This is a genomic window from Micromonospora sp. ATCC 39149 (assembly GCF_000158815.1).
GTDB lineage: Bacteria > Actinomycetota > Actinomycetes > Mycobacteriales > Micromonosporaceae > Micromonospora.
In genome coordinates, this window is sequence record NZ_GG657738.1 from 1,097,463 (window position 1) to 1,155,133 (window position 57,671).

Annotated in this window: 49 protein-coding genes and 4 pseudogenes (2 of these 53 cut by a window edge); 23 read left to right on the forward strand and 30 right to left on the reverse strand. The window is 71.2% G+C overall.

Going from position 1 to position 57,671, the window contains the following annotated elements:
- Positions 1–4,572, reverse strand: partial view of a LamG domain-containing protein gene (locus MCAG_RS04490; protein ID WP_198141497.1) — the 5' portion only. Its footprint begins 2,913 nt before the window's first position; 4,572 of the gene's 7,485 nt are visible here — the first part of the coding sequence; its start codon is at positions 4,570–4,572; its stop codon lies beyond the left edge, outside the window.
- A gap of 502 nt (positions 4,573–5,074) precedes the next feature.
- Here MCAG_RS04490 and MCAG_RS30375 point away from each other — a divergent pair.
- The 3 genes and pseudogenes from MCAG_RS30375 to MCAG_RS30380 all read left to right on the forward strand — a co-directional run.
- Positions 5,075–5,245: a transposase gene (locus MCAG_RS30375; RefSeq protein WP_157547878.1), complete on the forward strand. Its 171-nt coding sequence runs from the start codon at positions 5,075–5,077 to the stop codon at positions 5,243–5,245.
- Between the two features lie 81 nt (positions 5,246–5,326).
- Positions 5,327–5,794, forward strand: coding sequence for a hypothetical protein (locus MCAG_RS04500; protein WP_007071786.1), 468 nt, complete (start codon positions 5,327–5,329; stop codon positions 5,792–5,794).
- Between the two features lie 84 nt (positions 5,795–5,878).
- Positions 5,879–6,087: pseudogene (locus tag MCAG_RS30380) on the forward strand (VOC family protein); the annotation flags it as partial.
- Positions 6,088–6,334: 247 nt separating this feature from the next.
- On the opposite strand, the gene MCAG_RS04505 reads toward MCAG_RS30380, so the two are convergent.
- Together MCAG_RS04505 and MCAG_RS04510 are read right to left on the reverse strand one after the other, a co-directional pair.
- Entirely contained in the window at positions 6,335–7,438 is a 1,104-nt protein-coding gene (locus MCAG_RS04505; protein ID WP_007071788.1) for a sensor histidine kinase, read from the reverse strand.
- The gene (locus MCAG_RS04510; protein ID WP_232290080.1) at positions 7,435–8,070 is read right to left on the reverse strand and encodes a response regulator transcription factor; all 636 of its coding nucleotides are present in this window, start codon (positions 8,068–8,070) and stop codon (positions 7,435–7,437) included. Before MCAG_RS04510 ends, MCAG_RS04505 begins: the two co-directional genes overlap by 4 nt.
- Positions 8,071–8,316: 246 nt before the next feature.
- On the opposite strand from MCAG_RS04510, the gene MCAG_RS04515 reads away from it, so the two are divergent.
- On the forward strand, positions 8,317–9,576 hold the full coding sequence (locus MCAG_RS04515) for a DUF418 domain-containing protein (protein WP_007071790.1): 1,260 nt from the start codon (positions 8,317–8,319) through the stop codon (positions 9,574–9,576).
- A gap of 193 nt (positions 9,577–9,769) precedes the next feature.
- Entirely contained in the window at positions 9,770–11,623 is a 1,854-nt protein-coding gene (locus MCAG_RS04520; RefSeq protein WP_007071791.1) for an ABC transporter ATP-binding protein, read from the forward strand.
- Between the two features lie 307 nt (positions 11,624–11,930).
- Here MCAG_RS04520 and MCAG_RS04525 read toward each other — a convergent pair whose 3' ends face one another.
- Complete coding sequence (locus tag MCAG_RS04525; protein ID WP_007071792.1) at positions 11,931–13,145, reverse strand: DUF418 domain-containing protein; 1,215 nt, start codon at positions 13,143–13,145, stop codon at positions 11,931–11,933.
- 180 nt (positions 13,146–13,325) lie between these two features.
- On the opposite strand from MCAG_RS04525, the pseudogene MCAG_RS36105 reads away from it, so the two are divergent.
- Positions 13,326–13,487: pseudogene (locus MCAG_RS36105) on the forward strand (VOC family protein); the annotation flags it as partial.
- Between the two features lie 673 nt (positions 13,488–14,160).
- Here the strand turns inward: MCAG_RS36105 and MCAG_RS32165 are convergent.
- From MCAG_RS32165 to MCAG_RS04560, 6 genes are all read right to left on the reverse strand, one after another.
- Positions 14,161–14,352 carry a hypothetical protein gene (locus tag MCAG_RS32165; protein WP_157547880.1) on the reverse strand — a complete coding sequence of 64 codons (192 nt, stop codon included), beginning with the start codon at positions 14,350–14,352 and terminating at the stop codon, positions 14,161–14,163.
- A gap of 350 nt (positions 14,353–14,702) precedes the next feature.
- Positions 14,703–15,572 carry a carbohydrate ABC transporter permease gene (locus MCAG_RS04540; protein WP_007071794.1) on the reverse strand — a complete coding sequence of 290 codons (870 nt, stop codon included), beginning with the start codon at positions 15,570–15,572 and terminating at the stop codon, positions 14,703–14,705.
- Positions 15,573–15,723: 151 nt separating this feature from the next.
- Entirely contained in the window at positions 15,724–16,758 is a 1,035-nt protein-coding gene (locus MCAG_RS04545) for an ABC transporter ATP-binding protein (RefSeq protein WP_007071795.1), read from the reverse strand.
- Positions 16,755–18,086, reverse strand: a complete 1,332-nt coding sequence (locus MCAG_RS04550; RefSeq protein WP_007071796.1) for a sugar ABC transporter substrate-binding protein — start codon at positions 18,084–18,086, stop codon at positions 16,755–16,757. The genes MCAG_RS04545 and MCAG_RS04550 overlap by 4 nt, the downstream gene beginning before the upstream one ends.
- Positions 18,083–18,934, reverse strand: coding sequence for a carbohydrate ABC transporter permease (locus MCAG_RS04555; protein ID WP_036372339.1), 852 nt, complete (start codon positions 18,932–18,934; stop codon positions 18,083–18,085). Before MCAG_RS04555 ends, MCAG_RS04550 begins: the two co-directional genes overlap by 4 nt.
- 25 nt (positions 18,935–18,959) lie before the next feature.
- Entirely contained in the window at positions 18,960–21,752 is a 2,793-nt protein-coding gene (locus MCAG_RS04560) for a sialidase family protein (protein ID WP_007071798.1), read from the reverse strand.
- A gap of 781 nt (positions 21,753–22,533) precedes the next feature.
- On the opposite strand from MCAG_RS04560, the gene MCAG_RS04565 reads away from it, so the two are divergent.
- The 3 genes from MCAG_RS04565 to MCAG_RS04575 all read left to right on the forward strand — a co-directional run bounded on the left by MCAG_RS04565 (position 22,534) and on the right by MCAG_RS04575 (position 25,078).
- On the forward strand, positions 22,534–22,779 hold the full coding sequence (locus MCAG_RS04565; RefSeq protein ID WP_007071800.1) for a hypothetical protein: 246 nt from the start codon (positions 22,534–22,536) through the stop codon (positions 22,777–22,779).
- A gap of 258 nt (positions 22,780–23,037) precedes the next feature.
- On the forward strand, positions 23,038–24,441 hold the full coding sequence (locus MCAG_RS04570) for a hypothetical protein (protein ID WP_198141498.1): 1,404 nt from the start codon (positions 23,038–23,040) through the stop codon (positions 24,439–24,441).
- 352 nt (positions 24,442–24,793) lie between these two features.
- Complete coding sequence (locus MCAG_RS04575; RefSeq protein WP_007071802.1) at positions 24,794–25,078, forward strand: hypothetical protein; 285 nt, start codon at positions 24,794–24,796, stop codon at positions 25,076–25,078.
- 344 nt (positions 25,079–25,422) lie between these two features.
- On the opposite strand, the gene MCAG_RS04580 is transcribed toward MCAG_RS04575, so the two are convergent.
- Both MCAG_RS04580 and MCAG_RS04585 read right to left on the reverse strand, forming a co-directional pair.
- Positions 25,423–27,969: an ABC transporter permease gene (locus MCAG_RS04580; RefSeq protein WP_007071803.1), complete on the reverse strand. Its 2,547-nt coding sequence runs from the start codon at positions 27,967–27,969 to the stop codon at positions 25,423–25,425.
- Positions 27,966–28,718, reverse strand: coding sequence for an ABC transporter ATP-binding protein (locus tag MCAG_RS04585; protein ID WP_232290081.1), 753 nt, complete (start codon positions 28,716–28,718; stop codon positions 27,966–27,968). Before MCAG_RS04585 ends, MCAG_RS04580 begins: the two co-directional genes overlap by 4 nt.
- Positions 28,719–28,828: 110 nt before the next feature.
- On the opposite strand from MCAG_RS04585, the gene MCAG_RS04590 reads away from it, so the two are divergent.
- Both MCAG_RS04590 and MCAG_RS04595 read left to right on the forward strand, forming a co-directional pair.
- A complete protein-coding gene (locus tag MCAG_RS04590) occupies positions 28,829–30,061 on the forward strand; it encodes a sensor histidine kinase (protein WP_036372344.1) in 1,233 nt (410 codons plus the stop codon).
- Entirely contained in the window at positions 30,058–30,717 is a 660-nt protein-coding gene (locus MCAG_RS04595; RefSeq protein WP_007071806.1) for a response regulator transcription factor, read from the forward strand. The genes MCAG_RS04590 and MCAG_RS04595 overlap by 4 nt, the downstream gene beginning before the upstream one ends.
- A 215-nt stretch (positions 30,718–30,932) precedes the next feature.
- Here the strand turns inward: MCAG_RS04595 and MCAG_RS04600 are convergent, their stop codons facing one another.
- Positions 30,933–31,736, reverse strand: coding sequence for a DUF1062 domain-containing protein (locus MCAG_RS04600; RefSeq protein ID WP_007071808.1), 804 nt, complete (start codon positions 31,734–31,736; stop codon positions 30,933–30,935).
- Positions 31,737–31,946: 210 nt separating this feature from the next.
- Between MCAG_RS04600 and MCAG_RS04605 the strand changes: the two genes are divergently transcribed.
- Positions 31,947–32,720 (forward strand): maleylpyruvate isomerase family mycothiol-dependent enzyme, encoded by a 774-nt coding sequence (locus MCAG_RS04605; protein ID WP_007071809.1) that lies wholly within the window; start codon positions 31,947–31,949, stop codon positions 32,718–32,720.
- Between the two features lie 100 nt (positions 32,721–32,820).
- On the opposite strand, the gene MCAG_RS35595 is transcribed toward MCAG_RS04605, so the two are convergent.
- Together MCAG_RS35595 and MCAG_RS04610 are read right to left on the reverse strand one after the other, a co-directional pair.
- Positions 32,821–32,943, reverse strand: coding sequence for a hypothetical protein (locus tag MCAG_RS35595; protein WP_255348976.1), 123 nt, complete (start codon positions 32,941–32,943; stop codon positions 32,821–32,823).
- Positions 32,944–32,992: 49 nt separating this feature from the next.
- A complete protein-coding gene (locus MCAG_RS04610; protein ID WP_007071810.1) occupies positions 32,993–36,718 on the reverse strand; it encodes an AAA family ATPase in 3,726 nt (1,241 codons plus the stop codon).
- A gap of 89 nt (positions 36,719–36,807) precedes the next feature.
- Between MCAG_RS04610 and MCAG_RS04615 the strand changes: the two genes are divergently transcribed.
- Positions 36,808–37,209 carry a hypothetical protein gene (locus MCAG_RS04615; protein WP_157547882.1) on the forward strand — a complete coding sequence of 134 codons (402 nt, stop codon included), beginning with the start codon at positions 36,808–36,810 and terminating at the stop codon, positions 37,207–37,209.
- A gap of 358 nt (positions 37,210–37,567) precedes the next feature.
- Here the strand turns inward: MCAG_RS04615 and MCAG_RS04620 are convergent, their stop codons facing one another.
- Positions 37,568–38,551 (reverse strand): YafY family protein, encoded by a 984-nt coding sequence (locus MCAG_RS04620; RefSeq protein ID WP_007071812.1) that lies wholly within the window; start codon positions 38,549–38,551, stop codon positions 37,568–37,570.
- A gap of 53 nt (positions 38,552–38,604) precedes the next feature.
- On the opposite strand from MCAG_RS04620, the gene MCAG_RS04625 reads away from it, so the two are divergent.
- The gene (locus tag MCAG_RS04625) at positions 38,605–39,288 is read left to right on the forward strand and encodes an alpha/beta fold hydrolase (protein WP_007071813.1); all 684 of its coding nucleotides are present in this window, start codon (positions 38,605–38,607) and stop codon (positions 39,286–39,288) included.
- A 185-nt stretch (positions 39,289–39,473) separates the two neighbouring features.
- On the opposite strand, the gene MCAG_RS04630 is transcribed toward MCAG_RS04625, so the two are convergent.
- Complete coding sequence (locus MCAG_RS04630; protein WP_007071814.1) at positions 39,474–40,139, reverse strand: TetR/AcrR family transcriptional regulator; 666 nt, start codon at positions 40,137–40,139, stop codon at positions 39,474–39,476.
- A gap of 94 nt (positions 40,140–40,233) precedes the next feature.
- Here MCAG_RS04630 and MCAG_RS04635 point away from each other — a divergent pair, with 94 nt between their 5' ends.
- On the forward strand, positions 40,234–41,433 hold the full coding sequence (locus MCAG_RS04635; protein ID WP_036372348.1) for an FAD-dependent oxidoreductase: 1,200 nt from the start codon (positions 40,234–40,236) through the stop codon (positions 41,431–41,433).
- Between the two features lie 192 nt (positions 41,434–41,625).
- Here MCAG_RS04635 and MCAG_RS04640 read toward each other — a convergent pair whose 3' ends face one another.
- The 4 genes from MCAG_RS04640 to MCAG_RS04655 form a co-directional block, all read right to left on the reverse strand.
- Positions 41,626–42,786: a glycosyltransferase family 2 protein gene (locus tag MCAG_RS04640; RefSeq protein ID WP_157547884.1), complete on the reverse strand. Its 1,161-nt coding sequence runs from the start codon at positions 42,784–42,786 to the stop codon at positions 41,626–41,628.
- Positions 42,783–43,520, reverse strand: a complete 738-nt coding sequence (locus tag MCAG_RS04645; RefSeq protein ID WP_036376361.1) for a bifunctional 2-polyprenyl-6-hydroxyphenol methylase/3-demethylubiquinol 3-O-methyltransferase UbiG — start codon at positions 43,518–43,520, stop codon at positions 42,783–42,785. Before MCAG_RS04645 ends, MCAG_RS04640 begins: the two co-directional genes overlap by 4 nt.
- A gap of 76 nt (positions 43,521–43,596) precedes the next feature.
- A complete protein-coding gene (locus MCAG_RS04650) occupies positions 43,597–44,709 on the reverse strand; it encodes an iron-containing redox enzyme family protein (protein WP_085986102.1) in 1,113 nt (370 codons plus the stop codon).
- A 108-nt stretch (positions 44,710–44,817) separates the two neighbouring features.
- A complete protein-coding gene (locus MCAG_RS04655; protein WP_036372352.1) occupies positions 44,818–45,033 on the reverse strand; it encodes a CDGSH iron-sulfur domain-containing protein in 216 nt (71 codons plus the stop codon).
- Between the two features lie 468 nt (positions 45,034–45,501).
- On the opposite strand from MCAG_RS04655, the gene aepY reads away from it, so the two are divergent.
- From aepY to MCAG_RS04685, 8 genes and pseudogenes are all read left to right on the forward strand, one after another.
- Positions 45,502–46,602, forward strand: coding sequence for a phosphonopyruvate decarboxylase (aepY, locus tag MCAG_RS04660; protein ID WP_036372354.1), 1,101 nt, complete (start codon positions 45,502–45,504; stop codon positions 46,600–46,602).
- Positions 46,603–46,731: 129 nt separating this feature from the next.
- Positions 46,732–47,592 (forward strand): isocitrate lyase/phosphoenolpyruvate mutase family protein, encoded by an 861-nt coding sequence (locus MCAG_RS04665; protein ID WP_036372357.1) that lies wholly within the window; start codon positions 46,732–46,734, stop codon positions 47,590–47,592.
- A 13-nt stretch (positions 47,593–47,605) separates the two neighbouring features.
- On the forward strand, positions 47,606–48,523 hold the full coding sequence (locus MCAG_RS04670) for an acyl-CoA desaturase (protein ID WP_007071822.1): 918 nt from the start codon (positions 47,606–47,608) through the stop codon (positions 48,521–48,523).
- 1 nt (position 48,524) lies between these two features.
- Entirely contained in the window at positions 48,525–49,154 is a 630-nt protein-coding gene (locus MCAG_RS29500) for an AMP-binding protein (RefSeq protein WP_050777866.1), read from the forward strand.
- Between the two features lie 23 nt (positions 49,155–49,177).
- Positions 49,178–49,480 (forward strand): annotated as a pseudogene (locus tag MCAG_RS36110) (AMP-binding protein); the annotation flags it as partial.
- Between the two features lie 23 nt (positions 49,481–49,503).
- A complete protein-coding gene (locus MCAG_RS33380) occupies positions 49,504–50,142 on the forward strand; it encodes an AMP-binding protein (protein ID WP_198141500.1) in 639 nt (212 codons plus the stop codon).
- A gap of 24 nt (positions 50,143–50,166) precedes the next feature.
- Positions 50,167–50,415, forward strand: coding sequence for an acyl carrier protein (locus MCAG_RS04680; protein WP_007071824.1), 249 nt, complete (start codon positions 50,167–50,169; stop codon positions 50,413–50,415).
- A complete protein-coding gene (locus tag MCAG_RS04685; protein WP_007071825.1) occupies positions 50,412–51,284 on the forward strand; it encodes a cyclopropane-fatty-acyl-phospholipid synthase family protein in 873 nt (290 codons plus the stop codon). The genes MCAG_RS04680 and MCAG_RS04685 overlap by 4 nt, the downstream gene beginning before the upstream one ends.
- 7 nt (positions 51,285–51,291) lie before the next feature.
- Here the strand turns inward: MCAG_RS04685 and MCAG_RS04690 are convergent, their stop codons facing one another.
- The 9 genes and pseudogenes from MCAG_RS04690 to MCAG_RS36115 all read right to left on the reverse strand — a co-directional run.
- A complete protein-coding gene (locus MCAG_RS04690) occupies positions 51,292–52,194 on the reverse strand; it encodes an endonuclease/exonuclease/phosphatase family protein (RefSeq protein WP_007071826.1) in 903 nt (300 codons plus the stop codon).
- 1 nt (position 52,195) lies between these two features.
- Positions 52,196–52,420: a hypothetical protein gene (locus MCAG_RS04695; protein WP_007071827.1), complete on the reverse strand. Its 225-nt coding sequence runs from the start codon at positions 52,418–52,420 to the stop codon at positions 52,196–52,198.
- 83 nt (positions 52,421–52,503) lie between these two features.
- A complete protein-coding gene (locus tag MCAG_RS04700; protein WP_007071828.1) occupies positions 52,504–52,770 on the reverse strand; it encodes a hypothetical protein in 267 nt (88 codons plus the stop codon).
- Positions 52,763–54,139: a PEP/pyruvate-binding domain-containing protein gene (locus MCAG_RS04705; RefSeq protein WP_007071829.1), complete on the reverse strand. Its 1,377-nt coding sequence runs from the start codon at positions 54,137–54,139 to the stop codon at positions 52,763–52,765. The genes MCAG_RS04700 and MCAG_RS04705 overlap by 8 nt, the downstream gene beginning before the upstream one ends.
- Positions 54,136–54,414 carry an acyl carrier protein gene (locus MCAG_RS04710; RefSeq protein ID WP_036372363.1) on the reverse strand — a complete coding sequence of 93 codons (279 nt, stop codon included), beginning with the start codon at positions 54,412–54,414 and terminating at the stop codon, positions 54,136–54,138. The genes MCAG_RS04705 and MCAG_RS04710 overlap by 4 nt, the downstream gene beginning before the upstream one ends.
- Complete coding sequence (locus MCAG_RS04715; RefSeq protein WP_198141501.1) at positions 54,395–55,537, reverse strand: PEP-utilizing enzyme; 1,143 nt, start codon at positions 55,535–55,537, stop codon at positions 54,395–54,397. The genes MCAG_RS04710 and MCAG_RS04715 overlap by 20 nt, the downstream gene beginning before the upstream one ends.
- 360 nt (positions 55,538–55,897) lie before the next feature.
- Positions 55,898–56,752: an SDR family oxidoreductase gene (locus MCAG_RS04720; RefSeq protein WP_036372365.1), complete on the reverse strand. Its 855-nt coding sequence runs from the start codon at positions 56,750–56,752 to the stop codon at positions 55,898–55,900.
- A gap of 133 nt (positions 56,753–56,885) precedes the next feature.
- Positions 56,886–57,152, reverse strand: a complete 267-nt coding sequence (locus tag MCAG_RS33385; protein WP_036372366.1) for a hypothetical protein — start codon at positions 57,150–57,152, stop codon at positions 56,886–56,888.
- A gap of 172 nt (positions 57,153–57,324) precedes the next feature.
- Positions 57,325–57,671 (reverse strand): annotated as a pseudogene (locus MCAG_RS36115) (SDR family oxidoreductase) (its annotated part continues 382 nt past the right edge of the window); the annotation flags it as partial.

A 57,671-nucleotide genomic window follows, 5' to 3' on the forward strand; every position in this document is an offset into this window, starting at 1 on the left:
GTACGGCACGCATCCGCCGGCACCGTCGTCGAGCGCTCCGTAGGACACCAGGCCGTGCGTCCAGCCGAGCCGGTCGAGCGTGACGAACACCTCGATGGTGACATCGCCGGTCAGGTCGAGGGCGGCGTCGCTGCCGGCATCGAGATGCCCCCGGCCGTCGAGGGAGACCGCCCAGGACTGTTCCATCGTGGCGGCCAGGTGGGCCCACTCCCGGCACGGGAACGCATCCCGGCTGCGGACCATGGTGTCGCCCTTGCCGGCGGTGATCTGGTAGCCCGGTAGCGGTGACTCTGCCACGGCGGGGGCGCCGGTGATCGCACCGTCTCGGCCGTTGCCGGACAGGTCGGTCGCGCCCGCTTCGGTGAGGCTCCAGTAGCCGAGCAGCCCCGGCTCCCGGCCGGTCAGTCGGCGGTCGCGCTCCAGGACCAGTTCGGAGGGCGTGCGGACCCGGCCCCAGACCCGCACCTCGTCCAGCCGGACGTTGGCCCGGGAGCCGTTCGCGGGTGAGAATCCGAGCCGGAGGTTCCCGACCCCCGCGTACGGGGTGGTGACGGTTCGACGACCCACCTCGGTTCCGTCACGGTAGAGGATCTGCTCGTTGGTGGCCCGGTTGAACACCGCGGCCCAGTGGTGCCACTCCAGATCGTCGTAGCTGCCCGTGGTGTCCAGGTCATTGCCCCAGAAGGCCAGGGTGAACGTGTTGGTGGCGCGGAAGCCGACGTGCAGTGCGTTGTGCGCGGTCGGGGTGGTGACCCCGTGGGTGACCACGAAGTCCTCGCGGCCGGCACGCTCGCGCTTGGCCCAGAACTCGATCGTGAAGTCGGTGCCGGCCAGGGCGACCGGGCCGCAGTCCACCCCGTCGTCCACGCCGTCGAAGGCCAGCGCCGACTTCAATGGCGCCGGCTCCAGACCGAGCATGTACCGGCCCGCCTGCGTGTGGGCGTTCAGCACCCGGCCAGGGCCCGGCAGGGCGTCCGGCAGGACCCACGCCTCGACGGTGACATCACCGGCGGTACCCACCTGCGCGAGCCGATCGTCCGGTAGGGCCAGCCGGTGCGTCGTGGTGTCGAAGCGGAACGCCCGGCCCGGGATCGCCCCGTGCCACTGTGCCCCACGCCCTGTCACCAGGTCGGTCGCGGATCCGTTCGGGACGTTGCCGGTGACCCCGTCCACCTCCACCTGCACGACCTGCGAGCCAGCGGCCAACCAAGCGCCGGGCCTGGTGGCGGTCGCCAGATCGTAGTGGTAGAGCACCCGAAACACCGGGTCGCCCTTGGTGGCGGTGCCGCCGCCGACCACGGTGAGCGTGTCGGCGCTGCGCTGGGCATCCGACTGGACCAGGACCGCCGTGCCGGCCACGGTGACGACGGCACCGGCCGGCACGTGCGTGGTGAGCGGCTCGGCGAGCCGCACCGTCTTGCCGGCGTTGCTGATCTCGGCCACCGTGCCGAGGTACCGGGGATCGGCCATGCCCCGGCCGTTGAGGACGTCGGCGAACTGTTCGACCTGCCGGGGCACGGACGCGAACGTCTCGGTGCTCGATCTGGTGCGGACCGTGACCGTGCACAGGTGTGCCAGTTGCCCGTCGCTCACCTCGACGGTGGTGCCGGCCAGGTCGCTCAGCGGGTCGCGGCTGACCAGTCGGATCCGCTGCGACCCCATGGTGAGCCGCTTCTCCGCCCGAACCACCTCGGTGTCGTAGTGCGTGGCGAAGAACTGCCCGTCACCGCCCCGGAAGTACAGCGAGACCTGCCCGATGGTGCTGTCGAGCAGGAACGGCGTGTTCCGGGTCCACGCGAACCCGAGCAACGCTCCGGTGACGCTGAGCCCGCCACGGTCGGTGTAGAGGTGCGGCATGGCGAGGTGCACGGTCCCGGTGCCCGCCATGCCTCCGGTGAGCCGGGACAGCTCGTCCTCCTTGGCGACCAGCTCGACCCGAGCGGCCCGCAGCCGGCCCTCGGCCTCGGCGATAAGCGCCTGCCGGGTCCGCTCCCGGTCCAACTTCGTGACGAGGTCGTCCCGCCGGAGCCTCGCCGCGTTCAGATCCGCGTCGAGCTTCGGTAGCAGTTTGACCTTCTCCCACCGAAACTGGTCGGCGTTCGACGCGGGTGCCTGATCGACAACGGCGTAAGTGCCGCCGTACCGGTCGTAGTCCGTGCCGGTGAGTTTGCGGAACGCGACGGGCAGGTGTCGGGCCCCGGCGTCGACCGGGGCCAGGATCCGACCACTGCCGCTGCCGCTGATGCCCTGGGGATCGAACATCACCGCACCGGTGGCGTAAGACTCAGGTGCGGGGATCAACTGGATCGGGCCGTAATTGTCCTTGATGAGCATAGCGGGGACGTTCTGCTCACCGTCGGCGTCGGGCGCCGTCGAGGGTGGGATGAAGACCCTGATGTTGTAGTAGGAGCCCGAGCCATGGCGGGAAGCGACGTGAATCAGCCACCACAGGGTCCTGGGGTCGTTGTGGTCTTTGGTGGAGTGCACCCGGTGATCCATACTGCTGGGCTTGGTCGACCACTTCATGTAGAGGTTTTCCTGCAGGTTCCGGATGCGGTAGACCCAGTTGGTGGGCAGGTTCCGCTCCGCCTCCAGCCGAGCCACCTCGGCCTGGGCGGTCACCAGGTCCCGCTGCCACCCGGCGACGGTCGCCGGGTCGGTGCCCGGGGTAGCGACCAGCGCCTCGTCCGCCTTGATCTGGCTCTTCAGGGTGGCGATGACCTGCTCCAGCGCGCTGATCCGCTCGGGATCGACGGCGGACTTGGGCTGGTTCACCTCCGGCAGGGTGATGTAATCCGGCACCCGGGCCAGGCGGCCGTCGCGGCCGACGGCGAGGTCGAGCGTGGCGACATGGGACCGGGCCGCGGTGCCCGCTGGCGCGGAGTCGGACGTGGCCGCGGCGAGCAGCACCCGGGCCTGCCGCTTCACCAGTGAGCGCGGGCCGCTGGGGGCCGCGATGTTCTCCTGCTGGAAGTAGAGGGTCGCGGCGAGGCCGGAGACGACGTCACGACCGGTGAACGCGAAGCTGCTCCGGCGCAGGCCGGAGTGCTCGCCGACCGGCGCCTTGGAGGTCACCCAGGTCGGCCCACCCACGAGCGTGCCGTCCCGCCCGTTGCCGGTCTGATCGTGCAGCTTCGTGCCGTCGCCCTCGTCGAAGCGGTAGTAGGCGAGCAGCCCCGGTTCATCACCGACGAGCCGGCGACTGCGCCCCCTGGCCAGTTCCTCCTTGTTGAGAGCCCGACTCCAGATGCGGATCTCGTCGATGTCTCCCGAAAAGAAGCCACCGGGTATGCCGTAACGGTGATCCGCACCGATGAGCACCTTCGTGGTGGAGTCGGGGTTGGCCGCCAGGCTACCCTCACCCGCCGGTTCGCCGTCGAGGTAGAGCCGGACCTGGCCGTTGTCGACGACCGCAGCCACGTGCGTGTACCGGCCGACCCCGACCGGTCGGGTCGACTTCACCAAATACGGCGCGCCGTTCTGCTGCAGCACGAGGTGCCCGTTCTCGAGGGTGAGGACCCAGTCCCCCCGCACACCTCGGTCGAACTTGCCCAGGATGATCCCGTCGGGGGCCGCCGGGCTGATCCACGCCTCCAGCGTGTACGTCTTCCCGCCCAACTGGAGCGCGGCCGGGTTGCCCAGGTCGACGTAGCCGCTCGTACCGTTGAACCGCAGCGCGGTCCCGGCCGAGCCGGGCTCCGGATCGCGCCCGCTGCCCTGGGTGTTGAACAGCCCGTTCGTCGCCTGCTCGACGTTGAAAGAGTCGATCAGCTTCGTCCGGCTGTTGACGGTGAAGATCTGCCAACGCCGGCTGCCCTGCACCTCGGTGGGGAGCAGCAGCACGCTGAACGCGCCGTCGGTGAGGCCACGGACGAACGTCAACTCCTGGGTCGGTTCGTAGAACGGACGTCCCTCCATGTCCTTCGTGCCCGGGGTGTCCTTCGCCGACGCCGGCCAGGTGCTGTGCCGGCTGCGCTGGAAGCGGACCTCCATGACCGGTTTCAGCTCCGTGCCGACCAGCACGAACCGGTCGCACAACAGGGTGTTCTCCACGAGCGGCACCTTCGCGCCGTTGTGTTTCACATAGTTCCCGCCAGCGGCGGCGCTGGAGCCGCCGGTGGCGAGCTTCCACACCGCGTCAGGGTGTGCGGCGTCGATGGACTGCCGGAACACGACCAGATGGGTGCCGTCGGACACCACCTGGAACGGTGCCGCCGCGGTGAGCCGAGCCGTGCTCGACAGGAACGGATCGGTCTCCTTCGGACCGAGAGTCTCGTGGGCGCCGGCCTCGACCCGCCCACCACGCTTGACCACCGGCAGCCGAGTGGCCCCGGCGATCGCGTACCCCACCTGCGTGATCTCGGTGGGAAAGCGCAGCTCAGCTGGGTCATCGTGCCAGTACGGCGCATCGAGTTCACCGCGCTCGGCACTTGGAGTGAAATGCAGGACGGAGTAACGAATGCGGCGGTCCTTGTCCATTGCGAACGCCACCGTCACGCCCTGGTGCCGGAGCATCGCGGTATACATGTACTCGCGGTCGCCGTACACCTTGACCAGGCTTTTCTCGGACAACACGGTCCTTTCCCGATAGAGGAGCATGAATTGGGGAAGCAGCCTGAAAGCACATAATCCGCCCCACCACATCAGACGGAATATATCCGACCGTAGTTGATTGATTACCCACCGCGCACGTTAAGTCAAAATGCCGACTAAAAATTGACTTGGAATATCTGATCTGCCGATCGATTGCGAAGCTGTACCTCGCTTGTGAACAGGTCGGCAAGCCGCTGTCGACGGTGCTCGGCGGGCTCCTCGGTCTGGCACAGGCCGGCCCCGCACGCGACCGGACCGGATCCTGGCCGACAAGGCATACAGTTCCCGCGCCAACCGACAGCACCTCGCCGAGAGAGGGGCCCATCGGCGAGGCGGTTCACGGGCGCAAGCTCCGATTCTGATTGATGATGATCGTCGCCGCCCCACGGCGGTGATGACACCCCGTCATGACACCCTCTCCTCAGAAGGCGTTTCACATGTGAGGTTCCCCGGTAGCTCGGAGGCTTTCGATCATGCTCTCATGGAGCTGAACGGAGTCATCCGTGGCAGCACCGAAGAAGTACCCGATGAGCTGCGTGAACGTGCGGTACGTCTGTACCGGGACTCGGATCCGAAGCCGGTGATCCGGCAGTTGGCGCGGCAGCTCGGCGTGCATCACGAGGCGTTGCGTAACTGGATCCGTCAGGACTAGTGTTGCCCGCCTTGGCACCCTGACGACCGCAAGTAGTCAACGAGCGTGTGGTCAGCAGCGGCCCACTCATAGACTGAAGCGGTGAGATATGACGAGCTCGAAGCGGACATTCGCCACCTGATCGCTGGAGCCAGCGAGGACAACCTCCGCATCTTCGGCGCCGAGACGGTCGCCCGTCTCGTCCGAGACGAACTGCCGCTCGACTTCGCAGCTGAAGACGAGCTCGACGAGGACGCGTGGGCGGCGCTCGCCATCGCACGCGAGAACGTCCTGACAACCAGCGCGACCGAGTTACGCACGCAGCTGGCGCGAATCGACGAAGGCATCCTCACAGACGGCGACATGGACCCCGAACTCCTGACCATCGTCTCCGCACTCGAACATTGGACCACCTACCTGGAGACGGACCAGCGCGGCGAACTCTACGAGCTTGCCATCCGCTCCATCGAGCAGGTCGATTTCCAGGTCTCAGCCGATCTCAACGACTTTCTAGCCAAACCCCAGATGGCCGCCGAGTACGAGCGGATCAAGCGGTTACTCACCGCGTAGAGGCAGCCAGAGCCCACCGTTCCCGGACATCCGCTTCTGCCGCCGACGAGGCGCCACGCTCCGTGACGAGGTCATGCAGTTCCAATCACCTTCGACTGCGCAGAACCTGAGCGCGTCGCTCGTTTCTGGTGCGAGGTGCTGGGGTACGTCGTACCGCCACCACCGGTGGGGTTTGCTACTGGGACGATTACGATCGCACGCTGTCGCCTGAAAAGCAGGGTTCAGCGTTCGTATGCACTGATCCCTCAGGTGTGGGCCCGCGACTGTACTTCCAGCGCGTTCCCGAGGAAAAACGCGGCGAACCAAGAACCGATATCGGGCTCCCGGGACGGCTGGTCAGGAGTTGATCACGTAGCAGCCAGAGCTGGTCAGAATGCCTGACCGCCAGGTTGGTGGATGCGCTCCCTTTGGAGGCAGTCGCGACTTATTGAGCATCGCCCTCGACCACTGGACCGCCTCGGATGGCCGGCTCGAGCCCGTCAGCCACCTGGACGAAGCCTTCGCCGTGTTCCAGCCACTGACGGCAGGTGATGCGTTCTTTTACTGGATTGTGGCGGGGAGGCGAAGCTGGATTTGGTAGCCGTTGTCGGCGGTGGGGCCGGCCGTGACGGCGCCGCCGAGGAGTTCGGCGCGCTCGCGCAGGCCGATGAGACCGTGTCGGGCGCCGGGGAGCGGCAGGGTGGGGCGGGTTGGCGGGGTGTTGGTGATGATGACCTCGACGGTGGCGTCGTCGTGCCGTATCCGGATGGTCGCGGTGGCGCCGGGAGCGTGTTTGCGGATGTTGGTCAGTGCTTCCTGCACGGTGCGGTAGATCGCTCGTTGGGTCGCGGCGCTGATGTCGGTCGGCAGGTCACCGTCGAGTCGGGTTGCGATGCCGCTGTTCGAGATCATCTGCCGGAGCCCCGCGAGGGTCGGCTGGGGGGTGAGCTCGGTCGGTGCGGTGCCGGAGGCGCGCAGGACGGTGACCATGTGCCGGAGCTCGTCGAGGGTGCGGACGGCGAGGTCGCGGATGGTCTGCGCGGTCGTCTTGGTGTCCGGGTCGCTGGTGTTGACCTGGAGTGCTCCGGCCTGGATCGTGATGAGGCTGACCTGGTGGGAGACGACGTCGTGCATTTCACGGGCGAGTTGGGCGCGTTCCTTGGCGAGCACGGTCTGGGCGACGAGTTGCTGTTCATGTTCCCGGGCCTGGTGGATCTCGGTCAGGCGTTGTTGCAGATCGCGCCGGGCCTGCACGAGCTGGCCGAGGAAGATCGCGGCGGCCGCCGTGGCGATGTTGTAGCCGACGGAGACGAGTAGTTCGACGCGGGTGGGTGTCGGGATGTCATGGTTCCAGATCGCGGCGGCGCTGCAAATGCTGTAGAGAATGGTGCAAACCGCGAGTGTCCGCCGGTTGCGGGTGTTCACCGCGACTGTGTAGAGGGCGACCGCGCCGGCGACGACCGCGGAGGAGACCGCGGTGGCGGGCAGGGCGAGCGCGAAGACGAGGTACGGCCATCGGCGCCGGACGGCGAGCGCCAGTGCGGCGACGACGGCGACGATGTTGGCGTACGGGCGGTCGGTGTCGGTCATCACCACGGCGTCGAGGAGGGCAACCACGACCAGGGCCGCGTCGACGAGTGGTGCCTGTAGTCGGCAGGATGTCACGAGTTGCCGTCCGGCTGGGTCAGCAGCCCGGCACGCTGGGCAATGAGCGCGGCCTGCACCCGGCTGGTCACCTTCAGCTTGGTGAGGATGGCGCTGACGTGGTCTTTGACCGTGCCGCCGCTCAGGTACATCCGCGTACCGATCTCGGCGTTGCTCAGGCCGTCGGCGACGTGCACGAGTATCTCGCGTTCGCGGTCGGTTAGCCGGGCGATCGCGCTGGCGGCGTCCTCGCCGTTTTCCACACGCCAGTCGACGACCGTACGCGACACCTTGGGGGACAAGACCACAGCGCCGGCGGCGAGGGCGCGGACCAGTTGGGCCAGGTGCTCGGGGTGGGTGTCCTTGAGGATGAATCCGGCGGCCCCGATGCGCAGTGCGGTGGTGATGTATTCGTCGGCGTCGAAGGTGGTCAGCATCGCGACCGTCGGCGGGTGTGGCATGGCGCGTACCTGGCGCAGGACGGTGAGGCCGTCCACGTCGGGCATGCGGATGTCGAGCAGGACCACGTCGGGCCGGTGCCGGGTGATCTCGTCGATCGCCTCCGCGCCACTGGCGGTGGCTACCACCTCGATGTCGGGGGCCACGCGCAGGATGAGCCGCAAGCCGGAGCGGACGAGGGCGTCGTCGTCCACAACTACAATCCGTACCACTGTCCACTCCGCTCGGTACCCGGTCGGCCGTCACCGACGCTTGACCATAACCGCTGGGGTGTGGCCGGGTCCCACGGTCCTGGACGGTCGCAGCCGCCGGGCGGGCCGGATTCCGCCGGGTGGCGTGCCTGCCCCCGCCGGTCGGGGGTTCATCCCCGTGGGGCGGGGGGGTTGGTGCCGCAGCCTGACGGATGGGCGTGGCGGCGCGGCTCAACAAGCGTTGTCCGCATGACATCGCTCGAGCCCGTTGCACACGCGTCACCCCCGCAGTCCACCCCGCCGCCCGACCCCGGTGCGGCAGGTGAGCCCGGTCCGTCGATGGGCCGGCTGGTCGGCGTGGACCTGGCCCGCGCGTTCGCCGTGTTCGGGATGTTCGCCGTGCATGTCGGCCCGTTCGAGGCGGCGCGGGGTGACATCGGCGGTTGGATACGCAGCCTGAGCGAGGGCCGGGCGTCGGCGTTGTTCGCCACGCTCGCCGGGTTCTCGCTGATGCTCATCGCCGGTCGCTTCGAGCCGAAGACCGGGCTGGCGGGCCGGCAGGCGAAGGCCCGGATCGTGATTCGCGCGGTGATTCTGCTGGTCGTGGGCACCGCGTTGACGATGACGGACTTCGGGGACGCGGTGATCCTCAACGCATACGCGGTGTACTTCCTGCTCGCGTTGCCGCTGACCCGGCTGCGTGCCCGGACGCTGGCCGTCATCGCGGCCGTGCTCGCGCTGGTGGGTCCCCAGGTGGGGTTCGGCCTGCGGGCATGGCTGGGCGAGCCGATCGTGAACAGCATCAACGCGTACGATCCGCTCGAGCGGCTCTGCGGCGTCGGCGTACTGGATCTGCTGCTCACTGGCTTCTACCCGGCGATCACGTGGATGTCGTTCGTGATCGCGGGTATGGCACTCGGCCGGCTTGACCTGGCCGCCGGCGCGGTGCAGCGGCGGCTGGCGGTGCTCGGCCCCGCCCTGATCGTGCTCGGATACGGGACGTCCTGGCTGGCCCTCAAGATTTTCGGCGGCGGCATCCCCGACCGCGTGCCGGACGGCATGCCCCCGAAGGACGCCGTGGCCGACTTGGCGGCCGGCTCCGCGCCGCCGCCCGCCAAGTGGGGCTTGGAGGCCGATCCCTGGCTGCTGCTGGCGGCTGAGCCGCACAGCGGGTCGACCTTCGACGTGATCGGCTGCCTGGGGGTGGCGATCACTGTGCTGCTGTGTGCGACGGTGGCGATGGCCAAACTGCCACGGCTGCGCCGGCTCGCCGGCCCGGTCATCGCCGTGGGCACCATGTCCCTGACGATCTACGTGGGTCACATCCTGGCCATCCTCGCGCTACCCGGTAAGAGCGCTACCCCGCCGGATGCCAACTCGACCGTCCTGTTGTGCGCGTTTGTCCTCGGCGCCGTCGTGTTCGCGGCGCTCTGGTCGCGGTTCTTCCGCCGCGGCCCACTGGAGGACCTGCTGAACAGCGCCACCAAACCAGCGAGGCTTCTTCGCTGAGCGCGGGCCCCGGCAGCGTCCGCCGCCCGTTTCGGGCGGCGGACGCCATGGTCCGTCCTGAACGCACGACCCCGACTGACCATCCGGCAGGCGAAACCAGCCGAGCCTTCCCACACCACCCGATCGGCACGGACCCATATCCCGATTCCGGAACCGCCGGTGCCGTGCCCGGCAACCAGCAGGAGAAAGACTCGTGAACACCGCATCCCGACCGTCGATAACGGATGCCGCGTCTCCGTCCGCGCGGGAGACGGCCAAGGCGCTGTACGCGCAGATCCGGCCGCACCGGCGGGTCGTCGCGTTCGGCCTGTTGTGTGCGCTGGTCGGTGCTGCCGGAGGGTTGTTGCAGCCGCTGGCCACCAAGGCGTTGGTGGACCGGCTGACGTCCGGCGCGACCGTCACCGGGATTCTGCTGGCCCTCACCGCGCTGGTGGTTCTGGGCACGGTCGCCGACGCGCTCGGCTCCTACGTGCTGGAACGCACAGCGGAGTCGGTCGTCCTGGCCGCACGGCGGACCCTGGTCGGCCGACTGCTGCGGCTACGGCTGGCCGAGGTGGAGCGGGTCCCGCCGGGTGATCTGATGTCCCGGGTCACCTCCGACACGACGCTGCTGCGGGCGGTCAGCACCCAGGGGGTCGTGGGCGCGGCCACGGGTGCGGTGGCCTTCGTGGCGGCGGTCGTGATGATGGCGATCCTGGACGTCGTGCTCCTGGGCGTGACGCTCGGGGTGCTGGTGTTGATCGGTGGGCTCGTGGCCCTGGTGATGCCCAGGATCGCGCAGGCCACCGAGCGGTCGCAGGAGGCGGTCGGGGAGATCTCCACCGCGCTGGAGCGGGTCTTCGGCGCGTTTCGTACGGTGAAGGCATCCGGCGCAGAGCAGCGCGAGACCGCTCGGGTAGAGGCGGCGGCGCGGCGAGCCTGGCGGCACGGCGTGACCAGCGCGAAATGGGAGGCCCTGGCCGGATCGGCCGACGGGCTCGCCGTGCAGCTGGCATTCCTCGCGGTGCTCGCCGTCGGCGGGGCCCGCGTGTCGTCCGGGGCGATCTCCGTGTCCACGCTCATCGCGTTCCTGCTCTACCTGTTCTACCTGATCGAACCGGTGTCGCAGCTGATCGAGGCCGTGTCGCAGTACCAGGAGGGTGCGGCCGCGATCTGGCGGATCACGCAGGTCCAGCGCCTGTCGGCAGAGCCGTCGACTCAGCAGGCCTCCGCGCCGTCCCGACCGCCGACAGTGGTGCCGGGCCCGGCGTCGGTCCGCTTCGCCGACGTGTCCTTCCGTCACCGGCCCGGCCTGCCGTACGTCCACAAGCAGGTGAGTTTCGAGGTACCGGCCACCGGGATGACCGCCATCGTCGGCCTCTCCGGCGCCGGCAAGTCGACCGTCTTCGCGCTGATCGAGCGGTTCTACGAGGCGACCAGCGGCCGGGTCCTGGTCGACGGGCAGGACGTACGACACTGGCCGTTGCCCCACCTGCGGTCACTGATCGGCTATGTGGAGCAGGACGCTCCGGTGCTGGCCGGCATCCTGAGGGAGAACCTGACCTTCGCCGCGCCCGAGGCGACGGACGACGACATCCGCGACGTTCTGCGCCGGACGAAGCTCGATGCCCTCGTCGACCGCCTTCCCCACGGCCTGGACACGCCGGTCGGGCACCGCGGCTGCACGCTGTCGGGCGGCGAACGGCAGCGCATCGCGATCGCCCGCGCACTGCTGCGCAGGCCCCGCCTGCTGTTGCTGGATGAGGCCACCGCACAGCTCGACGCCGTCAACGAACTGGCGCTTCGCGACGTCATCACCGAGATCGCCACTAAGACCACCGTGCTGGTAGCGGCCCACCGCCTGTCCACGGTCACCAACGCCGACCGGATCATCGTCATGGACGCCGGACGAATCCGGGCGGTCGGCACCCACGCGGAACTGGTGGCCCAGGACCAGTTGTACGCGCGACTGGCGGCGACCCAACTCCTCACCCCCGACGCGGCAACCCCGCAGACCACATCGATGCGACGGCCGAACGGGTCGGCCCCCTCTTCTACCGCCTGTTAGAGGTGACTCGCGCCGCGCTGTGATGGGCACGACCGCGTTGGTTGCTGAAGCATCGCCCAGCCACCAAGATCCCCGCGCGTCGACAGCCACCCCACACCGGCGAACGAGAACAACTACCCGACACTGCCCGCCCTCGCCGAGATCACGCCCTCGATGAACGCATTCTCATCGGTCTCGGCGAGGGCGGGCAACAACTACCGGATCCGGAGCATCTCGCTACCTGCCGTCCTCACCTGGGTCGTCCCCGCCTCGACGCACCCGCCGCGAAGGGCCGGCCAGAGGCGGGAGCGAAGCTGCCCAGCAGATCTCATCGGACGGACTTCGCCAGCTTGGTGGCGGCGTGGAGTAGGTACTCCAGCGGTCCGCGGGGGAAGAAGCGAAACCAGATCCCGGCGAACACGATGGCCCCGCCGATGTATATGAGCAGCGGCATCCAGGAATCCTTGAAGGCGAGCCCGGTGAACGACGACACGACGAAATGGCCGACGTAGGCCGTCAGGGACATGGTGCCCACGGCGATGACCGGTTTCGCCAGGCGGCGCAGCCAGGGCAGGCGGTCGATCGCCACCATCGCGCACAGAATGACGGTGATCGCGACGCCGAGGCTGCCGATGATGTCGAACGTCGTACCGCTGTGCGGCCCGGCCAGCAACAGCGACGAAGCCGACCCACGAGGTTGGAACGACCCGCTGCCGAACGACCCGCTGCCGGAGGACCCCGACGCGTCTTCCGCAGAGCTCCGCAACGCGTCCGCGCCGGCCAACAGCCTGGACGTGCCGTAGCCGAGCACGATGAGGGCGGGGCCGAACGCGGCCAACCGCCGCCGCACCGAACCGGCGGCCAGGTCGAGGCGGGCCAAAGCCATGCCGGCGATCACGAACGACATCCAGGTGATCGTCGGGTAGAAGCCGGTGAGCAGCAGATCCAGGACGCCGACGCCGCAGAGCCGCTCGAGCGGGTCGTAGGCGTTGATGCTCTTTCGGACCGGCTCAGTCAGCAGCGAAGACAGGCCGAACGCCAGCTGAGGCGTGACAACCGCGAGCACGGTCGCGGTGATCGCAAGCGTCTTGGCCCGCAGCCGCACCAAGGGCAGCGCCAACAGGAAGTAGACCCCGTAGAAGTTGAGGATGACCACGTCCCCGAAAACCATCGCCATCGCGGTGCCGACCGCCAGCAGAACGACGGCCCGGATCGCGATCCGGGCCTTCGCCTGCCGCCCCGCCAGGCCGGTCTTCGGCTCCCGGCGGCCGGCGATCAGCGCCACCGAAAACCCGGCGAGGGTGGCGAACAGGATGGACGAGCGACCGTCCGCCAGGTACCGGATCCAACTGGCGACGCCGGACGTGGCCGACAACGGGGGGCCGATGTGCACCACGTACATCCCGAACACGGCCAGCGCGCGGGCCAGGTCCACCCCGACCAGTCGCCCCATCGACGGACCGGGCTCGACCGGAAGCGGGGGCTCGGACAGGGGGCCGGACGGCGGAGGGGACAGTTGTTGTGTGGGCTTGATCTGAGTCATGCCGCGAATCTCGCCGAGCCGAGGCCGGCCCAGTACCCGGCAGGTCTCGGCATAATCCCGCCGGTCAGCGGAACCACCCCCGCCGGCCGGCGGAATCCCGCCTCCCAGGCAGGCTCCCTTGTATCTGGCCGGCCACCGAACGAGCCGACATTGCTCCGCTGGGCGCAGGCCGTCGTGATCGGTTCTTGGTTCACCGCGGTTGCCCCTGGCAACGGAGGGGAAAGCGCCCGATTCTTCCTGTATGAACCCGAGGGCAAGGTCGTCAAGAATCGGGCGCATCTTGACATGCGGGTCGGCACCGGGCTCGTGGGTGAAGAGCGCATGGCCGCGCTTGAGGCCGACCTGCGAGTCTTTCTCCGCTGGTGCACGGACCAGAACCTTGACCCTTTAGCTGCGGTGCGGGTGGACATCGAGCGGTACGTACGCTGGCTGCAGGACGTGCGCCGGTATCAGCCCTCGGCAGTCTCCCGACACCTGTCGGTCGTGGTCGGCTACCGCCACGGAACCTCCTCCCCCGAACCGGCCCGGACGTCCACCGCCACGCCACCAGTCCACCGGAAGCCGGAACCGTCCAACCGCTCCCACCGAGCACCGGGCCACCGACGCGGAAACGAGAAAGGCCCCAACCCGGGGTAAAACCGCAGGTCAGAGCCTTGCTGCTCGTGCGCCGCCAGGGACTCGAACCCCGAACCCGCGGATTAAGAGCTTGTGTGAGGCAGTCTGCGCCGGCCGGTGGCTTCCTCAACTGCGGTCAGGGCCTGCTGGCGACGGCCGGCGGTGGCGAGCCGCCAGGCGTGGCAGGCGGAGTGTGGAGGGTGTGATGACCGCGAAACTGAACGAGGCAACTGGACGCAAGAAGCGGTCTGAGCCGTCGGCGGAGGCGAAGGCCGCCGCCGAGCTGGTGGGGGCGTGAAGGAGCGGGCTGTCGTTGACGGGTCCGGACGAGTTGCTGAAGCAGTTGACCAGACGGTCCTGAAGACCGCGTTGAACGAGGAGATGACCGAGCACCTCTGGGTCAGGCCGGGTCGACGCGGGCGACGGCGACGGTCTGGGCCAGGTCGCGGTCGGCGCAGGCGGCCGGCCGGGGGACCAGTGCGCCGTGCACGGTGACCCGGTCGCCCGGGTTCAGTGCCTCGGCCGCCTCACCGGTCAACGCCCAGCGCCGCGTCCCGACCAACAGCGTGGTGCACCCGCCCGAGCGTTCCACGGCGCCGGTGAGGGTACGCCCGCCCCACGGCAGTCCGCCCGGGATATCCCCGCCGGATGGCGGGAGCGGCGAACCCGTGCGGCGCGGCGAGGGCCGCCCGGCCAACCCACCCGGGTTGGTCGGCGGCGCGACGCCGGAGCCACCAGCGGGCGGGGGCTCGATGGTCGGCGCCTTGCTCGGCGGCGGTGGACCGGTCGCTGGGACGGCCGGCCGCGGCCCGGGGTCGCCCCCCAGACTGCAGGCGGTCATCAGCACCAGCAACCCGACCGCGGTCAGCACGATCGACGCTCGACGCATGGGCAGCACACCTCCGTCATGTGGGACGCACCGTCATCCGCCGCGGTTCCCCGCTAGCGCGGGTAGAAGCGTCGGTAGCGGCGGACCAACCGCCACTGCACCAGCACGGCGGCCAGGGTAAGCACCATCATCACCAGCGTGGCCGCCGCCGCGTAGCCGTAGCGCAGGTACTCGAAACCGGTCTGATACACAAACAGCGACAGGTAGGTGGTGGCGTACGGGGGCGGGCCACCGTCGGTCACCACGAACGCCGACACGAACGTGAAATGCAGGCTGGCGATGGCGTCGCGGAGCGCCAACAGGGCAAGGACCGGCGCCATCAGCGGCAGGGTGATCCGGCGGAACACGTCCCAGCCGGTGGCGTCCTCGATCGCGGCCATCTCGTAGACGTCCCTGGGCAGCGCCCGCCGCGCGGCCAGCAGCACCACGAAGGTCTCCCCCATGGTGAACAGGCTGACCAGGATGATCGCGGCCCGGGCATCGGTTGGGTCCGTAAGCCACTGCGGCGGAGTGCGCCCCAGCGCGGTCAGTCCGTTCTCCCCACCGACGCGGAGCACCTGGTTGATGGGACCGTACAGGGGATTGAGCAACCACAACCAGAGCAGGCCGTACGCGATCTCGGGCACCGCGGTGGGCAGCAGCGCCGCCGCGCGGGCGGTGCCCGCCCCGGGGGTGCGGCGGTGCAGCAGCAACGCCAGGCCGAGCGCCAACAGCACCCGCAGCGGCACGGCCACCACCGCGAACACCACAGTGTTGGTCAACGCGATGCGGAAGATCGGATCCTCGACCAGCGCGGTGAAGTTGTCGAAGCCGGCCCAGGCCGGTGGGCGCACCAGATCGTAGTGGGTGAACGCCAGGGCAAGGGTGACCAGGGCCGGCAGCAGCACCAGCCCGACCAGGCCGGCCAGGTACGGCGCGAGCATCAACGCCAGTTGCCGCCGCGAGCGCGCGTCGGGCCCGGCCGGGCTGCCGGCTCCTGTTCCCGGAGCTCGCGGGCCTGCCTCGCTCCCCGCGCTCACGTGTCACCTCCTGTTCGCGGCCGCGTGGCTGCCGGACCCGGCTGGTTCCCCACGCTCACGGTGCCAACCGGCGGCCGGAGGTGGCGTCGAAGACGTGCGTGTCGGTCCAGCGCACGCCGACGCGCACCGCGGCGCCCCGGTCGGGACGGCGGGTGGTGGGCACCCGGGCGACCACCGGTTTCCCCCCTTCGAGGGTGAGGTACACGTAGGCGTCCTCGCCGACCACCTCGATCCGGTCGACGATGGCGGGAGCGCCGTGGCCGGTGTCGAGGTTGACCGCCTCGGGCCGGAAGCCGATCTGCGCCTCGACGGGCAGCGCCGGCGGGTCGCCGGCGGGCTGCAGCGGGCCGCCTGCCGGCAGCAGGTTCATCGCCGGGGAGCCAACGAACCGGGCCACGAAGACCGTGGCGGGGGTCCGCCAGATCTCCTCCGGGGTGCCCACCTGCTCGATGCGGCCATCGCGCAGCACGGCGATCCGGTCGGCGAGCACCAGCGCCTCGGTCTGGTCGTGGGTGACGTGAACCATCGTGGCACCGAGGCGGTCATGCAGGGCCCGCAGTTCGGCGCGCATCTCCACCCGCAGCGCCAGGTCCAGGTTGGACAGCGGCTCGTCGAGCAGGAACACGTCCGGCTCCCGCACCAACGCCCGGGCCAGGGCGACCCGCTGGCGCTCGCCGCCGGAGAGTTGCCCGGGCCGGCGATCGAGCAGCCCGGCGCAGCCGACCGTCTCGGCCGCTGCCCGGGCCCGTTCGCGGGCCACCCTGTGCGGGGTGTCGCGAACCTCAAGCCCGAAGGCAATGTTCTCGGCGACGGTCAGGTGCGGGAACAGCGCGTACGACTGGAAGACCATGGAGACGTTGCGCAGGCCGGGCCGCTGGTCGGTGACGTCGCGGCCGGCGATGCGCACCCGCCCGGCCGTTACCGGCTCCAGTCCCGCCGCGACTCGCAGCACGGTCGACTTGCCGGCGCCGGACGGACCGAGCACGACCAGCAGCTCGCCGCGGGCGACGGCAAGGTCGACCTCGTGCAGGACCGTTTCGGTGCGATATGCGGCACTGACACCGTCGAGGACCAGTCCGGCCTCGCTCACCCGTTCTCCCCTCGCGCGAACACCGGCCGGCTCTTGGCGTCCAGTTCGCGGATGACGTCGTCGAGCCGGTCACCGCGGTGCATGGCGTTCTCCAAAATGCCGTAGCTGAGGTCCTCGATCTCCGGCCAGGTGGAGACGGTGGGCAGCGCCCGGACGGTGGGGATGGCGTCGAGGAAGATCTGGGAGTTGCGCGGCGGCAGGTTCGGGTCGAGGAAGGCCGGAGAGCGGGACGTCTCGATGTGCGACGGTACTGTACGGCCAGTCGCCGCAATGATCTTCTGCCCGTCCGCCGACATGGCGTACTCCATGAACCGCCAGGCGGCGTCCTTGTTCCTCGACCCCCGGGTCATGCAGTACGCGTCGGAGTGCAGCACCCCGACCGGCCGCTGGTAGACCGGAAGCGGGGCGACGTCCCAGTCGAAGCCGGTGATGGTGCGGAAGTTGGTGGTGGCCCGCCGGGAGGTCATCAGCATGGCGAGCCGGCCGTTGAGAAAGCGGGACTCGTCGTCCTCCGCCTCCACCTCCGCGTCGCTGGGCACCACGCCGTACGCCAGCCGCAGGTCGACGAGGCTCTTCAGCGCCTCCCGAGCGGCGGGGCTGTCCAGGGCTAGTCGGGTGGGCCGGTCCGGGTCGTCGACGATCTCGCCGCCGTTGGACCACACCAGCGGCGCGAGCCGGATGATCGACGGCTCGACGCCGAGGCCGTGCACGGCGGGCAGCCGGGCGGCACCCTCCGCCTCGGTGCCCTTGATGACCAGGCCGCGGCCGTCACGGGTCATCGCGGTGGCGGTACCGACCAGGTCGTTCCAGGTCCAGCCGGGTTTGGGTTCCGGTACGCCGTACCTAGCGAACAGCGTGCGGTTGTAGTAGACGACGAGGCTGGAGACGTTCTGCGGCAGGCAGAGTTGCTGGTCGTGCCATTTGAACGCGTCCATCGCCACTGGGTAGTAGTCGGCCGGGTCGACCGCGTCGGAGGCGGCGATGCGCCCGTCGAGCGGCTCGACGACGCCCTTGGCCGCGAACTGGCCGTAGAAGCGGTAGTTCATCAGGAAGACGTCCGGCGGCGCGCCTCCGGCGACGGAGGTGGCCAGCCGGGCCAGCAGGTCCTTACGGTCGCTGGCCTCGACCAGCTGGACCCGCTCGCCGGGCCGGGCCGCCTCGTACGCGTCGATCAGCGTGCGGTACGCGGCCAGTTCTTCGGGGGCGCCGAAGACCAGCAGCTTGATCTGCTCCTGGGAGGACGACCCGACGCCGGAGCCGCAGCCGGTGACGGCGAGCGCGCCACACAGCGCCGCGGCGAGCAGGGACTTCGATCTCACGGTGGTCATTCCCTCGGATCAGAGTGGTCGTGCAGGAAGCGCCGCTGCGCCAGGACGAAGACACCCAGCGCGGGAAGCGTGGCGATCACTGCCCCCGCCAGGAAGACCGGGAAGTTGGTGGGGTCCAGCAGGGACAGCGACCGCAGCGCCAGCGGCAGGGTGAACAGATCGCGATCGTAGACGTAGATCAGCGGGTCGAGGAAGTTCGACCAGGTCAAGATGAAGGTCAGCGCGGTGAGCCCGGCGGTCACCGGGCGCACGAGCGGCAGCGCGACCTGCCACCAGGTGCGTACCGGTGACAGGTCCTCGACCTGGCAGGCGTCGTACAGGTCGGCCGGCAGCGCCCGGAAGGCGAGGTAGTAGACCAGGACGTAGAGCGGTGAGGTGCCCAGCAGGGCCGGAGCTATCAGAGGGACGAGAGTGTCGGTCAGCCCCAGGAAGCGGAAGATCGCGAAGCGCGGCACGAGCAGCGCCGTCGGCGGCACCATGAGCGCGACCAGGGAGGCCGCGACCACCACGGCGGTGGTCCGTGGGGCGAGCCGGGCCAGAGCGAATCCGGCCAGCGAGGCGACCAACACGCTCAGCGGCACCGCCACGACGGCGACGAGCACCGAGTTGAGCGAGGCGCGCAGCAGGCCGCCCAGGTCGAGGGCGCGTTCGTAGCCGGCGGTGGAGACCGGGTCGGGCACCAACTGCGGAGTGGGTGACGGCGGTAGGCCAGGCTCGGTGAGGGAGCCGGAGACCAGCAAGAGCAGCGGTGGCACGAACACCAGGATGACGAAGGCCGCACCGAGGGAACGCCACAGCCGGGCGGCCCGCTCGGGCAGCGGTGAGGGGCCGCGGTTGCGGCCCCTCACCAGGATGTTGCCGATGATCCGTTCCCTACTTGAGCTTGAACTGCCAGGCACCGAGGCCGTGTGAGGCGGCGTAGAGGATCCGCTTGCCCGGCACGATGGTCAGCCCGGCGACCTCGACGTTCGGCATGCCGCCGGCCGCCTTCGCCCAGGAGGTGCTGCCGTTGGCCAGCCGCAGCACACCGAAATCGGTGGAGGCGTACAGGTCGCCGGTGACGTCGTCCCGGACCAGGTCGGTGATCGGCTGGTCGCCGAAGTTGTACGACCGGTCGGTCCAGGTCGCCCCGCTGCCGGTGGCCTTCACCTCGAACGCGTGCCCGACGGTGGCCGGGGTGTTGGAGTTGAAACCGCTGTAGGAGATCCACGCCCGGGCCGGGTCAGCCGGGTCGATGTGGACGCTGGTGACAAACCGGTTCGGCGTGGTGGCGGTGTCGACGCGGGTCCAGGTCACCGCGGAGGCCGGCTCGGCGTCGGCGTTGCGGGTCACGAAGACCCGGCCGGTGCTGGTGCCCGCCCATGCGGTGGAGGTGTCCGAGTCGACCCGCTGGATGACCGAGACAGCGCCGCCGGCCCGGTCGCCCCACGCGGCGCCGGTCAGGTTGGTGGTACCCAGCGCCTCCCAGTCACCGCACTGCGCCTCGTACGTGCCGGTCCACGAGTTGCAGATCCGGTCGGCCTCGGCCAGGCTGCGGCCGCCCAGGCCGAAGGTCTTCGTGCGGTACACCGACAGTCCGGTGCCGGCGAACATGGTGCCGCTGACCTTCGGGTCGCTGATCACCGGGGCGTAGAACAGGTTGCCGGGCTGGCCGTAGATCGGGTCGGCGGTCCAGATCCAGCTGCCGACGTCACCGTTGTTGAAGTTCACCTCGGGCGAGACGTCGAAGAAGGTGTGGAACCGGAACTCCGGCTTGCCGACATCCCAGCCGGAGGCGCCGCCGTCACCGATCATGGTGTTGACCCAGCGGCGGCGCTCGCCCTTGTTCTCCCAGGTGCCGTTGTCCTGGGTACCGCCCTGCAGCAGGTTCGCGTTGTGCGGGCTGACCGACAGACTGATGAACTGCAGCGTGTTCATGCCCTTGTTGATGCCCTCCAGCTTGGAGGGAATCCTCGCCAGCATTTGCTTGCAGCGGTCCTTCTGCGCCTGCGTGGTCAGGTTGCGGCCGGGGTTGTCGCACCAGGACGACCGGTCGACGAACTCGCCGCTGGAGCGCATGACGCCGCCGTCGTTGGCCTCGAAGAACTGGTACGGGTTACGTGGGTTGGTGATCAGCGCGTGCTGGTCGGGGTGCAGGCCGTTGGGGTGCAGCTCGTCGGTACCGTCGTAGGTCATGTCGGTGCCGCTGACCCCGGCGTCGGTGGAGAGGATGACAGCCCGCTTGTGGGCCACCGTCTCCCCGTAGATGTAGCTGCCGCCGGTGTAGACGATGTCCGGGTGCCCCTCGGGAGTGTGCACGAACACGTCGTACCAGCACTGGCCGCCGCACTGGTCGTAGGTCGCGAATCCCGGGTCAGCCGGGTTCGAGCTGGTCAGATCGGTGAACGTCGGGCTGCCGGTGGCCACGTCGTCGCTGCGGAACAGCCGCGAGTACGGGTTGCCGATGTTGCCCTCGTAGACGTACATCCGGGTCTTGCCATCCGGCAGGGTGGTCACGTCGATCGCCGCGCGCGTCTGGAACACCGCGGCGTTGAGCGACGGCTTAATCTGCGTCCACGTCGCCCCAGCGTCGGAGGAGCGCCACACGCCCCGGGCATAGGAGGAGGCGTAGAGGACGTTCGGGTTCTTCGGGTCGAGCTTGACGTAGCGCACACCCCGTGGCGAGCAGGAGGTGGTGTTGTTGTACTCGGCCATGCTGCCGGTGCACTCGCTGGCGTCGGCCGAGCCGTTGTGGATGAACTTCCAGCGCTTGCCACCGTCGGTGGACTTGTACAGGCCCCACTTCTCGGCGTCCGGCACCGGCCTGGTGCCCCCGGTGCAGCAGGAGCTGGACACGCCGCGCAGGGCGGTGGTGGTGGCCACGTAGAGCGTCTTGGGGTCACCGGGCTTGACGGTGATCTCGCCGATGCCCTTGCCCGCCAACACATCCTTGCCCAACGGGCCGGACCAGGTCAGGCCACCGTCGGTCGATCGGTACAGGCCGACGCCGGCGACGCAGCCGGAGCCGCAGGTGTTCGCCTCGCCGGTGCCGACGTAGATGGTCAGGCCGGTGGGGTCGTTGCGGTCAATCTTCACCGAGCCGGCGGCGTTGATGCCCAGCGGACCGCCGCGGTAGAACCACTTGGGCTCGGCGGCGAGGATGTTCAGGGTGCCCCAGACACCGCCGCCGGCCGGGGTGACGTACGCCCGGCAGCGCAGCTCGCTGCAGTCCGGGCTGATGTCGATTGAGGTGACCCTGCCGCCTGCGACGTACTCGTTGGGCACGTAGCTGAACGCGTCGCGATACTCGGTGAACGGGTAAACCGCCTCGCTCGGCCCGACGTTGGTCCACCGTTGGCCGCCGCGGAAGCGCTTCTCGGCGGCCGCGTAGGCCGCCTTGGACCGGTCGAGCTGGGCGATGGTGATCGCGTTGGCCGGATAGGCGCGCTCCAGGAACTCCTGCTGGGCGGCGCCACCGGGTCCGTCCGGCGACATGCCGTCGTTTCCGGGAGCGGCCTGCCGCAGGCGCTCTAGATGGGCGCCGAGCCTACCGGGCATTTCACCGTCGCCAATCGCGGCGGTGGCTGGCGCCTCGGCGCCAGCGAAGTGGATGCCGACAAAACCGGTCGATGCCACCAGAGCACCGATCGCAAGGCATGCAAGGAGATGGCGACGTCTGCGCTTCACGAGGGTCCCTCCGCCGAAGGCGTCGCCGCAGCGCGGTGCCTGGATTGGCGACCGTCGCGGCAGCGTCCACGCAGGAGGATGTCAGAGATCAGGATCGGGGACAATCCCACAAGCGCATCGAAGTCCGCGCGGGGGCCCGCACGCCTGACCACAAGCAGCCCACCGACGGCCGCCTTGCGGCCGACAACCGCGCCCACAGCACGCTCTTCGATCGTCGTTGAGTCACCTCACTCGATCCCTTTGGTGCGGCACCCAGGCCAACAGCCCGGAATGGCGAGTCGGACTGGCGGTGGATCGGCGTCGGCACCCTCGCTCTGGCCCTGTTCGGTGGCCCGGGCCCGGTCGTCGCGGCACTGGTGCCGCCCGTCCTTTTGGCGTCCTCCCGCAGGCTGGCGGCACAGCGCAGGTCGCGTGATTGCCGCTACCCCAGCTCAGGGGCGGGGCGGAGCCGGCCGGTCGCGCGTCACCCGGCAGGTGGGCGGTCGTTGAGGCTGGTGGATCGAGGGTCAGCTCTTTAGGCCGGTCAATGACGCCGCGCTGGCGGGGGCCTGATCCGGAAGCGGGGCTGATCACCACGCTGCGGCGGCCACGTCGGCGGCTACCGGCGGCTGGCTGACCGTCACCCCGGGTCCCGGGTCAGCCGGACCATCGACACACCCTGCACCGCCTCTCAGAACGGCGCGGCAGGCGACCCGGCGGCCGCTCCTTCAGCGAGGAGAACCAGGATGACCACACCTGAAGCGACGTCGACGTCCACACCGCCAACACCCTCCTGCGAACCTTGGACCTGCCCCTGCTGCCCCACTGCTGGCAGGTCCGCCTCGTCCTACCCCTGCTCACCGAGGTCACCGCGACCACCCGCAAGGACGCCTTCCAAGCCGCCGAAGCCACCGTCGAAGCCGCCCTCAACGCCGAACTCGCCGGGCGGATCGAGTGGGACGAGTGCGAACGCGAAACCGCCGACGCTGGCGGCTTCGGCCCGACGCCGTCCAAGAACCTCGCCCATGGTCGGCACCTCGCCCGGTAGCGGTCGCTCCCGGTGGGCGTCTGTTCGCGACGTAAGCGCCGGTGGCGCCCAACCGAGTCGCCCTCGGTGCCCATCAACCGCCAGCCGCGATCACGGGACGGGTGCTCCCCGCGCTGTCCATGACTTCCTCGTGGGTGCTCTCGTTGGCGCCGTACAGGTGGCAGGCGGCGCTGACGTTGGGCGACGCGCCTGGCACGACTCGTGCAAGGCGTTCGTGTGATCCCCCGGACCGGCGTACGACCTTTGGTGGCGGTGTGCGTGACCTTCGCCGCTGCCTCCCTGATCGCCGTGCCGGTGACCCTCGATCTCGGCTGGGACGAGGTTGTCTACGTGAGCCAGCACGGCACCCGAGCGCCGGCGGCGTTCATGAGCGCTCCCCGCGCCCGCGGCGTGACCCTGCTCGTGTGGCCGGTCGCCTCGTGGCTCGACTCCACAGTCGTGCTCCGGTTGTTCCTCACCGTCACCGCCGCGGTGTCGCTCGGGCTCGCGTTCTGGGTGTGGTCCCGAGTAACGCACCGCTCTGGCAGCGCCGCGCTGGCGGCCGGCCTGTACGCGAGCCTGTGGATCGCCCTGTTCTACGCCAACGCGGCGATGCCTAACCACTACACCGCCATGGCGGCGGTCGCTGCGGTCGGGTGTTTCCTGATCGCCGAAAGCGAACGGGCCGCGCTCGGGGCGTACCTCGGGCTGGTCGCGGCGCTCGCGGTGGCCGCGTTGATGCGTCCGGCCGACGCCTTCTGGCTCGGACTCCCCCTGATCGGCGTGACGCTCGCCGTGCGGGCGTTTCGGCGGTGGCGGCTGGCCGCGGCGGTGGTCGTGGGCCTCGCGGCAGGCGGCGTGCCGTGGGCGGTCGAGGCCGAGCTGCGGTACGGCGGGATCCTGGAACGCATCCAGCAGGCCGGCCACGTGCAGGGCGGAACAAGCCTCCAGTTCTCGCTGTGGCACGTGATCAGCACCCTGGACGGGCCGGTCCTCTGCCGGCCGTGCGACAGTCCGCTGCGCTGGCCGGCCGCACTGTGGTGGGGTGCGTTGGTGGTGCTGGTGCCCCTCGGCGTCCGGGTGGCCCGCCGGGCAGGCACGGCGTCGACGGCATGGCTACCCCTGCTGGTCGCCGCCTCGATGGCCGTTCCCTACCTGTTCCTGATCAGCTACTCGGCACCCCGATTCCTGCTCCCGACCTACGCGTTGGCACTCGTCCCCGCCGCGTCCGGCCTCGCCGCACTGCTCGCCGCGGCCTCCGGCAGCTGGCGGCGATGGCTCGCCGCCCTGGTCGCGGTGGGCTTCGCCGGCCACCTCGTCATCCAGGCCGGCATCCTCCGTCATGTCGTGTCGCAGCAGCTCAGGGGCCGCGAAGACTGGATGAGCATTGCGCGAGCGTTGCGATCGAACGGTGTGCGTCCGCCGTGCGTGATCTCCGGCCACGAGGCCATCCCCGTCGCCTACTACACGGGGTGCCGGGCCCTGGAGGACCGAGGAAACAACCGCAACGCGAGCACCGCGGAACTGCGGGAGGCCGCTGCGACCGGGCCCTTCGCCCTGCTCACCAAGGAGACCGCCCCGCCCGACTGGGCCGAGGACTGGCATCGAGTACCGGTACGAGACCTCAGCAGCTCCGGGTGGACGCTGTACCTGCCGAAGCGGGCGCCGGGTTCACCGAACTGACCACCGCCCGAACGCGCACCGCGCGTGGTCTGCGGCAGATCCGCGCACGCGTAAGCCGGTGAGTGATCGGCGGGTGGCGAACTTCTTCCAAAATCTCTCGGACAACGTGTCGAAGTGGGGTCCCGCCGTTCGAGCTACAAGTCGGAGGCCGGCAAGCGGCCCGTTCTGTGGCAGATCACCATGCCATCGAGTGCGTACCTACCCGTCACGGCGCCTGGCCAGGCAGATCCTGGACGACGGCGGAACCTGTTGACCGCCGGTCTGGTCGCCGGACCGCTGTACGTCGTGGTGTCCCTGATCGAGGTCATGGTCAGAGACGACTTCGATCCCTCCCGACACGCATGCACCGGAGGTGGTACCGGTGAGCTGGCACGGAGTCCTGCACTTCGTCGTCGGCGGCATCGGCTTCCTCGGCCTGTTCGGGGCGTACCAGTTCGTCGGGCGCCGCCTGCGCCGGGAGAACCGTCCACGGATGGCGGTTTTCTCGCACGTCTCCGGGATCCTGTTCCCGGTCATGTTCATCGCGATGGCCGCCACCGGTGGGGCCTCCTGGGCGCTGCTGGCCTTCACGGCCGCTGTCGTCCTCGCCTCTGCCTGGCTGTCGACGATCCTTGCTCACTACCGTCATTCCCTGTGATAGGAGAGATCACATGCGTTACCTCACGTTGCTCCGGTAGGCACTCCACTACGCCTCCGCCACCTGAGCTGATGGATGCGATCATGACTTTGGGGCAGGATGCCACTCAGGCCGGTGCCCTCGGACACCGCAGGCCTGGCTCCCAGCGCGAGCGGGGCCCGGCTCAGCCTCGTCGGGAGCGAACTTACGACTGTCGACGGGCCGTTCGCGGAGTCGAAAGAAGTCACCGGTCGAGGTTCCCTACGCCGGAGTCGGCAAGTGCCCCACACCGCGCTACCCCAGCCGGCCCGCAGCCTGAAAATGCCCCCTCTGCCACCAACTCGTCCCAGCCCAACAAAGCACTATTAGTCGTACGCGATGGCCCGCAGGACGTCCGTGCGGGCGGCCCGGACGGCCGGTAGCGCCGCGGCCAGCACGCCGATCACCACGCCCGATGCCAGGTACGCGGCGAGGAGGGCCCATGGCAACGCCAGCTCGGTGATGCCTTCGCCGCGCAGCGCTCGCGCGACCGCAGCGCCGAGTCCCGTCCCGACGGCGATGCCGAGCAGCGTGCCGAAGATGGAGATCGCCATTGCCTCCACAGCGACCATCCGTACCGTCTGGCCGCGGCTGAGACCGACCGCGCGCAGCAGGCCGAGTTCCCGGGTTCGTTCGAGCACCGACAGGGCCAGTGTGTTGACCACGCCGAACGCCGCGATCAGCATGGCGATGCCGAGCAGAACCTGCAGCAGCACCAGAACGGTGCCGAAGACGCCGGTGACGTTGTCGACGAACCCGTCGGGGTCGGTGACCACCGTTTCGGGACTGTCTGCCAGCAGCGCGCTCACCCGAGCGTGTACGTCGGCCTCGGACGCGCCGGGCGCCAGCCGAACCAGTCCGGTGGAGGGCTGCTGCCGGGAAAGGTCAGGCACCACCGAGGCCGGCATGAGCCAGCCGCTGGACCAGTCGCTGCGGTAGGTGCCGGCGAGGGTGAAGGTGCGACTGCGGCCCCTGGCGAACGAGATCTCCACCGGGGAGCCGATCTGCAAACCGAGGTCAGCGGCGGTGTCGGAGTCCGTGAGGATCTCGTCGGGCTCGAGGGGCCCGAGAGTGCCGGCCACATGTTCGACCTTGATAGTCGACCGCCAGGCCGCGATGTCGTCGACCGCGACGATGCCGGTCCGGCCACGGGGTGTCATGGCGACGTCGTCGTAGATGCCGGCAACGGCCGCGACGCCCGGCACTGCCCGGATCCGGTCGAGGATTGCCGGGTCGAAGGTCTGCGGGCGCTCGGTGCTCGTCGGTTCGGTGAGGATGAGGTCGGCCCGGAAGTGGTCGGCACCCGTGCGCCGCAGGCTCACGGTGGCCGAGGTGAGCACGATGCCCACTGCGGTGACCACGGCGACGCCGACCATCAGCGCCGCCGCGGTGCTCGCGGTGCGGCGCGGATTGCGGCCGGCGTTGAGCCGTCCCAGCCGTCCGGGCGCCGACCAGGCGAACAAGCGGCCGATCAGAGTCACCGTGGGCCGGGCGATGAACGGGGTGAGCAGCGCCGCTCCGACGAAGCTCGCCAGGACGCCGCCGAGGACGGTGCCCAGAGCGATGTCGTCGGTGCCGTCGGCGAACGCGAGGACGAGCAGGGCGACGCCGACGGCGCCGATCACGCTCCCGGTCACGGTCAGCTTGGTGAGCGGCCGATCGGATGCGGACATCTCACGCAACGCCGCCACCGGTGGGATGCGGGACGCCCGTAACGCAGGTCCAATGGCCGCGACGACGGTGACCGCCGCGCCGAGCGCGATGGAGGTGAGCACCGCGAGCGGCGGCACGGTCACCGCACCAAGGCCCAGATCGCCCATGGCGGTGTCCCTGGCCAGCCGGGGCAGTGATACGGCGATGCCCACGCCGAGGGCGGCCCCGGCCGCCGAGGCGGCGAGCCCGACCAGTGCCGCCTCCACCAGCACTGAGCCGATCAACTGTCGGCGGCGCGCGCCCAGCGCCCGCAGCAGGGCAAGTTCCCGTGTCCGCTGGGCGAGCAGGATCGAGAACGTGTTGAGAATCAGGAAGACGCCCACGAACAGGGCGATCCCGGCCACGGCCAGCAGGATCTGGGTGATGGCGGCCAAGTCCTCCCGCGCCGACTCGGACTGGGCCGCGCGCAGTTCGTCGCCGGTACGCACGACGACGTCGTCGCCCAGCGCGCCGCGGAGCCGATCCCGCAGGACCTCGGGGGTGACGCCGGGTTCGGCCCGGACATCCACCGCGGAGTACACATCCGGTCGGCCGAGCATGAGTTCGGCCGCGACCGACTCGTGAAAGGCGATTTCGTGGGCGCCGCTTACGCTGTCCCGGTCACCGTGGTAGCCGATGACGCCGACCACGGCGAACGTCTGCTTCGGACGCTGGGTGAGCACCCCCACCCGGTCGCCGAGCTGCGCGTCGGCGGCCAGGGCGAGCGCCGCGTTGATCGCGATCTCGCCGGGCGCGGCCGGTGCGCGGCCGGCCCGCAGCCGGACCGAGCCGCGCTCACCGGTCCAGTTGGTGCCCAGCCGGGGCCGGTTGAAGCTGGTCCGGACCACCCTGCCATCGGCACCGACCAGCCGGGCCCCATCCTCGCTTACCACGCCGGTCGCCGTGGCCACGCCCCCGACCGCGGCGACCCGTTGGACCAGGTCGGCCGGCACCGGCGTGGTGGCGGAATCCTCGCCGATTCCGGGCAGCACCTGTTTCGCCGTCACCTGAACCTCGGTGTCGGAGTGCAGGCCGGCGTACAGGCCACGCAGCGACGCGTTGAGGGTGTCGGTGACCACGAGGGTCGCCGACATGAACGTCACGCCCAGGACGACCGCCAGCGCCGATAGCAGCAGCCGGAGCCGGCGCGAGCGCAGGCCGGCGAGGGTCACCCGGATCATCGGGCCGCTCCCCGGGTGTCCAGGCGCTTCATCGTCTCCAGTACGGCGTCGGTGGTCGGCGCGGGCAGGTCCTCGACGACCGTGCCGTCGAGGAGGAACACCACCCGGTCTGCGTACGCGGCGGCAGCGGGGTCGTGGGTGACCATCACGATCGTCCGGCCGAATTCGCGGACCGACCGGCTGAGGAAGCCGAGCACCTCGGTGCCGGAGCGGGAGTCGAGGTTGCCGGTGGGCTCGTCGGCGAAGACGACCTCCGGCCGGGTGATCAGGGCCCGGGCGCAGGCGACGCGTTGCTGCTGGCCGCCGGAGAGCTCGGCTGGCCGGTGGCCGAGACGGTCACGCAGGCCGATCGTGTCCACCACGGTGTCGAACCAGTCCGGCTCAGGTTTGCGGCCGGCGATCGCGAGGGGGAGCAGGATGTTCTCCCGGGCGGTGAGCGTGGGCACCAGGTTGAATTGCTGAAAGATGAACCCGATCCGCTCCCGGCGCAGACGGGTCAGCTCGGCGTCGCGCAGCCCACTGACCCGGGTGTCACCGACGCGTGTCTCGCCGCTCGTCACCGCGTCGAGCCCGGCCAGGCAGTGCATCAGCGTCGACTTGCCGGACCCGGACGGGCCCATCACGGCCGTGAGCTGGCCGCGCGCCAATGCCACGCTGACGTCCCGCAGCGCGATCACCTCGGCGGCACCGGTGCCGTACACCTTCCACACGTTCTCGGCCCGCACGGCCGGTTCGCCTTTTGTCGTCACGCCCTCAGCCAAGCGGCCGTCCGCGCCGCCCGCACTGTCCCCAGCTGGGGTCCCGAAGGTGTAGCCAGCTATACCGTGCCGCCGGCCCCGCGCCGGTAGCGTGGGCCGACATGCCGGTCCGCACCGCCTTGGAGGCGCTGTCGCTGCCCCCGATGCAGCTGGTGGGCAGTTCGTGGCCCTGGCGGTCGGCGCTCTACCTGGCCGTCGGCGCGCTGCCCAGCGTGCCGGCGCTCCTCCTTCTGATGCGGTACGGCATCGAGGAACCGCTGCCGGTGCTGTTGGCCGCGGTGTCGACGCTGGTCACGGGTGCGATCGTCTTCGGCCTGCTGGAGCGACGGCGACTGCGCCTGGTCGACAACGTGCCGTTGCCGGACGCGCACCGGCCGCTCCACCGGCGAGGCTGGCGGCATGCCCTTCGGGTACGGCTACACGAGCAGGTCACCTGGCGCAAGATCGGCTTCACCGGCATCTCGACCACCGTCCTGTGCTGGCTCGACGCCGTCGTCCTGGCATGCATGGTGGGCTATCCCACAGCCGCCGTGCTCAGCCCACTCCACGAGCGGGACAGCCCACCTCTGGCGACCCTGGTATCGGGGATGATGGGCGTAGGGCTACTGGCCGCGGCACCGTACGTACTGACCGCCTGGGCCGGCGCTCGGGCCGCGATGGCACGGGCGCTGCTCGGGCCTCGGGAGTCGGACCGGCTCGGTGAGCGGCTGGTCGAGGTGACCCGGTCGCGGGCACGGTTGGTGGACGCGTTCGAAGGGGAACGCCGCCGCATCGAACGCGACCTGCACGACGGCGCACAGCAGCGGCTCGTGGCTCTCAACGTCTACCTCGGCCTCGCCCGGCTGGAGGTACTAGCCGGGTCGCCGGCGCACGACCCGCTGGTCAAGGCGCAAGAGCTGGCCCAGCGGGCACTGAGCGAACTGCGTGAGCTCATCCGCGGCGTGCACCCGCAGGTGCTCACCGACCGCGGGCTCGCCGCGGCGCTGCACGACCTCGCCGGACGCTCGCCGGTGCCGGTCGACGTCGACGTCCGGCTGCCCGGCCGGCTTCCGCCCTCCATCGAGGTCACCGCATACTTCGTGGTCAGCGAAGCACTGACCAACATCGCCCGACACAGCCGGGCCGGTCGGGCCGCGGTAACCGCGGGCCTGCACGATGACCGGCTGATTCTACGAATCAGCGACGACGGGGTGGGCGGTGCGGATCAGCGGGCCGGGACCGGGCTCGCCGGACTGGCTGACCGGGTCGCGGCCGTCGGGGGAACGATGTCGCTGTCCAGCCCGCCGGGTGGGCCGACGCTCGTGAAGGCCGAGTTCGCCGGGGTGGTGCGATGACCGGCGACCGGCGGGTGATCGTCGCGGAGGACGACGTGCTCACCCGCGAGGGGATCACCAGTCTGATCACCCGGTTCGGGCATCGGGTAGCGGCCGCCGTAGCGGACGCCGACGCCCTCGTCCATGCGGTACGCGAGCACCGGCCGGACGTGGTCGTCACCGACGTACGGATGCCGCCCACTTTCACCGACGAGGGGTTGCAGGCCGCGTTGCGCTTGCGTCGAGACGATCCCCGCCTGCCGATCCTCGTGGTGAGTCAGTACGTCGAGCAGACGTACGCGGCGGAACTGCTGGAATCCGCCCGCCCCGGCACGGCCGGCATCGGCTACCTGCTCAAGGACCGTATCGGCGAGGCAGTCGAGTTCGTCGAGGCGCTCGACCGCGTCGTCGACGGCCACACAGTGGTCGACACCGAGGTCGTACGCCAACTGCTGTGCCGGCGCCGCGATCCGCTGACCCGGCTCACCCCCCGAGAGCGCGAGGTCCTCGGCCTCGTGGCAGAGGGCCGGTCGAACGCCGCGATCGCGCGCGCCCTGTTCATCACCGAAACGGCAGTGGCCAAACACATCGGAAACGTGCTGATCAAGCTGGACCTGCACCCCGACGAAGACGACCATCGCCGGGTCCGAGCCGTGCTCGCGTACCTGCGCGGCTGACGAGAGCCTCGGCAATGGAGTTCTTCGTCTCCAGCGGCGCCTGGGCCGCCGAGTTGCTCGGGGTGACGCTCGATGACGTCGACTGGGCGGGCCAGCGGATCTGGGTGGTCTCCAAGGGCACCCCGCGCCGAGCTGACCCTGCCCTGTACCCGCGGGTTCAGCCCGGGCCGGAGGGGTCGCTCGGCGGTGCGGTCACGGCGCCGCCGAGCGACCCCTCATCGCGGCTCGGGGGACGGCGGTGGTGCGGTGACGACGAGGAAGGTGAAATCCTCGCGGGCCTTGGCGTCGATGGGTAGGGGCAGGCGGATGCGCCCGGAGTCGACCATGTCTCTCACTGCGGGACGGCTCAGGCCGAACCCGGTGGTGAGCAGCCTCTCGACCCGGACGGGTGCCGGGAGCTCGAACCTGATGATGACCTCGATCGGTGCGGCGTCCTCGTGCTGGAGGTCGTAGAACGGTGTGTCGGTGTCCAGCTGCCAGGTGCCGGTCCAGTCGAGCTGGTAGGCGGCCTTGTGGGCGAGCGTCGCGTCCATGGTCAGTTGGCGCACAATGGCCGGATCGTTGTTTTCGAACATCAGGAGCCGCTCGTGCTCCAGTGCCCGCACGTTGACGCGCTCGTGGACGGGGACCTTCCACGTGCGGCCGCACAGCTCGCAGCCGATCAGCAGCCACACGTCCAGGAGCTTGTGGTTGGCGTTGACCCGGATCTTCCCGGTGGGATGGTGGCGGGTGGATCTGCAGGAGACGCAGGCTTTGACGATGGTGGGCAGTCCGAGCTCGGTGACCACCCACAGCGCTTTCCGGTCGATGCCGGGTCCGGTGCCGTCGGCCGGCACGCGGATGTCGCGGGAACTGTTCATGGCTTCGGCGATTCCAGGGTCTTGGGAGGAGGCGCCCGGCAGCGCGATGACGCGCCCTGGGGTGTCTCCCCGGGTCCAGTGGCGTATGGCCGGCGTCTCGGTGCAAGCACGCCAGCTGGCGCGACGTCGCAGGTCACGTCGCGTGAAGGGAGCCCGCACCGGTGATCGGTGCGGGCCCCGAGAGGCACGGCGGACAGAGACGGGGAGTCGACTCGAACCCGTCCTGCTTCCGCACGTGCGCCACTGGTCACTGATCCATGCGCGTGATCATGGTCAACCAGCGGGCCGCCGGGCAACGGATTTTCTCGGAGACCTCCGCCGCGGTGATATCCGCTGTCGGTTGTCGGAGGGGGGTGGTACAAAGCCGCGGTGGAAGAGACCCTCGGGTTCGCCGACCTGTTGCGGCTGATGGACGAACGATCGACCGCTTTCCGGGCGGCGGTGGCCTCCGCGCCCAGCCTCGACGTGCGGGTGCCGACCTGCCCCGAGTGGGCGTTGTTCGATCTGGTGCAGCACCTGGGCGAGGGGCGGCGCAGGTGGGCCGCCATCGTGGCGGCGGGGCCCGCCGACGCTCCTGTGGCCGTGCCCGCCCCGCTGGTGCCCCGGGAGCGTGCGGCCCTGCTGGACTGGTTCACCGCGTCGACGGCGGAGCTGCTGGACGCTCTGCGGGAGGCGGGCCCCGACCGTGGTTGCTGGACGTGGTGGGGTTCGTCGCAGTCGCCGCAGACCAGCGGTGCCGTCGCCCGGCACCAGCTCCAGCAGGTCGCTGTGCACACCTATGACGCCCAGGTCGCCGTGGGCGCCCCGCAGCCGCTGCCGGACGAGGTGACGCTCGACGGTGTGGACGAGTTCCTGACCACCTGCTGTGCGACGACGGCCGCATGGCCGCACAAGCCCGCCGTCGTCGATTACCACGCCACCGAGGGCCGTTCCTGGCGGCTCTGGCTGTCCGCCGACGGCGCACGGACCGCCCGCCTGCCCGCGTCCGCCGGCGAGGGGCCGGAGGCGGCCGACGTCTCCGCCCGGGGCACGGCCAATGAGCTGGTCATGTTCCTCCACGGCCGCACTCAGATGGATTCGCTGCAGCTCGATGGCGACCGGGGCATCTTCGACCAGCTGATCGCCTGGGAGCCGGAGGAGTAGGGCGCGCGGGCTGACCTCCATCGAGGCGGTCCAGCGGGCGGCCGTCCGCGCCGGGCTCCCGGCGGACGTCATCGTCGAGGTCAGCGGCTCTGCCGGTTGTTCAGCCCCGGGTGAGCATCCGGAGCACGTCCGCCTCGCGCGGCGTCAGGCCGTCCGCGCGGGCGGGGCCGGTCCGGGCGACGGCGCCGTCGGCTCCCTCAGGGTCGCCCCGTTTGATCGCCACCACCCACCCGGACCAGCGCGCCGCCTGACCGCGCCACGCCGGCCGCCGGTCACCCGGCGGCGAGCTGCACCACGAGGACGCCGTCCAGGGTGCTCACCGCCAGCAGATCGCCGGCCATCGCCAGGTTTCGGACGTCGCTGCCCACATCCAGCTTGCGCAGCACTTCGCCGGTCGGCGACCACAGCGTGACCACGCCACTCTGATCCGCACCGGCGAACACCGGCCGGCCGGTGAGGGTCCCGCCGTGCAGCACCTCGACCCAGCCCAGATGCCCGGCCAGCTCGATCGGCTCGGCGGGCGGTTCGTCGGCACGTGGGACGGGCCAGACGAACACGTGGTCCGGCGTTCTGGTCGAGACAGCGAACCAGGTGTGCTGTCCTGCGGTCAGGAAGGCGGTCGCGACCACGTTCCCGGACCATCGCCGGAGTTCCGGCCGGAATCGGCCGGTCCCGACGTCCAACAGGCCCGGGTCCGACCCGGCGACGGTGAGCCGGCCGGCGACCCGGCCGAGACTGATGTGGCTTCCGGCGGAGCGGCCGGGTGGCGGTCCGAGCAGTTCCCCGGTGCGCAGGTTGCGGACCAACACCTCGCTCGCGCTGCTGAGGGCGAGAACCGGATCGCCGCCGTCCTCGCCTAGAGCCATGTCGTAGTCCTGCACGTAATCCGAGTCGTAAAACTGGTATCCGTCCACCGGCGCGTCGAGGGCGGGGGCCGGCACCTGCTTGGGCTTGCCGTCGCCGAGTCGCCAGATCGTCGCCACACCCTGCGCTTCACCGGCGATGAGCAGGTCTCCTTCGGCGCCGGCGTGGAACGCCAGGACGGCTTGCCATCTGCTCCCGCTCGGGTGCAGCTGCCACAGATGCCGGCCGGAGTCGGCGTCGATCACTTCGATGACGCTGGCATAGCCCTCCATCGTGAACACCTGCACGGCCAGCAGCCGGCGGCCGCCGGCGACGCCCAGGGCCACGGCGTACGGGCGGCCCTTCAGACACCGATCGGTCCGGCTCCGGGTCGGGGTGCGATGAGTGTGGCGCGGCAACCGCCAGAGACGTACCGTGCCGTCCTCGCCCGCGGACACGATCGTTCCGGACCCCGGGCTGGTCAGCACGGCCAGACCGGTGAGGCGTCCGGTGTGCCCGCGCAGGGGCGGGTGCAGTACCTTCCCGTCGACCGCGTCGTGCACCCGCAGCGGGCCGGTCTGGCCCCCGGCGACGACGACCTCTCGGCCCTCGACCCGGTCGATGACGACCGAGCTGGTGTCGTAGTAGTCGTGATAGTCGTGGAAGTGGGCCACCGCCCACAGCGTTTCGCCGGTGTCCAGCGCCAGCATCCGCAGTCCGCTCGGATACCGGTCGACGCCTTGCAGGTCGCCGACGTACCCGGCTGCCACCGGCCGGCCGCCGACGAGACCCACGGCCAGATCCTCGCGGATGGTACCGTGCCCGACCCTGATCGGCCGGCACACCGGACCGCCGGTGGCATCAGCCACGTACAGGGCGGCGTCGTGCTCGGCAAGGGCGAAGAGGCGGCCGCCGGCCACACCCAGGCCGTGCAGGAAGAAATGCCGGGGCAGGCCGTCGACCAGCCGATCCGTCCAGCGGGCACCGTCGTACCGCCAGAGTCGTACCTCCGGGCGCGCCCGGCCTCGCCGGTCGGTCTTGCGGGTGTAGCCGTGCACCAGCACCACCACGCCGCCGTCGCCGTCCAGCGCGGCGACGAAACGGTCCACCTCGTGCGGCGTCTTGATCCGGGGCAGCGGCTCGAAACCGAGGAGCAGGTCGACGAAGGCGATGCCGCCGTCGTAACCGACGTTGGTCTGCGCCACCACCGCGGTCGCCCGGCCGGCGATCTCGACGACCGACAACTGGTACGGCCGGTTGGGGTAGCCGACCCGCCGGGTTGGCGCGGCGCGCAGACCCGACGAGAGATCCCAGCACTCCAGCGTCCCTCGGTCGTCCACCGCGACAGCGGCCGGTACCCCGCTGATCGACCCGACCGCGATCCGGCTGACTCCGCCGGCGTGCCTCCCGACGACCTGGGACACCTGCGGCACGGCGTCCCAGTGCAACCACCGCACCCGCCACGGCAGATCGGTACGGGCTGCCGCGAGCCGGTCGGCCAGCCCGCTGAGGCCGCTCTGCCGGGCCATCAGTTCCAGTTGCGCGGCACGCTGCGGTTCCGGCTCGGTGTGCAGGTGCTGAGCGGCGCGGCGGACCAGCGCGGCACCATGGCTGGTGGCCGACCCGGCGGCCGGGACCAGGAACCGCGGGTCGGCGACGACGACGAAGGCGAGGTCGTCGAGGAGATCGTCGACCCGGCCGCTGGCCGCGGCGTGGGTCACCAGGTGCCGGCGGGTGTAACCGTCGGCATGCAGCCAGTCGTGACGGTGCTGCCGCACCATCCGGTCGGCCAGCCGGGCATGCCAGGCGGCCGCGTCGACGTACGCCCAGGCGTACCGACTCTCAGTGCCCGGGTCGACGAGGAACTCGGCGAAACTGGCGTGGTAGAGCTCCATCGCGTCGCCCGAGCGGCGCAGGAACTGTCCGAGCCGGTCCAGCGCCTCCACCACCCACTCCGGCTCCACCTCGATCTCGCTGAGCTCGGCGAGCCGCCGGCGGTCCACCGGCTCGCGGGCCAGGGCGAGCACCGACAGCAGCGGCCGGTACACCGCCGGCCAGGCCGGCAGCCAGCCCCCGCCACCGGCGACCCGCATGTCCCGGACCGCGTCGCGGATCAGCATCACGAAGAAGGCGTACAGGTCGGCGAGCCCCTCGGGCAGCTCGGCGAGTTGGGTGAGACGCTCCAGCGCCGCCCGGTCGCCGCGCGCCGCCGCCGATTCGACTGCGGCGACGAACGCCACCGCGTATTGGAAATTGCCGTTGGCGGCGGCCGCGACGCGCTCCGGCAACCGCGGCCCCGGCCCGGACGTCCGGTCCGGCAGCGCTGAGGTGAGGTAGCGGCCCACGTCCGCGCGGGCCGACTCGGTGCCGGTGTCGATGACCTCCTCGCGCAGCCACGGCCGCTGCACTATCCGGAACCGGTCCAGCAACTCCGCGTCGGGCCGGCTGGACACCACCACCCGGACGTTCGCGGGCAGCGGCGAGCAGCTGGCCAGCCACTGCGTCAGGGAAGCCTCGTCGGCCCGGAACCGGATCTCGTCGAGAGCGTCCACGAGCACCACGAGCTGCGCCGCCGGATCGACCACGGCCAGCGCGGCGGCCGGCTCGTGCAGCGCCAGCCGCTCCAGCGCGCCGACGTCGAGGCCGCTGTCGTCGCTGACGATCCGCCCCACGTCGAGCGCGGTGACCTCGCCCGCGACCCGGCCGGCGTGCTGGCGGACCGTCACCGCGGTCCGCCGGAACGGGGAAACCACCATCTGCTCGGCCCGGACCCCGACCAGGCGGCCACCCTCCGCCACCGCCCCGACCTGCTGGTCCACCGAGACGTCTAGGCCCTGGCCGGCGAAGAGCTCCGGCCGACGGACGGCCAGCTGATGGCCAAGGCGCAGGAGCACCGAACGGACACTGCCGGAGGCCAGCGCGCGCACGCTGTCCGCCCGGATGAAGTAGCGCAGCCCGAGCGGCCGGCGCCGGGCCAGCCAGGCGACGAGCGCGCTCTTGCCGGTGCCCGGCGCACCGGTGATCAGGACGAAACGGCACTCCGGGTCGGCCAGGTGCGCCTCCACCCGGTCGGCCAGCCAGTCCCGCGGCACGAACCTCGCATGGTCGACATAGCGTCCGACGGTCTCCTCGAAGAACAAATCGGTGTCGGGCATGCGCAGATTCTGCCGAGAATTCGGCGAGCCGATGTCCCGTGGCGCGGGTCTACCATGAATCCATCAGATGGACGGCAGGAGCGGCAGGCATGCAGGCGCGGACGAGAGTCCTTCTGGCGGTGGCGTCGGTGTTGTGCGCCGTGGCCACCGGCGTGCTCACCAACCTGGCCACCGACCGCTGGAGTGTGATCATGACGGTCGGTCTGCTCACCGCCGTCGCATGCTGGACCACCGTCGAGGTGGTCCGGGCCCGCCGTGAGCCGGCGCCGGCCGCCGGCGCGGAGCCGGCATCCGCCGCGGTGACGCAGAGCGCGGGCACCGTCCTGGGCCGCCTGGTCGGAGTCCGCCGCGCCCGGGCCGCGGGGCCGGTCACCGTACGGCAGACGGTGGAGATCGTCGGTTCGGCCGGCGAAGTGGTCGGCTACGACGACTCCCGCCCGCCGCCCCAGTCGTCTGCAACACCAGGAAGTCGGCGGCCGGAACAGCGATAGGCATGACTCACGATTCTGGTGATCCGCCGCCCTACCGTCGCCCGATTATCCCCGCCGCAGCAGGCCACCGACCCGCAACGGGGCGAACAGGCCTCCAATGCCCCTATTTGATCAACAACCAGCACAACACGTTCGACGACCGTCCCCGTGAGCAAGGTCTGGATCACTGACGCCCTTCGCGGGCAGGCCGCTACCCCCGAGCGCCTACGAGTAGACCGCCAGCTCGAAGAAGCCCGAACTCACGGCCGCGTGACTACACCTATCACCTAACGTTGCAGCAGACCCCCGATAAAGGTCGCTCAACCACATCAGCTTCCCGCTCGTCCGGTGCCCAGGTCGGTCGTTTCTTGCTCAGTCATCATTCCGGGCGTCCCGCCGTGCCGTGTTCAGGCGAGAGTGCTGCGCTGAAGCGGGCCGCGACCGCCGCCACGGCGGCATGTAGTTCGGGGCCTTCTTGCACAGAAAAGTCGAAGGGGACAACGGCCAGCCACTCCTGGGCGTACATCGCGGGATTTCGGGTGCTGCCGACCAGTACGCACCGGTCGCCGTCCGGCTGGAGGCGGCCCATCGGCGGCCGGATCCACGGTGCCACCTTCTCCTGCGGCGCGTGGAACACCACGCGGGTGGGGTACTTCCAGCCCGCGCCGAGATTCTCCTCGAGTGCGGCAACCGGATCCAGGTCGTCGGGCGGTGTGAAGCCGTGCGGCATCTGCCGCACGGACCGGACCCGGTCGATACGGTATGTGCGGATCGCGTCCGCGCGGTGCGAGTGGCACAGCAGGTACCAGCGCCCGTACCGCACCACGACTGCCCACGGGTCGACCTCGGCGTCCCACTCCTCGCCGCTTCCGCCTCGATAGGTGACCAGGACGCGGCGCCGGTCGGCGACGGCGGCGACCAGGGCGCTTGTGGTGGCGGGGTCAGGGCGGGCCGAGTGCCGGTCAGGGGTGGCCGAGGCGTATGCCCGTAGCGCCGCCGCCTGCCGTCCGACACTGTCGGGAAGAGCCCGGATGACCTTGCTGAGTGCCGAGCCGATCAGGTCGTCGGCGTCGATCGCGGCCGGCTGCCCGTCGAGCACGGCCATGACCAGGCCGAGTGCTTGCTCCTGGGTGAAGACGACCGGCGGCAGCCGTGTGCCGCGGCCCAGCCGGTAGCCGCCGTACGGTCCGCGGACCGATTCGATCGGGATGCCGGCTTCGCGAAGGATCTCGACGTAGCGTCGCGCGGCCCGCTCCGTCACGCCCAGGAGAGAGGCGAGTTGGTCGGCAGTCGCGCCGGAACGTGCCTGCAGGATCTCGAGAGCGCGTAGGGCCCGGGCGGTAGGGCTCGGAGCGGGTCGCACAGCGGAAAGAGTACCGGAAGTAGAACGTCCGGAATCGCCTCTAGGTTGATTCCATGACTGCAGAACAGATCGTGCTCCTGGGTGGCCTATGGCTCGATGGGTCGGTGTGGACCAGCGTTGCGTGCGAGCTGGGAGAGAGGGGCCGCCATGCGGTGCCGGTGACCCTGCCGGGGCAGGGCGATGGGAACAGGTCGGCGACGCTGGCCGACCAGCTGACCGCGGTGCTTGCCGCCGTGGACGCGGGTCCCGGCAGGTCGGTGGTGGTGGGGCACTCCGCAGCCTGCACCCTGGCCTGGATGGCGGCCGACGCGCGGCCCGAGCGCGTGGCCAAGGTCGTGCTGATCGGCGGGTTCCCCTCAGGCGACGGGCGGCCGTACGCCGACTTCTTCGAGATCAGCGAGGGTGTCATGCCGTTCCCCGGTTGGAGACCGTTCAACGGGGCGGACGCCGCCGACCTGGACGAGCAGGCCCGGCAGGCCTTCGCGGCGGCGGCGATCCCGGTTCCCGAGGGCGTGGCCAGGGGTGTCGTACGGCTGACAGACGAGCGGCGGTTCGACGTCCCGATCGTGGTGGTGTGCCCGGAGTTCACGCCCGCCGAGGCGCAGGAGTGGATCGCCGCGGGAGACGTACCGGAGCTGGCCCGCGCCAAGCACGTCGAGCTGGCCGACATCGACTCCGGACATTGGCCGATGGTGACGCGGCCCGCAGAACTGGCGCGGGTCCTCGCCGCGGTCTAGCGGGAAACGGAGATCGCATGTGCGGCGTCGTGGTCTGCTGCCGGCTCCATAGCGTGGACTCTGCTTAGCGCAGCATCCGGATCTGCCCCTCCGGGCGGGCTGGCGTTCCTTCGTGGTGGAGGTGATGGGCGCGTTCCAGGTGCCGTCAGGGATCGAGCCGATGAGGATGAGCAGGCCGATCCCGATCAGGACGCCGGGGAGCAGGATGCGTCCCCAACGGCTGAGTGCTCTGCATCGGCGCCCGTGACGGGATGAGGTTCTCGCGCCCGACTGAAGACGCCGGAGCGCAGGGCTGCTGCGACCGCCGCAGCGGTACGTCGGGCGAACTCCTCGTCGATGGGTTCGTCGACGACGAGCAGCCGTAGGAAGAAGGGCGCGCCCAGGACCTCGATCGCGGCCCGGGCATCGGTGTCCTGAGGCAGCTCGCCGCGGGCGACGGCGTGGTTGACGACGGCCTCGGCCAGGCCGAACCGTTCGGCGAAGAAGCCGCGGACGATCTGCGCGGCGCGTGGGTTGTGGGGCACGGCCGCGGCCAGGGCGGTGAGCAGCTCGCCAGGTTCGCCGGCCATGCCGCGCCGGATCAGCAGCGCCAGTTCTTCGAGGTCGGTGTCGAGGTCGCCGGTGTCCGGGATCGGGACGACCTCACTGGCGTACTCGCTGAGCAGGTCGCCGAGGACGCCTTCCAGGTCGGTCCACCGGCGGTAGACCGACGTCTTGTTGACGCCGGCCGCCTGGGCGATCCGTTCGACGGTCAGCCCGGTGTACCCGTCGACGAGGAGAGCACGGGTGGCCGTGAGGACCGCGGCCCGGACACGGGCGCTGCGCCCGCCCGGTCGTTGGCCGGCAGACATCGGACACCTCCCTTAACGCACTTCCTGTTGCGTTATGCCGTCTCATCATGCCAGACTGAGAAAAGCAACGCGAGTTGCAATAAGGGGAGGATCCATGAACACCACCGGCTGCATCGTCGGCGGCGGGCCAGCAGGGCTCGTCCTGGGGCTGCTGCTCGCCCGACAGGGAGTGAAGGTCACCGTGCTGGAAAAGCACGCCGACTTCCTCCGGGACTTCCGCGGCGACACGGTCCATCCCTCCACACTGGCCATGCTCGACGAGATCGGGCTCGGCGATCGGATGGCGGCGCTGCCCGGGCGCAAGGCCGGCTCATTGCGCGCCACCTTCGACGACGGCACCTACACCGTCGCCGACTTCACGCGCCTGCCGACGCCGCACAACTACCTGTACTTCGTTCCCCAGTGGGACTTCCTGGAAATGCTCGCGACCGAGGCGGCGAAGTTCCCCACCTTCACGCTGCTTCGCTCCACCACCGTGACAGGCCTGCTCCGCGACGCGTCCGGCGCCATCACTGGCGTGCGCGCCATTGGCCCGGAGGGCGAGCTGGAGATCGAGGCATCGCTCACCGTCGCCTGCGACGGCCGCGATTCGGTGGTACGCCGGGAACTCGGCCTGCGGCCGGTCGACTACGGCGCGCCCATGGACGTGCTGTGGTTCCGAATCTCGCGCCGCGCAGGCGACGGCGACGGCCTGGCGATGCGGATCGGCGCCGGCGGACTGATGCTCGCCATCGACCGCGGCGACTACTACCAGTGCGCATACGTCATCGCCAAGGGCGGCTACGACGAAATCCGCGCGGCCGGGCTGGAGGCGCTGCAGGAACAGGTGACCCGACGGCACCCCGTCCTCGCTGACCGGGTCGGTGAGCTCGCCACCTGGGACGACGTCAAGCTGCTGACGGTGAAGGTCAACCGGCTGAAGCGGTGGCACGCGCCCGGCGCGCTGCTCATCGGCGACGCCGCACACGCCATGTCCCCGATCGGTGGCGTCGGCATCAACCTGGCGGTGCAGGACGCCACGGCCACCGCCCGGATGCTGGGCCCGACGCTCGCCGCCGGGCAGCCGGTCACCGAAGCGGATCTCGCCGCAGTGCAGAAGCGCCGGCGCTTCCCGACGGTGGTGACGCAGAACATCCAGCGCGCCGCGCAGCGGCGCATCGTCGACCCACTGCTGCACGCCACCGGCCGGATCGACGCCCCGGCGCCGATCCGCCTGCTGCAGCGGTTCCCGGCGCTGCAAGCCCTCCCCGCCCGGCTGGCCGGCATCGGCGTACGCCCTGAACACATGCGCTGACCCAACATATATCGCGCTTTCGTCGAGGGCGTAACGCTAGCCGAGTAGCATAACTTTCACAATGAGGCTCTCTTGCCCCTCAAGATCCCTCAGAGAGCCTTTGGCCGCATCGAGCGCCGTGAAGAGTAAATCCGCAGATGAACACAGCAGATGGTTTCGCTCCACATCGATGAATAGGCGCTGGAATCTCATCTATCTGTCGCCAAGGACCACCCACCCATCATTGGGGATTTCTGCATCAGAAACGGCTTGACCACGATCGCCAGGGTTGGCCGGCTGCGCGGGCACTGCCGAATCCGCCACATCCACTCCCATGTGGCCCCCTGGCAGCCCTGCGGGGCCGATGTTAGGCGATCCAGCAACCGATGCGGCGAGCCGCCGCCGCAGGGTCCGCGTGGAGTGGGCGGCGCGGCCGAGCCGCCCGCCGGCGTAGCGCACGCCACCGCAGAACACGCCCTGGGCGACCGCGAGCCAGCTGCACACGCCGCGCTCGATCAACCACAGGGGCGCCAGCACCGCGGTGGCCGGCGGGAAGACCGCCGGACCGCCGGCCTTGCGCCGGCCGGTCTCGGCCACTCCGATGACCGCCGCCGCAGCCGCGGCCAGCAGCCCCGGACGCCGGGCGGCGACCGCCGCCGCCACCCCGGGCAGCACGAGCAGCGCGGCCACCAGCCGCACCGGCTGGGCGAGTTCGTCGTACGCCTGGCGAACGCGCTGGGAGGCGAAGTGTCTCGTGGTGGGAGGCAGGCGCCGGACGTACAGCCCGGCGGGAGCCGCCACGTTGCCGCCGAAGGCTCGCACGGTCCGGATCAACTCAAGGTTCTCGAAGAGGACGTCGGGGTCGTAGCCACCGGCGGCGAGGAAGACGCTGCGCCGCACCGCGAGGGTTCCGGGAAAGTCCGCGCCGATCGCCCGGTTGAGCAGGATCCGCCCGGTGTCCCAGTAGGCGTGCCAGGGAAGCGGGTCGAAGTAGTTCTGGGGTTGCACCAGGTCCGCCCGTCGCAGGAGACGCCGGACCTCGCGCAGTCCGTCCTCGTCGTATCGGACGTCGTCGTCGGCGATCACCACGTCCTCGTGCGTGGCCGCCGGCACACCGGTCAGCACGCCGAGCACCTTGCCGTTCCGGCCGGACAGGCGCGGGTCGGGTGGCAGGTGCCGGACCAGCGGATGCCACCGCCGGTGGTGGCGGGCGAAGACCTCGGGCGGCGACCCGTCCACCACGATCACCTCCACCCGGGCGGCGAGCCAGCGCAGGTAGTCGGTCAACTGCTCCGGGTCGCTGTCGTCCACCCACCGGATCGGCAGCACGTACGACATCGGCATCGGTCGCGGCCGGGCGGCGGCGCCGGTCATGCCGAATCCGCCCGGCGGTAGACGCTCACGTGTTCCCGGCTGTCGTCTCCGAACGGCAGGCGCGTCCAACCGGCCCACCGGTGCTCGCGGCGCAGCCCGGCCAGCTCGGCCATCAGGTCCAGCTCCGCCGGCCAGGCGTACCGGTGGTTCGCCGGCAACAGGTGGACCCCGCCCGCGGTCAGCCGAACCTTGGTGGTGGTCATCCTCTGCTCGGCGGGGTGCAGGAGCGCCGCCTCCAGCAGGATCTCGTCCTCCGCGACCCGTACCGGGCGCAGCGCCGAGCCGTTGCGGAACGCCGCCGGGTCCGGCACCCAGGCCTCGACCACGAACCGACCGCCGGGACGCAGGTGGGCGGCCGCGTTGCGGAAGCAGGCCACCTGCGCGGCCTGGTCGGGCAGCGCGAAGACGGTGTTGAAGGCGAGGAGGACCAACGCGAAGTCGCCGGGTACGCGGGTGTGGGTGAAGTCCCCCACCGCCACGTCGATCCGGTCGCCACCCGCCTTGCTCCGCAGGCCCGCCACCATGTCGGGAGAACCCTCGATGCCGGCGACCGTCAGGCCGCGTTCGACCAGCGGAAGCGCCAGGCGACCGGTGCCTATGCCGAACTCGCAGACCGGCCCGCCGTCGGCCAGCTCGGCCAGGACCTCCACGGCGCTGTCCGGAGTCAGAAACGCGTAGGTCTCGTCATACACGTCGGCCACGTACCGCCCGTAGGCGCTCGCGTCAAACGACAACTCTGCCTCCCGCACGACGATGGTCCTGCCTGTGCCCGTTCCGTCGCGCCTCAAACGGGCCGGCGCCGCTCGCGGCTCAGCAGGCCAGGCCGGTCATCAGGCTCGCCGTCTCCGAGCCGGTGGCGCGATGCAGCTCGTCGACGTGCAGGGTGATCGGCGCGCCGGGACCGTGGGGACGCAGGGAGCTGCGGCCGGCCTGCCAGCTGTTTAGAGTCCAGGCGGCGAAGAGACGGTCCAGCGCCAGGGCGGCGGAAGCCCCGAAGAGCACGTCTGCGGCGAGGTGCGGCTCGACCCGGACCAGCCCGCCGCACATGTCGTGCGCGGCGATCTGCTCGTGCACCGCGTCCGCCTCGACATGCTCGTCGTAGAAGCGGGTGGCCGCCTCGTCGAGACCGAGGCGCCGCAGGCCCCGCCCGTAGCGACGGTTCGGCAGCGACGAGGTCATCTCGTAGGCGGCGAGGTGCCCGAGCAGCGCCCCGCGCAACCGGCGGTGCAGCCCGAACAGCGACATCAGGTTGTTGCCCGCCAGGGTCACCGCGGGAACCGCGTCCAGATAGGCCCCGTATCCGGTGTCCAGACCGAGCCGCTCCAGGGTGACGCGGAACAGTTCGGCGTGCATGCGGTCGAGCCGGCCACCGCCGTACTCGTCGACCTGGATCTCGACCAGGGCGGCCTTCGCCGGGCCGCCCAGCCGCGGCAGGGCCCAGCTGTGCGGGTCCGCCTCTCGGAGGTGGTAGATCGAGCGGTGCATGACGAACTCACGGAACTGCTCGTGGGTCGCCCGCCGTTGCAGATACGCGGAAAGCGCCGGGCCGTCGTCGGCCGCCACCACGGCGGCGAGAGCGGAGGCCATTCGCCCGTCGAGGAGCGGGGGCTGCGGGCCGGCGAGCACGCGCACGGCCGCCTCGAAGACCGCTTCGGCGCGACTGCGCAGCGCGATCAGCGACGGCTGCCACTCCCACCGGTCGTCCACGCCGCGCCAACCGCGGTAGTGCAGCTCGTAGCAGAGGAAGAGGGTGAGCTGAAGGTCCTCGTCATCGATCGGGTCCACCCCGTCGAACTCGGAGGCCAGGTCTGCGGGCAGGTCGTGCGGGGCGGATGTGAGCGCGTCGTGCAGCGCCGCGGAGACCGGCCCGCGTGGCTGCGGCAGCGGCGCCGGACCATAGCGACGGTCACCGGACTCAACCACCCTGACCTCCCCGCACAGTCGTCCAGCTGCCTGTCCCCGCTCCCGACTGCCACAAACCCGGTGTCTGGCGTCGATCGGCGCGGGCGCGCCCCGGTCGTCTCGGTGGGTTCATCGCGGCTTCGGTGTGTCACGGTCGGCGCCGGCACGGAAGTTGATCATTTTGTGGGTGCCGTCGCAGAAGGGATTGATGGCTGACTTCCCGCACCGGCACAGGGCGATCGTCGCCCGGCCCGGTGCGATGGACGTGCCGTCCGGTGTGCGTAACTCGAAGTCGCCGCGGACGATAAGCGGTCCGTCCTCGTACGGGGTGATTGTCGACGTCATGCCGCCTGTGGTCCCCCGGCTGCGGCGATCCAAACTGCCGACGCCCAACCGCGACCCGGGCGGCCACCGCGTTCACCGAACTCGCCCAAGCGATCTGACCAGTACCGCCGACACGGCTCGCCGTGCCCGCCGATCCGCCACAGCGCCCGCGTCGGCGAGGTGTCTGGCGTGCACAAGCACCCGGTGTGTTGCCGGCGAGCAAACGGAGACTGCTGGGGCGCGGCGACGCCGGCCGACGACGCCTGCTGCGGGAGACGGCCGAGCGCCGCATCGGCGTGGTGGTCGCCGGCAGCGACCCGTTCTGGACCCCCGGCCGGACACCAACCGCGCCCAGGTCACCGTCGACCTCTCGGCCAACACCATCCAGCTCCCGGTTGTCGGTGGCGCCGCCGCCCTCGGCTTCTGACCGGCTCTCGGCCGGCCGTGCGGGACAGCGCGCGGCCGGCCGGGTCGGTATCGTCGCGGCCCATGATCTCGGCCGGGGAATTCTGCGGGGAACTGCGCCGGCGCCGGGTCGGATTCGTCACCGGCGTGCCGTGCTCCTACTTCAACGGGCCGATCGCGCTGCTGGAACGGCAGCCGTCGGGGTACGTCGCCGCCGCGAACGAGGGCGCCGCGCTGGCCATGGCGGCGGGCGCCGAGTTGCGCGGAGTCCGCAGCGCGGTGCTGGTGCAGAACTCCGGGTTCGGCAACCTGGTCAACCCGCTCACCTCGCTGCTCGACGTGTTCGCCGTGCCGGTGCTGGTCTTCATGAGCCTGCGCGGCTGGCCCGATCCGGACGGCGACGAGCCGCAGCACGCCGTCATGGGCCGCACCGGGCACGCCCTGCTCGACGTCCTCGGTGTGCCGCACTGGACGCTGCGGCCCACCGTGGACAGCCTGCGCGACCTGCTAGACCGCGCCGACCACGCCCGCCAGCGGGGCCGGGCGGCGTGGATCCTGGTGCCCAAGGGGTCGGTGGGCGAGGCGCCCGGTGAGCCCGGCCCCGAGCCGGCGTTCCGGCGGCGCGAGGCGCTGGCAGCCCTCCTACCGCACGTCGAGCACGACATCGTCTACGCCACCACCGGGTTCATCAGCCGCGAGCTCAGCGGGCTGGCCGACCGCCCGCTGAACTTCTACGTCGCCGGCTCCATGGGCCACGCCCTCGCCCTCGGACTGGGCACGGCGTTGCACGAGCCGCGCCGGCGGGTGATCGTGCTCGACGGCGACGGCGCCGCGCTCATGCACCTGGGCACCGCGGCGACCGTCGGGGCGTACGCACCGCCGAACCTGCTGCACGTCGTCCTGGACAACCACAGCTACGAGTCGACCGGCGCGCAGCGCACCACGTCGGCGTCGGTGCGGTGGACCGATCTCGGCCGCGGGCTCGGCTACCGGACCGTCGCTGAGTGCTCCGACGGCGACGCCGTCCGCGGCACGCTGCGGGCGATCGCGGCGCAGGACGGGCCGCACCTGGTGGTCGTGCACATCGGCGCGGACCGTGCCACCACGCCGCCGCGCGTCACCCGGCTGGGCACGCCGCCGGAGCTCGCGGCACGGTTCCGCGCGGCGGTGGCGGAACCGGACTGATCGCGGCTGTCAATACCGAAACATCTTCCTGCAATTGTGGGACCAAATCGTCACAACATCTTCTTCCGCCATTAGCACCGGAGTAGCGTCCCAAAAGTCGGTCCGCTTATCGAGAAACACGGGGGATGAATGCAGCGAACGACGTATCCATCATTCCGGGAGACACTGGCCGACTCCGGCCTGGTGAAGGTCGCCGGGGTCCATTCCGCGCTCGGTGGGCTGCTCGCGCAGGAGGCCGGTTTCCCGGCGCTGTGGGCGTCCAGCTTCGAGATCTCCGCGGTGCGCGGGCTGCCCGACGCCAGCCTGCTCACCATGACCGAGTACCTGCAGGCCGCCGCCGACGTGCAGAAGGTCGCCGGGATCCCGGTGATCGCCGACTGCGACACCGGCTATGGCAACAACATGAACGTGGCCCACATGGTGCACGAGTACGAACGGGCCGGCATCAGCGCGATCTGCATCGAGGACAAGGCCTATCCCAAGATGAACAGCTTCGCCGGCACCGGTCAGGAGCTGATCGAAGCGGAGGTCTTCGCCGGCAAGATCGAGGTCGCCCGGCGGGCCCGGTCGGACCTGCGGTCCTACCTGATCGCCCGGACCGAGGCGCTGATCTGCGGCCGGGGCGTGGACGAGGCGATCGCGCGCTGCCACCGGTACGCCGACGCCGGTGCTGACGCCGTGCTCATCCACTCCCGGCAGCCCAGCAACGCCGAGATCCTGGAGTTCCTGGACCGCTGGCAGCGCCGGTTGCCGGTCGTGGTGGTGCCCACCACGTACCCGGACTGGCACGCCGACGACGCGGCGAAGGCCGGCGTGAACGTGGTCATCTACGCTAACCAGGGTTTACGGGCGATGATCAGCGCGCTACGCCGGACCTACGGCTCCATCCACGACCTGGGCGCCGCCGACCACCTGACCGCGGACATCGCGTCGGTGCGGGACGTCTTCCGGTTGCAACGCCTCGAGGAGTGGCAGCACCTCCAGCCCTGAAACGGCGGTCGACATGAACGGCAGACAGCAACGCCTCTTCATCCTAGGCACGTCACTGGTCCCGCCCCTCGCGGTGCTGGCCGCCATGGTCTTCCTGTGGGGCCGGCTGCTCCGCTGGTCCGACGTGCTCGTCTTCGCGATCATGTACGTCATCTGCGCCTTCGGGGTGACGACCGGCTACCACCGCCTGCTCACCCACGGCTCGTTCAAGACGTCGCAGCCGATCCGGCTCGCGCTGACCGTGGCCGGCGCCATGTCGGGACAGGGCCCGCCGATCACCTGGGTGGCCCACCACCGGCGCCACCACCGGGTCGCCGACAAGGAGGGAGACCCGCACAGCCCGCACCTGGGCGACGGCGCCGGCCTGCGCGGCGCGCTGAAGAACCTGTGGCACGCCCACCTCGGCTGGCAGCTCGACCCGGAGCTGACCTCCGACCCGATGCGGTACTGCCCGGACCTGGTGCGGGAGCGGGCGATGCGCCGGATCAGCGCCTGGTTCCTGCCCATCGTGCTGGCCGGCGTGCTGCTGCCCGGTCTGCTCGGCCTGCTCATCACCGGCACCGCGACCGGCGCCCTGACCGGGGCGCTGTGGGGCGGGCTGGTCCGGCTCTTCCTGGTCAACCACATGGCGTACGCGGTGAACTCAATCTGCCACTACTTCGGCCGGCGGCGCTTCGCCACCATCGACGAGTCGCGCAACGTCATCTGGCTGGCGCTGCCCTCGTTCGGCGAGGCGTGGCACAACAACCACCACGCGTTCCCCAAGTCGGCCCGGCACGGGCTGCACTGGTGGGAGCTGGACCCGGCCGGCGGCCTGATCCTGCTGCTGGAACGGCTGCACCTGGCCCGGGACGTGGTCCGCGTCGATCCGCGCCGGCTGGCGCTGCGCGAGCGCGGCCTCAGCCTGGTCGGCGAATTCCCGGTCGACTGACATGGAGCTCTGGGAGGCGCTGACCCGCCGGACGGGTCACGGCCGGCTGCGGGCCTGGACCGGGAGCGGCTTCGCCGAGATGACGTGGGGCGAGGTCGCCACCGAGGCGGCCGGTGTCGCCGCCGGGCTGCGCCGCGCCGGCGTGCACCCGGGGCACACCGTGGCCGCGCTGCTGACCAACACCCCGGCCGCGGTGCCCGGCCTGCTGGGCATCTGGCTGGCCGGCGGCACGGTCGCCTCGCTGCCGGTGCCGGCGCCGGGGATGGACCGGCGGACGTACGCCCGGGACGTCGCGGACCTGGTCGGCCGGCTGGACGCGCCGCTGATACTAGCCGACGAACGGCTGCTGGACCTGCTGCCGGCGGCGCCGCGGTCGCGCTCGTGGCAGTCGCTGCGCGGCGACGGCGGCGGGTGGACCGGCCGGGAGCCGCCCGGTGACGACGAACCCGCGTACATCCAGTTCTCCTCGGGCAGCACCAGCGCGCCCAAGGGCTGCGTGCTCACCGCCCGGGCTATCGCGGCCCAGCTCGAGCTGATCGTGGACTTCACCGGCGGCGGCCGGGGCACGAGGTGGTGTCGTCCTGCTGCCGCTCTCGCACGACATGGGCATGTTCGGCTGCCTGCTCACTGAGCTGGGCATACGACTACCACCTGGTGCTGTCCACACCGGAGCGGTTCACGCTCGGGCCGCGCACCTGGTTCGGCGACATGGCCGAGCACGGCGTGACCATGACCGCGGGCACGAACACCGCGCTCTACTTGGCCACCCGGATGCAGCGCTCGGCGCCGCTGCCCGGCCCGCTGCGGCTGAGGACGTGCATCGTGGGCGCCGAGCGGGTGGACGTCACGACCCTGCAGCAGACGGTGCGGACGTTCGGGCCGTACGGGCTGGCGGCCGACGTCATGCAACCCGCGTACGGGCTGGCCGAGGCGACGCTGGCGGTCACCGCCTGCCGGCGCGCGCGCCCGCCGTGGTCACCGTGGACGGGCTCGCGCTGGCCGGTGGTGAGCTGGCCGACGTGGCGCCGGACGATCCGGTGGCGGTGCCGGTGGTGTCCACCGGGCCGCCGTGCCGTGGCGTCACGGTGGACGTCGAGGAGCCCGGCCGGCTCTCCCCGATCCGGGTGTCGTCGCCCAGCTTGGCCTCCGGATACTTCGCCGACGAGAAGCGCACCCGGGCGACGTTCACCCCGGACGGGCTGCGCACCGGCGACCTCGGGTTCCTGCGCGACGGCGAGCTGTACGTGGTGGGCCGCGGCGACGACGTGCTCACCGTCGCCGGCCGCAACGTGCACGCCCACGAGATCGAGGCCCGCATCGACGACCACCCGGCGGTGCGCAAGGGCTGCGTCGTGCTGCTCGACGTCCCGGCGGACGGGTATCGCGAGCTGGTCGTGCTCGCCGAGCTGCGCCGCCGCGACGCCGACCACCGCGCCTTCGCCGAGCAGGCCGCCCGGGTCGTGCTGACCCGGGCCGGGGTGACGCTCGACCGGTGCGTGTTCGTACCCAAGGGCACGCTGCCCAAGACCCCGAGCGGCAAGATCCAGCGGTTCCGCTGCCGCCAGCTCCTGCACCAGCACGCCCTGGAGCCGCTGGCACACGTCGTGCTCTCCGGCTGACCCTCTTCCCGGAAAGGCCCCGCCATGATCATCACGTTCGACGAGATATCCGCCCGGATTCGCAAGGCGGCCCGCCGCCGGGGCGGCGACCTGGTCCTCACCGCGGACTCGGATCTGTCCGAGCTGGGACTGTCCAGCCTGGAGATCGCCGATCTGGTGTACGGCCTGGAGGATAGCCTGGACATCGTGCTCGACCCGGCGCAGGCCGCCAACGTGCGCACGGTCGGCGACCTGGTGGCGCTGGCCAACGCGGCGGCGGAGCAGCGGGCATGAGCACGGCCGCGTACGCCGGCGCCTCCCCCGCGGCGATCGGGCACCACTACGACCTGTCCAACGACTTCTACGCGCTGTGGCTGGGCGAGTCGATGGTCTACAGCTGTGCCCGATGGGCCGACGCGGCCGGAGACGGCCTCACCCGGGCACAGACGCGCAAGCTCGACTACTTCGTCGAGCAGACCCGGGCGGCCGGCACCCGCCGGGTGCTCGACGTCGGCTGCGGATGGGGCACGCTCGTCCGGCACCTGGTGGACCGGCACGGCGTGGCGCGGGCGACCGGGCTGACCCTGAGCCCGGCCCAGGCCCGGTGGTGCCAGCAGCACCCGGCGCCGCGCACCGACGTCCGGGTGGAGAACTGGGTCACGCACGAGCCGGGCGAGCGGTACGACGCGATCATCTCGCTGGGCGCCTTCGAGCACTTCGCCCGGTACGGCATGACCCCCGCGGAGCGGCTCACCGCGTACCGCGCGTTCTTCGAGCGCTGCCGCGGCTGGCTGCCCGCTGGTGGCCGGCTCGGCGTGCAGACCAACATCAAGGGCAACAATCAGCGGCTGGACCGCCGGACCGTCCGGGACATGCTGTTCATCGTCGACTCGATCTTCCCGGAGTCGGTGCTGCCGGCCCTCGACGAGGTGATCGTCGCGGCGGCCGGCCGGTTCGACGTGGTGTCGGTCCGCAACGACCCGGATGACTACGCCCGCACCTGCGCCGCCTGGCTGGACCGGCTCACCGGGCAGCGCGACCGCGCGGTGGAGCTGGTCGGCGAGGACCGGACGGCCGACTACGAGCGGTACCTGTCGTCGACCGTCCAGCACTTCCGTCGCCGGCACCTCGGGCTGGCCCGGATCGTCTTCGAGGCGGTCTGAGCCCCGGTCAGGCGAACGCCGCGACCAGGCCGGCGTGGTCGGAGGGCCACCGGCCGGACGGCAGCCGGCCGGCGCCGAGCAGCGTCACCGCGCCGGCGGTCAGCTCGGTCCCCCGGTGCATCACGTAGTCGAGCCGCTGCCACACGTCCGACGGCCCGGCGATGTCCGCGCGCACCCCGGTGAAGCCGTCCGCGTCCCCGTTCGCCTCGGTCCACGCGTCCCGGAAACCGTGCTTGCGCAGCAGGCGGTACGGCTCGTCGTCGGGGACGGCGTTGAAGTCGCCCAGCACGATCGCCGGGACCCCGGCCGCGTCCAGCACGTCGATCAGTTCGCCGACCTGGGCCAGCCGGATATCCGGGTCGAACGCCTCGAAGTGGGTGGAGACCACCCGCACCGGACGGTCCCCGACCCGGACGTCAGCCCAGGCGAAGCCGCGGGTCTTGATCGCCACCAGACCGGATGGCACCGGCATCTCGATCCGGGTCCGGTAGATCTGCTCACCGGCCGCGCCGGCCGGGAGGTCGGCGCGCACGAGCAGCGCCACCCGGTCGGTCACTCCGGCGACGTCACCGTCGGTGTGCGCGGCCAGCGGGGTGGTGATCGCGGTCGCCGCGGTCCGGTACGGCGCCCCGGCCGCGGCCAGCTCGGTCCGCAGGATCTCCAGGAAGTCGTACACCCGGTCGCCGCACCGCCAGTAAGCCACCTCCTGGATGCCGACCAGCTCCGGCCGGTGCGCGGCCAGCTCGCCGGCGATCGCCGCAGCCCGCTCCGGGAACCCGGACGCCTCCATCGTGGCAAACGCCCGCCGCAGCTCGACGGCCATCGCGGGCAGCGAAGGCGCGGCGTACGCCGGGATGGTCCCGGCGCCCTGGTAGAGGTTGTAGGTGGCGACGCTGAGTCCGGTGGTCATGTCAGGCTCCGTCCTGGGCGGTGCGCGGGCGGTCGAGGCTGGTGAGCAGATCGGCGTGCAGCTCCATCCACACGCCGTGGTAGCTGCCCTGGCGGACGCCGGTCAGCGCGTCGGCGTCGCCGCCGGTGAACCGGCGCAGAGCGGTGTCCAACCGGCGCCGGTACGCGGCGAACCGGGGCTGGACGGCGGCGCAGGCGTCGATGACCGGCCGCACCCGGTCGTGCACCCCGGTTAGCCGGTCGGTGAGCTCGGCGGTGACGTCCGGCCGCGCCCGCTGTCACTCGGTGCACACCTGCTTGAAGTCGGCGTTCACGCGACGAATTCCCCGGTGCACCGTGTTCGGCGGCGGGGACGCGGGGTTCCGCCTCGGACCGAGCCGGGACCAAGCTTGGCGGCTCGCTCTTCCGCCGGGGTCCAGCCGGCCAGCCGGCCGGTGCGGCGCCGGATCAGCCCGGCCGCGGCGAGGTCGGCCAGCACGCCCTCGGCGTCGGCGACCGGCACGTCGGCCGCGTCGGCGACCGCGCTGGTCTCCGCGATGCCCTTGACCACCACAGTCTGCAACAGGTCCCTACGCATGGATGCTCCGTCCGGCGGTGGCCCAGCCGTCCAACAGCCGGCGCAGGTGGTCGTCGGTGTCGTTGCCGGCGTCGGCGGTGGTCGCGGACCGGCCGGCGGTGACCGTCCCGGCGGCGCCGTCGATGCTGATCTCGGTGCCCTCGGCCAGCTCGCGGCCGCCCATCCGCACCCGCCGGGCGGTCAGGTCGATCTCCAGCCCCGTGGCGCCGCACACGCACGGGACGCCCAGCTCCCGGGCGACCACCGCGGCGTGGCTGGTGACCCCGCCGGCCGCGGTCAGCACGCCGGCCGCCAGCAGCATCGCCGGGAGGTCCGCCGCCTCGGTGAACGGACGGACCAGGATGACCGGCTCGCCCCGGCCGGTGAGCTGCTCGACGGCGGTCGCGTCCAGCGCGATGCGGCCGGTCGCGGCGCCCGGTGACCCGGCCAGGCCGCGGCAGAGCAGCCGGTCAGCCGGCGTCGCGGCGATCGTGCGCCACGCGCCGGCCCCCTCGTGGCCGGCCGCGCGGCGGGCCGCCTCGGCGCGGCTGATCCGCCCCTCGTGGGCCAGGTCGACCGCGATCCGCCGGGCCGCCCGCGGGGTGCGCTTGCCCGGGCGCACCTGAAGCAGCCACAGCACGCCGCGTTCCACGGTGAACTCGATCTCGCACATGTCGGTGAGCTCGCGTTCGAGCCGGTCGGCCGCGGCGGTCAGCTCGGCGTACCGGCCGGGTGCGGTCCGGGCCAGGGCGCCCAGCGGCTCCGGGGTCCGGACGCCGTCGACCAGGTCGGGGCCGCGGGCGGCGGCAAGGTACTCCCCGGTGGGGCCGGGCGCCCCGGTCGCCGGGTCGCGGGTGAACAGCACGCCGGTGCCGGACAGGCCGGCGGCACGCCCGTCCACCATGGTCTGCACCACCACGGCGGTGCCGGAGGCATCGTCGAGGCCGCGCCTGCGGCGGTAGGCGACGGCACGCTCGCTGCCCCAGGAGCGCAGCACCGCCCCGATCGCCGCGTCCAGGTCGTGCCACGCCTGCTCTCCGCCCAAGCGGCCGACGTCGAGGACGGTGTCGAGCATGCCGGGCATGGACTCCGGTGCGCCGGAGCGCACCGAGACGGTGAGCGGGTCCGGGCCCGCGCCGAAGCCGCGCCCGGCGCGCCGGGCCAACTCCTCGACCTCGGCCCGGACAGGCGCGCGCAGCGCCGGGGACAGCCGGCCGGCGCGGTGGCCGCGTACCGCCGCGGTGGTCAGCACGAAGCCCGGTGGGACCGGCAGCCCGAGGCGGGCCATCCGGACCAGCCCGGCGCCCTTGCCGCCGAGCAGCGCCGGGTCTGGCGCAGATCCGAGAACCGGTCCGGGACCGTCCGGGAACCGGTGCAGCGGCGCGGTCACCGCGCCGCGACCAGGCGGGTGACCAGACGGTACAGGTCGGCGACGGTCTCCGTGCGGGTGACCTCGTCGGTGTCAACCAGCTCGATGCCGTAGTGCTGTTCCACCACCAGCAGCATCTCGATCGCGGCCAGCGAGTCCAGGCCCAGCCCGTGGGCGAGCGAGTCGTCCATCCGGATGCTGCGCCGCATGCGCTTGGCCTGGAGGTAGGCGTCCTCGAGCACGGTCAGGAACTCGCCGGCGCCCGGCGCGCGTGACTCAACCTGCGGGTTCGACATGCACGTCCCCACTTCTCCCATCGATGGTGATCATGTCCCCGGTCCGGAGCGCGGCGGCGTCCGCGTAGCCGACGACCGCCGGGATACGGTGCTCGCGGGCCAGGATCGCGATGTGCGACATCTCGCTGCCGCGCTGGGTCAGCACCCCGTCGACGAACCCGAGCAGCGGCGCCACGTCCGCGTCCGCGGAGGCGCAGACCAGCACGCACGGGCCGTCCTCCGGCATGTCGTCGGCGGAGGTGACGACCACCCCGGTGACCCGGCCGGGTGAGACCCCGCGGGCCAGCCGGCGGGCCTCGGCGCCCCAGGGCACACCGACCGCGCCGGTGAGGTCGAGGTGCTCGGGCATCGGCGCGTCCACCGCCCGCAGGCACTCCTCGCGGCGCTGTTCGGCGTGCTCGAGCAGACCCGGCTCGCGGTGCGCCCGCCGGAACTCCTCGATGGTCAGGTACGGCCAGCGGCCCCCGGGCAGGCGCCACGCGGCGGCCAGCTCCGGCAGGATCCGCCGGTGCAGGTGCAGCAGGCGCATGACCACCGACTTGGAGTGCTCCCGGGCGGCCATCATGTCGCCGATCATTCGCGCCGTGCCCTGCACCAGCCGGCGTCGGACCGGAGGCAGCATGCCCCACAGCGCCTCGTCCAGCTCCAGCACGCCGTCCGGGCGGGCCCCGGCGCCGGTCGCCGGGGACGAGTGCCGCACCACGAACCGCTGCCACGGGTCGTCCGCGTCGGCCACCTCGTAGAACGACGAGCCGAGGAACTCGCCGGGCGCGAAGTCGCCGGGCGTGCCGACGGCGTCGTACATCCGACTCCAGACCAGCTCGCGGGGCCGGTTCAGCCACGCCTCGGCGCCGCCCGCCCCGGGCACCCGCCGGTGCAGCTCGCGCTGCGCGACGGTCATCGGCACGACGCAGCTCGTGGTGACGATGTGCGCGGCCCACCCGTCGGCCAGCATCGGCTCGGCGCGCAGCAGCACCTCGTACATGCCCGCCTCGCTGCCCCGGCCGACCGCCCGGCGGGCCAGGTCCTCCAGGACCGTGACCTCCTCCTCCAGGCGGTTGATCGTCTGGTTGAGCCGGCCCCAGACGCGCAGCATCCGGGGGATCGCCGCGTACCGACGCACCGCGCCCTCCCGGCCGTGCGAGCGCACCGGCGGCGGCTCCACGCCCTCGAAGTACGCCTCGGTGACGTCGCGCGGGAAAAACCCGCGGGAAAATGGCCCGGCGAGGTGGGAGTAGGCGGAGAGGTTGTGGTACGGCCGGCAGCCGAAGTAGCCGAGGAAGAAAATAGTGGCTGCCCTCGGCCCACGGCACCGTGCCCCACACCTGGCGGACCAGGCGGCGGGTGCCCCGCTCCATCGGGGTGCCCACCAGCGACCACGACATCGGGGACAGCCGTTGTGGGGCGACCTCGCCGAGGTTGCCGGCCGAGTAGATTCGGAAGTCCGGGTGCGGGTCGACGTCGATCGCGGGGAAGCCGGTTCTCATCGCATCCCTCCGGTCAGCCGGGAGCTGTGGTGGGTGAGCGCCTCACCGGTGGCCTCCAGATATCCGGGCGGGCAGGCCGGCGCGCCGCCGGGCAGCTCGGCCAGCACGCCGCGGTCCACGTCGAACCAGGGCTCGGTGTAGTCCAGCAGCGGCCGGGGCAGCCCCACCCGCGGCCCCAGCCAGCGCTGCGCGAACCTGACCGGGCCGGCGTCGACGATCCGGGGCAGCCGCCGCCAGGGCCGGCAGACCCCGGTGAACACCTCGGCGACCGACGGCTCGGCCGGGTCGAACCAGGTCCAGGTGCGCCCGGTGGCGGGCTCCCGCACGGCCCGCACGACCAGCTCCGCCGCCGTGGTCACCTCACCGGCGTACGACGGGAAGTCGCCGCGCCGCGCCAGGTGCACCGGGTAGCCCTGCAACAGGCAGGGCACCGCGGCCAGCAGACCGGCCCGGCCGTCCAGCCCGGGGCGGGTACGGCCGCGGCCGAGCAGCGGGCCGAAGCGCAGCACGGTCGACGGCACGTCGGTGGCCTCGCGGACCAGCGTCTCGGCGTAGTATTTGCCGTACTCGTACCAGTTGCGGAAGGTTTGGCCGACGTAGAGTTCGCGGTTGCCCACCCGGCCGTCGGCCCGGCCGAACACCAGCAGGGACGAGACGTGCACCAGCCCGGCCAGGGCCCCGGCCTGCCGGGCGAACGCCAGCACGTTGCGGACGCCCGCGGCGTGCAGGTTCACCGCGTCGTCCGGGCCGGCGCCCCAGTCGACGCTGCCGAACGCGCTGACCACGTGGGTGGTCTCGGCCAGCAGCATCGCCCAGTCGCGCTCGGCGAGACCGAAGCGGTGCCGGGACACGTCCCCCGGCGAGTCCCTTGCCGGCCGGCGCCGCCCCGGTCCGGGACAATTGCCACGACCTGCTCGCCGGCCGCCTCCAGCGCGGCACACACCTCCGCGCCGAGGTATCCGGACCCACCTGCCACCAGCACCGTCATCCGGGGAACCTCGCCATCGATCCGTTGCCGGCCGGGTCGTCCCGCAGGTTGGGCGCGGCGCCGAAGATGAGGCGGGCCAGCACGTCCACGCCCACCGCGGGCAGGTCCTCGCCGAGCAGGTCGGCCAGCACCGGCCGGCTGAACACCCGGTCCAGGCCGATGTAGCGCAGCCCGATCAGGGCGTTGCGCGCCGACGGGCCGAGGGGCAGCACCCGCTCGGCGTTGAGCGAGCTCCACAGCAGCGCCCGCGCGCCGACGGTCACCAGGCGCGGCTCGCCGCGGTGCCGCTGCGCCCCGGCGGTCCGGGCCGCCGCCAGCAGCCCGCGCAGGCTGGGCGCGGTCTCGCCCAGGCCGGCGTGGCAGATGACCGGCCCGGACGGCGGGGCGGCGCACGACCGCGCGCACCAGCCGTAGCAGCGTGCCGGCGGCCACGTCGCGGGGCAGCGCGTCGACCCGGGCGTCGCGCATCGCCGGGAGCACGTTGCCAGGCAGGTCGCTCCACCGGTCGGCCAGCAGGTAGAGCGAGTTGCGGCGCAGCGTCCGGCCGGTCCGCGAGTCGCCGACCAGGGCGGGCATCCGGGCGATCAGCACCGGCGCCGGGCCGCCCGGGTCTGCCGCGGCGCTGAGCAGCCGCTGCTCGGCCAGCCACTTCGAGCGTTCGTACGCGGTGCGGTCGCCGGCCGGCGGAACGGGCCGTTCGGCGATCTCCCCCACCGCGCCGCCGGCCACGTAGACCGATCCGGCGTGCACGTACGGAATCACGCGGCCGCCCCGCCCGGCGA

Bases quoted from the DNA above. Each gene is read 5' to 3' on its own strand.
- MCAG_RS30375 (WP_157547878.1), top strand. From the start codon at position 5,075: ATGGAGCTGAACGGAGTCATCCGTGGCAGCACCGAAGAAGTACCCGAT.
- MCAG_RS04515 (WP_007071790.1), top strand. From the start codon at position 8,317: ATGACATCGCTCGAGCCCGTTGCACACGCGTCACCCCCGCAGTCCACC.
- MCAG_RS04525 (WP_007071792.1), bottom strand. From the start codon at position 13,145: ATGACTCAGATCAAGCCCACACAACAACTGTCCCCTCCGCCGTCCGGC.
- MCAG_RS04540 (WP_007071794.1), bottom strand. From the start codon at position 15,572: ATGCTCGCGCCGTACCTGGCCGGCCTGGTCGGGCTGGTGCTGCTGCCG.
- MCAG_RS04550 (WP_007071796.1), bottom strand. From the start codon at position 18,086: ATGACCACCGTGAGATCGAAGTCCCTGCTCGCCGCGGCGCTGTGTGGC.
- MCAG_RS04580 (WP_007071803.1), bottom strand. From the start codon at position 27,969: ATGATCCGGGTGACCCTCGCCGGCCTGCGCTCGCGCCGGCTCCGGCTG.
- MCAG_RS04590 (WP_036372344.1), top strand. From the start codon at position 28,829: ATGCCGGTCCGCACCGCCTTGGAGGCGCTGTCGCTGCCCCCGATGCAG.
- MCAG_RS04595 (WP_007071806.1), top strand. From the start codon at position 30,058: ATGACCGGCGACCGGCGGGTGATCGTCGCGGAGGACGACGTGCTCACC.
- MCAG_RS04610 (WP_007071810.1), bottom strand. From the start codon at position 36,718: ATGCCCGACACCGATTTGTTCTTCGAGGAGACCGTCGGACGCTATGTC.
- MCAG_RS04615 (WP_157547882.1), top strand. From the start codon at position 36,808: ATGCAGGCGCGGACGAGAGTCCTTCTGGCGGTGGCGTCGGTGTTGTGC.
- MCAG_RS04625 (WP_007071813.1), top strand. From the start codon at position 38,605: ATGACTGCAGAACAGATCGTGCTCCTGGGTGGCCTATGGCTCGATGGG.
- MCAG_RS04630 (WP_007071814.1), bottom strand. From the start codon at position 40,139: ATGTCTGCCGGCCAACGACCGGGCGGGCGCAGCGCCCGTGTCCGGGCC.
- MCAG_RS04635 (WP_036372348.1), top strand. From the start codon at position 40,234: ATGAACACCACCGGCTGCATCGTCGGCGGCGGGCCAGCAGGGCTCGTC.
- MCAG_RS04640 (WP_157547884.1), bottom strand. From the start codon at position 42,786: ATGACCGGCGCCGCCGCCCGGCCGCGACCGATGCCGATGTCGTACGTG.
- MCAG_RS04655 (WP_036372352.1), bottom strand. From the start codon at position 45,033: ATGACGTCGACAATCACCCCGTACGAGGACGGACCGCTTATCGTCCGC.
- aepY (WP_036372354.1), top strand. From the start codon at position 45,502: ATGATCTCGGCCGGGGAATTCTGCGGGGAACTGCGCCGGCGCCGGGTC.
- MCAG_RS04665 (WP_036372357.1), top strand. From the start codon at position 46,732: ATGCAGCGAACGACGTATCCATCATTCCGGGAGACACTGGCCGACTCC.
- MCAG_RS04670 (WP_007071822.1), top strand. From the start codon at position 47,606: ATGAACGGCAGACAGCAACGCCTCTTCATCCTAGGCACGTCACTGGTC.
- MCAG_RS29500 (WP_050777866.1), top strand. From the start codon at position 48,525: ATGGAGCTCTGGGAGGCGCTGACCCGCCGGACGGGTCACGGCCGGCTG.
- MCAG_RS04680 (WP_007071824.1), top strand. From the start codon at position 50,167: ATGATCATCACGTTCGACGAGATATCCGCCCGGATTCGCAAGGCGGCC.
- MCAG_RS04685 (WP_007071825.1), top strand. From the start codon at position 50,412: ATGAGCACGGCCGCGTACGCCGGCGCCTCCCCCGCGGCGATCGGGCAC.
- MCAG_RS04690 (WP_007071826.1), bottom strand. From the start codon at position 52,194: ATGACCACCGGACTCAGCGTCGCCACCTACAACCTCTACCAGGGCGCC.
- MCAG_RS04700 (WP_007071828.1), bottom strand. From the start codon at position 52,770: ATGCGTAGGGACCTGTTGCAGACTGTGGTGGTCAAGGGCATCGCGGAG.
- MCAG_RS04710 (WP_036372363.1), bottom strand. From the start codon at position 54,414: ATGTCGAACCCGCAGGTTGAGTCACGCGCGCCGGGCGCCGGCGAGTTC.